This is a genomic window from Streptomyces sp. NPDC030798 (assembly GCF_055572275.1).
In genome coordinates, this window is the sequence record NZ_JBVIDR010000001.1 from 281,985 (window position 1) to 338,294 (window position 56,310).

Sequence of the window (56,310 nt, forward strand, 5' to 3'; positions counted from 1 at the left end):
CACCATTCCGCTGTCGCACACGCAGCCCGCGCTGGACCTCAACGCGCTGCTGAACGGCTTCAAACCGCTGTTCGCCGCGCTCAGCCCGCAGGACGTCAACCAGCTCGCGACCGAGATCGTCAAGACGCTGCAGGGCGAGGGCGGCACGGTCAACAGCCTTCTGCTGCACACCGCTTCGCTCACCACGACGCTGGCCGACCGCGACAAGCTGATCGGCTCGGTGATCGACAACCTGAACACCGTGCTGGCGACACTGGACAGGCGCGGCACCCGCTTCTCCGGGCTGCTCAAGCAGCTTCGGCGGGTGATCTCCGGTCTGTCCGCCGACCGCAAGCCCATCGGGGAGTCACTGGTGGGCATCGGCGACCTGACGGAGGCCACCTCGGGGCTGCTGAAGGACGCGCGGCCACCACTGAAGGACGACATCGCCGGGCTGGCCGGGCTCACCGGAACGCTCAACAACAACGACAAGACCGTGGAGGGCGTGCTGAAGCGGTTGCCCAACAAGCTGAACGCACTGACGGGGGCCGCGTCCTACGGCTCATGGTTCAACTTCTACCTCTGCGACTTCGACGGCCGGATCGTGCTCCCGAAGACGAAGCAGGTGCTGGCTCCCGACCTGCATGTGGCGAGGGCGAGGTGCGGATCGTGACCCGCAAGAACCGCCCGGAACCGCTGTTCAAGGTCCGCGTCGAGCCGCCGAAGCTGCCGAAGATACGGCTTCCGAAGGTACGCCTTCCGCAGGTACGGATGCTCCCGCGCCGGGCGCCGCGCCCGCAACCCTTGTTCAAGGTGCGCGTCGAGCCACCCAGGCTGCCGCGCATACGGCTCCGCCGCCCCCGCCCGACCCCGTTCCGCGAGCGTAAGCCCGTGGTGATCGGAGCCGTCGGCCTCACCGTCCTCGCGCTGCTCACCGTGGCCGCGTTCAACGCCGACAGCCTGCCGTTCATCGGCGGTGGCAGGACGTACAGCGCGGCCTTCTCGGAGGCGGGCGGCCTCAAGCCCGGCGACGAGGTGCGGATCGCCGGGGTGAAGGTCGGCAAGGTCGAGGACGTGGACCTGGACGGCGACCACGTCAAGGTCACCTTCAAGGTCAAGGGCGATCCACGGTTCGGCACCGGGACCGGCGCATCCATCCGGGTCAAGACGGTCCTCGGCGCGAAGTACCTCGCGCTGTACCCCAAGGGTCCGGGGCAGTTGGCGCCCGGCAGCGAGATCCCGCTGGGGCGGACGGTCGCGGCGTACGACGTCGTGCAGGCGTTCAGCGACCTGACCACCACGTCGGAGAAGGTCGACACCGCCCGGCTGGCGAAGGCCCTGGACACGATCTCCACCACTTTCCAGGACTCGCCCGCCGAAGTGCGCGCGTCCATCAAGGGCCTGTCGAGGATCTCCCGGACGGTGGCCTCGCGTGACGAGGCACTGAGCACACTCCTGCGCCACGCCAACGGCACCACGGGCGTGCTGGCCGACCGCTCCAAGGACTTCACCGCCCTGGTCAAGGACGGCGACAAGCTGTTCACGGAGATCAGCAAGCGGCGCAAGGCGATCCACAAGCTGCTGAAGACCTCCGCCCTGCTCGGCGTCGAGCTCTCCGGCCTGGTCGACGACAACAACAAGGAGATCGGGCCCGCGCTCAAAGGGCTGAAGGGTGTGGTGCAGATGCTCGAACGCAACCAGGCCGGCCTCGACCGGAGCGTCAAGCTGCTCGCGCCGTACGTGCGGGTCTTCACCAACACCCTCGGCAACGGCCGCTGGTTCGACTCCTACGTCCAGAACCTGGTCGCCGCTCCGGTGGCGCCGCGGACGGGAGGCACGCAGTGAAGAGCCTGAACAGAGGGCTGACCCTGCTCACCGCACTCGCCCTCGTCACCGCGCTCACCTACGTGCTGTGGCCCCGGCCGGAGCCGGTCCGCGTCACCGCGTACTTTCCGCGCACCGTCGGCATCTACCCCGGCTCGGACGTCCGCGTCCTCGGCGTGCGGATCGGCGAGGTGAAGGAGATCGAGCCCGAAGGGGACCGGGTGCGGGTGGAGCTGGAGTACGACCAAGGGCGGAAGGTCCCCGCCGACGCCAAAGCCGCGATCATCAACTCTTCGGTGGTCAGCGACCGTTACGTACAGCTGCTGCCGGTGTACCGGAACGGTCCCGTGCTGCGAAGCGGTGCTGTCATCCCGCAGTCGCGCACCGCCGTACCGGTCGAGCTGGACCGCATCTTCGACAGCCTGCACACCACGGCCGACGCGCTCGGCCCCCAGGGCGCCGACAAGGACGGGTCCCTGTCGCGGCTGCTCGGGGTGAGCGCGGACAACCTCGACGGACAGGGCGAGAACCTCCACCAGACGGTCCACGACCTCTCACGGGCGGTCACGACGCTGTCGGACGGCCGCACCGACCTGTTCGGCACGGTGCGCAACCTTCAGGTGTTCACGGCAGCACTCGCCGCCGACGACAAGAGCGTGCGGTCCTTCGACACCAGCCTTGCCCAGGTCGCGAAGCAGCTCGCGGGCGAGCGCAAGGACCTCGCGGACGCGCTCACGAACCTGGCAACGGCGCTCGGTGACGTGTCCGCCTTCGTGAAGAAGAACAAGAAGTCGCTGACCACGGACGTGAAGGGCCTCAGCAAGGTGACCAAGGTACTCGTCACCGAACGCGCCGCACTCGACGAGCTCTTGCGGGTCGCCCCGACGGGCCTGTCCAACCTGAACGACGCCTACAACCCCTCCGCCGGCACCCTCGACACCCGCAACAACGCCCAGCAGGCACAGGACCCGGCCTCGCTGCTGTGCTCCGTGCTGAAGACGACCGGCGACGAGGGCGGCAAGAACCCCGACTGCAAGGAGCTGAAGAAACTCTTCGACTCCCTGCCAAAGACACCGCAGGGCTCCGCGGTGACGGGCACGGTCGACCGGACGCTCGGCGGGATCCTGGGGGCGAGCGCATGAGCGTGCGACGCATGGGCGGGGCCATCGCCTCGGCGGCGGTCGGTTCGCTGCTGCTGTCCGGCTGCGAGTTCAACGGCTGGTACGACGTCCCGCTGCCCGGCGGAGCCGCCACGGACGGCCACGCGTACCACGTCACCGTCGAGTTCCGCGATGTCCTCGACCTGGTGCCGCAGTCGGCGGTGAAGGTCGACGACGTCACCGTGGGCGCGGTCGAGAAGGTACAGCTGGACGGCTGGCACGCGCGCGTACGGCTGCGGGTCGCCGACTCGGTGAAGCTGCCCGCCAACGCGGTCGCCGAGCTGCGGCAGACCAGTCTCCTCGGCGAGAAGTACGTGGCACTGGCCGCCCCCACCCGCACGGCGGCCGTGGGCCGGCTCCGCGACGGCGACCGCATCCCGCTGTCCCGCAGCGGCCGCAACCCGGAGGTCGAGGAGGTGCTGTCCGCGCTGTCCGCCCTGCTCAACGGCGGCGGGGTGGCCCAGCTCAAGACGATCACCGTGGAGCTGAACAAGGCCCTCGACGGCCGGGAGAGCCGGGTCAGGTCCCTGCTGAAGGAACTGGACACGTTCATCGGCGGCCTGGACGACCAACGGAAGGACATCGTCCGCGCGATCAAGGCCGTCGACCGGCTCGCGGGGCGGCTCGGGAAGGAGAAGAAGACCATCGCCAAGGCCGTCGACACGATGCCGCCCGCCCTGAAGATCCTCGCCCACCAGCGACGCGATCTGACGAAGATGCTCACCGCCCTGTCGAAGCTCGGCGCGACGGGCACCCAGGTGGTCACCGCCTCGCACGACGACACGGTCGCGAACCTGAAGAAGCTCCGGCCGATCCTGCAGCAGCTGAACAAGTCGGGCAATGACCTGCCCAACTCCCTCGAGCTGCTGACCACCTACCCGTTCCCCCGCAACGCCACTGCCGCCGTCAAGGGCGACTACGTCAACCTCCACATCACCGCCGACCTGGACCTGACGGACCTCTACGGGAACACGACGGGCGGCGACTCCGGCCACGGCAAGGGTGGTTCCCCGGCGCCCGGAACCTCCGAGGCACCGCACCTCCCCGACCTGCCGAGCGTCCCGGCGCCGACCCCGCTGCCGAGCACACCGAGCCTGCCGTCGTCGCCCTCGGTGCCGTCGGCTCCCTCGGGCGGCGGGAGCGGCGGGCCGTTGTGCCCACCGGTGTGCACCAGCAGCTACACCACCGGCACGAAGCCGCCCGAGGGGATCGACCCCGGGCTCGCGGAGCTGATGCTGAAGGGGGTCCAGCCGTGATCACTCGTACGGTCAAGGCGCAGCTGCTCGCGTTCGCCACGGTCACCGCCGTCGGGGTGTCGTACGTCGGCGCCGAGTACACCGGCCTGGTGGACGACGTCCTGGACCGCGGCTACACGGTGCGGGCCGACTTCGCCGACTCAGGGGGTATCTTCACCGGCGCAGAGGTCACCTACCGTGGGGTGCCCGTGGGCCGCGTCGGGGCGCTGCGGCTGACCGGCGCCGACGGCGTCTCGGTCGCCCTCGACATCGGCGACGGGGCGCCGCGCATCCCGGCGGACACCCTCGCCGTGGTGGCGGACCGTTCGGCGGTGGGCGAGCAGTACGTGGATCTGCAACCGCGCACGTCCAGAGGCCCGTATCTCGCGGACGGCAGCACCATCCCGCGCGGCAGCACCCGTGTCCCACTGCCCACGACGGACCTGGTCCTCAGCCTGGACCGGCTGGTGAACTCCGTCGACAAGGACGACCTGCGGGTCACCGTCGACGAGTTGGGCAAGGCCTTCTCCGGCACCGGACCGGACCTGAGCCGGATGGTGGACTCGGGCAACGCGCTCGTCGAGTCGGCGTCCGAGTCGCTGCCGGAGACGATCTCGCTGATCGAGGACTCACGCAAAGTCCTCAAGACGCAGGCGGACCAAGGTTCGTCCATCAAGTCGTTCGCGCACGACCTGGCGGCGCTGAGCGCACAGTTGAAGTCCAGCGACGGGGATCTGCGCAAGCTGATCGGCAACGCCACGCCGGCCGCGCAGGAGGTCGACTCGCTGCTGAAGGCGACCGGGCCACAGCTGTCGGTCCTGCTGGCCAACCTGATCAGCGGCGGCCAGGTCACGCTGGCCCACCTGCCCGGCGTGGAGCAGGCTCTCGTCACCTTTCCGGCGCTGGTCTCGGGCAGCTACACGGTCGTCCCGGGCGACGGCACCACCCACTTCGGGCTGGTGGTGAACGCCGGCGACCCGCCGCCGTGCACCCAGGGGTACGGCACGGCACGGCGGGACCCCGCCGACACGAGCACGCGCGAGGCGAACACCGACGCACGCTGCACGGCCCCACGCGGCAGCAAGACGTCGGTGCGGGGCGCACAGAACGCCCCCGGCGCGCCCGCCGCGTCCGACGGCGCGAACCAGACGGCGTACGTCACGCCGTACGACCCGGAGACCGGCACCGCGACCGGCCCGGACGGAAGGCCCGTCGAGATCGGCTCGACGGGCGGCCAGCAGACGGTGTTCGGAAAGGAGTCGTGGCAATGGCTGCTCGTCGGACCCATGGCATGAACGTGAGGGCGCTCGGCATGAACGGCAGGGCGTGGACAGTCGGCCTCGTCGTGGCGACCGTCCTCACCACCGCGGCCGCACTCTGGCTGAGTCTCCGCCTCCACCAGCAGGACGAGACGGAGCAGCGGCGCCAGCAGGTCCTGGGCGCGGCCCGCCAATCGGCGCTGAACTTCACCTCGCTCGACTACCGGCATTACGACCGGGACAGCGCGGACGTGCTGAGGAGCGCCACCGGCAGCTTCAAGAAGCAGTTCACCGCGCAGACGGCGGAGCTGACCAAGCTGGTCGCCGCGAACAAGTCGGTGTCCGAGGGCCAGGTCCTCGACGCCGGCATCGTCCGGTCCGACGCCCACTCGGCCCGCGTCCTGGTGGTCGCCGACAGCAAGGTGACCAACACCGCCGTGCCCCAGGGGCAGGCGCGCACCTATCGGCTGCAGCTCGACCTGGTGCACCAGGGCGGGCGCTGGCTGACCTCCGACGTCGAGTTCGTGGGCTGACCGACACAGCAGACAGCCACCCGTAGTGAGGAGAACGACCATGGGGAACGCGACCTCCCGAGGCCGCACCGCCGGCTCGCCCGCCCGCCGGACGATGACCGCGGCCGCCCGCGCGGCAGCCAAGCGCGCCAAGCGGACGGAGCACATGAAGCGGCACGAGGGACCCCTCTCCCCCGAGGCACCGCTCTCAGGGTCGACCGTGCTGGTCGAGCCGTCGGCGGACGGCTGGGACGACCCGCCGGAGCCGTCGCCGGAATGCCTGGAGCAGGACCCGGAGTCCCTGGTGGAGCCGGACGGCAGCGCGCCTCCGCCGCGCCCCGACCGGCGGCGGCTCACCGCGGTACTCGGTGTCCTCCTCGTGGCGGGTCTGGTCGCGGTCGCGGTGCTCGGGTGGAACTACGCGCAGGGGCGGAGGACCGAGGACGCTCGGGCGGAGGCGCTCGTGGCCGCGCGAAAGGCGGCACCGGTCGTGCTGTCGTACGACTACCGGCATCTGGACCGAGATTTCGCCCGTGCACGTGACCGTCTGACCGGGCACTTCCGTGACGAGTACCGGAAGACCACGACGCGTGTGGTCGGGCCGACGGCCAGGAAGTACCACGCGGTGGTGAAGGCGACGGTGGCCGAACCCGCGAGCGGCGGCGACCCCGCGGCCTCCGTCGTGTCGGCCTCGGCGGACAAGGCCGTGGTCCTGCTCTTCGTCAACCAGGTCACCGAGAGCACCCAGGTCTCGGGCTCCCGTCTGGATCTGAACCGGGTCCGGATGACGATGACCCACACGTCCGCAGGCTGGAAGGTGAGTGCCGTCGACGCACTGTGAGTGTGGCATCGCACCGGGCCGTCAGTCCCCTTCCCACAGGCGGGACCGTCGGCTACGCCTCACCCGCAACGCGCGCAGGGTACGCGCACGTTGCGGGCCTTGCAGGGGGCGCGCGAGTGCGTGGCGCTCAGAGTGCTGGTTGAGCGACCAGATCGCGGGACTGACCGACTCAGCCGCCGCTCTTACGCCTGAACGACCGCTGGCTCGCAGCCGGTCCGTGCGCCGCACGCACCTTCGACGCATCGGGGTTGGCGGCAACATCGGCGGCATCCGCCTGCGCACCGCGCTTGCGCGCCAGGGCTTCGCGGAACTTGCGCTTGAGGTCGTAGTTGCCGTCGCTGTCCGGCGCCAGCGGGGACGTCTCGGGGGCAGCCGGCTCCGAACCTTCCGTGGTTCCGGGCTCTGCGGTCATGGTGACCTCCTGGGTTCGGGGATGGGCAGCCACAGCTTGTCATGCCGGGCGCAGTGCGGGGCGCCGACAACTGTGCGATCTCGTGGCCAGGAGATTCTCCGCCAAGGCAACGGCTCTCAGCCGTTGCGACGCACGAGGGCGGCCTTGCGGGCCTCGGCGAGCTTGCGGGCCTCGCCGGCTTTTCGGGACTTGCCGCCGGCGCCGCGGGAGGGGTCCTTGCTGGTGCCGAGGCCGCGGAAGGGAGCGTTGGTGTTCTTGGGCCGCTGGACGGCGGGCCCGCCGTCGAGCGGGGTTCCGGAGGGAGACTTGGCGCCGGTGATCCGGCTCAGCTCCGCCTCGCCCGAGCGCACCTTCGTGACGGTTGCCTCGATGCCGGCCTCGGCCATCATGCGGCTCGTCTCGCGGCGCTGGCCCGCCAGCACGAGTGTGACCACACTGCCGGACTCACCGGCGCGGGCAGTACGGCCCGCCCGGTGCACATAGTCCTTGGGGTCGGCGGGCGGGTCGACGTTGACCACGAGGTCGAGGTGGTCGACGTGCAGGCCACGGGCCGCGACATTGGTCGCCACGAGAACGGTGATCTGGCCGTTCTTGAACTGCGCCAGGGTTCGTGTGCGCTGTGGCTGGGACTTGCCGCTGTGCAGGGCCCCGGCGTGCACCCCGCTGGCCCGCAGATGCCGGGTGAGCTGGTCGACGGCGTGCTTGGTGTCGAGGAACAGCAGTACGCGGCCGTCACGGGCGGCGATCTCCGTGGTGACGGCGTAGCGGTCGGGGCCGTGGACGACCAGAACGTGGTGTTCCATCGCCGTGACCGCACCCGCGGGCGGGTCGACCGAGTGGACGACGGGGTCGTGAAGGTAGCGGCGGACCAGCTGATCGACGTCACGATCCAGAGTGGCCGAGAACAGCATCCGCTGACCGTCGGAGTGCACCTGGTCGAGCAGGTCGACCACCTGCGGCAGGAATCCCAGGTCGCACATCTGGTCGGCCTCGTCCAGCACGGTGATCCTTACCCGTCCCAGGCGGCAGGCGTTGCGCTCGACAAGGTCGTGCAGCCGTCCGGGGGTGGCGACGACCACCTCGGCTCCCTGGCGCAGCGCGGCGACCTGCCGGCCGATCGACATGCCGCCGACGACCGCGGCCATCCGGAGCCGCAGTGCCTCGGCGTACGGCGCCAGCGCCTGTGTGACCTGTTGGGCCAGCTCCCGCGTGGGCACGAGGATCAGAGCGAGAGGCTGCTTCGGTTCGGCGCGCCGCCCGGCCGTACGTGTGAGCAGCGGTAGGCCGAAGGCGAGCGTCTTGCCCGATCCTGTGCGCCCGCGTCCCAGGACGTCACGCCCCTGAAGGGCATCGGGCAGTGCGGCGGCCTGGATGGGAAAGGGTTCGCGCACCCCGAGTCGGCTGAGTGTCCGCAGCACCTCCGCCGGCAGTTCCAGACCGGCGAAGGAGACGGCCGGGGGCAGCGCCGGGGTGGTGGCTCCAGGCCGGGCGGAACCGCCGGGAGCGCTGCCGGAGTCATCGGGGTGCTTCATGAACAGCCTTCCGCAGAGGAATGTACCGAGGAAGGCCCGGCAGGATTGAAGAGCCCACACACGAGCGGACCAACAGGCAGAATCGCCCACCGCGACGACCACGCAAACGCGTGAGACTAACACACGGCGCGTTCCTGATACCGATCGCCCCTCCCGCGTCGATGACCCGACGCAGCCCGAACGCCTTTCCGGCATACCTGGTCCGGGCCCCCGGCTCACCGAGATCCGCCGATGCGTCACCGGGGTGACCGCCCCGCACTTGCCCTCAGTAGAACCCGAGGACCCGGCCTCCGTGATCGTCGGCGCGGCACCCCCGGTCCCCCGCCGTCCCCGGGCAGGAACAGCTCACGACCAGCACCTCGACGGAGCAGACACAGACACACGCCGACGAGGTGCGACCCGGATCCGGGCGGCCCGAGGATCCGCCGTCGCCTCCCCGCCCCCGCCGGGCCGTCGAACCGGAGAACGACAGCCATGACGAAATCCGCGAACGCAAGAACAACCGGAAGGCGGTCCTGCGATCCCTGTACGGGGCCGTCGAGCACAACCGCCGCGATGTCAACGGATCGGTGCCGCGTGCCGCACTGGGCCTGCCCGAGGAGGACCCTTCCGCCGCCTGCGCCTATCCGGCCGACGAGGGCCTGATCAGCGTGGACTGGACGTCACACCGCACCCCCGCCACCGTCGCGCGGACGCACTGGGGCATGCGTCTGATGGAGGAACTGGAGGAGGAAGAGCAGGACCGGGTGAAGCCGGAGGAGGCACAGCCGGACGGCTGACCCGCCCTCTTCTCCTCGTCCGGAGGTAACCTGACCGCACCGAGAGCTTTTCGCGCAGCGCGGTCGGCGGTGCCGTTCCCGGTGAGTGACGAATCGGGCAGTCGCCCGGGCGACTCCCGGAACGGACCGCACGATGGAACCCAGCGGAACGCCCGTCGACAGCGCGTCCTCGGCCGACGCGCACACGTACCGCATGCCCATGCCTCGCCTGGCCCTCACCCCGGACGTCAGCCACGGCCCGCTGGACGGGGCGTGGTGGCCGCGCTGCGATGCGCTGGAGCTCGAACTTCCCTCGCTCGTCGACTCGTTGGAGCCGGAACCGGACACGACGGTGCGGGTCACCGTGGACCCCGCCGAATGGCCCGACACCCCGCGCACCGTCATGGCGCCCGGCCGGGTGATCGCCGTGGAGCCGGCCGGCCCCGGAGGCGAGACGCACGTCATCTCCCTGGACTGCGGCTCCGTGGGACGCTGGGTGCTCCTGGTCGTCCCGCCGGACGAGCCGGCCGGAACAGCCGCCCGGCTGCTGGCCGCCGCGGCCGACCCCGAGAACCCACTGACCGCCGCGCGCATGCTGGCCCTCGTCGAGACCGATCGCCTCGGGGGTACGACAGGGGAGCCGGAATGAGGCACGCCGGCCCTGGGGCGCCCACGGCCTCCACCACCGGTCCCGCCCCTCCTCCGCCTGTACCTGGCGCCCGGTAGCGCCCTGCCGCGCCGTATCGACGGGGCGTGGTGGCCGCGCGCCTCCCCCTCAGTGTGACCCGGAAGTCGGACGAGCACGGCGCAGATACCTGGTCCCGCCACTACAGAAATACACCCCGACACGGACGGATGATTACCGAACGCTCACGAAAACGTATGACCGTCTCCACCTGGCCTGTGTTAGCGTGATAGCAGTTGCAGTTTTGGTTGCCAGAGATTTTTTCTTTGCAGAGCTTTCCGGATTCTTCCGGAGGGGTGATCATCGCGGCGACTCGGCTCCGCAAAGTGCGGAGTCCGGCACTGCCCCCCAAGGGAGATTCAATATGGCATCTGGCACCGTGAAGTGGTTCAACGCGGAAAAGGGCTTCGGCTTCATCGAGCAGGACGGCGGCGGCGCCGACGTCTTCGCGCACTACTCGAACATCATCAGCAACGGTGGCTTCCGCGAGCTTCAGGAAGGCCAGAAGGTCAGCTTCGACGTCACGCAGGGTCAGAAGGGCCTTCAGGCCGAGAACATCGTTGCCGCCTGACGTCGGCGCGAACCGTCGCGGGCCAGTGGTTCGCGCATCATGTGGCTGGGGCCCGTGCTCTTGGGGTGCGGGCCCCAGCTCATTGCTTATCCCGTTTCCGGATTTCCGGACCGTCGGCCGTCCCCGCTCCAGCACGCACGAAGCCCGGCTCTTTTTCTTCGGCTCATTCTTGCGAATCCTCATACGGTCATCGCCGCTGGACGGAATTCCTCGATACGCCGCATCGAGGAAGGTTCTTCCATGAACCGCACCCCCCGTCACACCGGCACCGCTTCCGGAAGCCGCTGCCGTACGCAGGGGACGGGCCGCCAGGGTCCCCGTCCGGGTTCCGGGCGCAAGGCCGGTCAGGGCGCCCGCCCCGCGCCGCGCCGGCAGGAGTTCGCCCTGCCGGTCACCCTCACCGAGCCGCTGCCCGCGGCTCGGACGTTCGCCGAAATGGACATGCCGGAACGGCTGTCGGCCGCCCTCGGCGCCGAGGGCGTGACCGTGCCCTTCCCGATCCAGGCGGCCACGCTGCCGAACGCACTCGCGGGCCGCGACGTCCTGGGCCGCGGTCGTACGGGTTCGGGCAAGACCCTCGCCTTCGGCCTGCCGCTGCTGGCCCGCCTGGACGGACAGCGGGCCCAGCCCCGGCAGCCGCTCGCCCTCGTCCTCGTGCCGACCCGGGAACTGGCCCAGCAGGTCACCGACGCGCTCACCCCGTACGCCCGAGCCCTGCACCTGCGGCTGGCCACCGTGGTCGGCGGCGTGTCGATCGGCCGCCAGGCGGGTGTGCTGCGCGGCGGGGCGGAGGTCGTCGTCGCGACCCCCGGCCGCCTCAAGGACCTGCTGGAGCGAGGCGCCTGCCGGCTGGACCAGGTCGCCGTCACCGTTCTGGACGAGGCCGACCAGATGGCCGACATGGGCTTCATGCCGCAGGTGACCGCGCTGCTCGACCAAGTGCCGTCCCGAGGGCAACGGCTGCTGATGGCGGGCCGGACACGCGAACCACGTCCCGTAGGGCCAACGGTTCGGAAATGAGCCGCGAAGCCGCACGAGGCCGGTACGGCCCGTAGGCCCGGTTGTCGTCGCGGGACTGCCCGGCGACAACCGGTGCGGCCGGCCCGAGCGTTACCCGGCAGTGCCGCACTTGTGCGACCGCAACCGCGCAGGGACGCACGGCGCCGAACCGGCGACAACTCCCCGGCGGTATGCGCACGTTGAAGGCGCGCCAGGACCTCGGGTTTGACCAGCCTTCGCCCTGGCTGCCGTCCACTTCCCCTCGTACGACGAGCCAGACCCTCGTACGGCCGAACGCGTCCGTCATGGACGCCGACGCAGACCGGCGGGGCATCGGCACAGTCCGTCCAGCCCTGCAGACGTCGGATCACAGGAAGTGCCGGATCGGAGTGACGGCGGCTTCCTTGGCGCGCTGGAGTACGGCCCGTCGTCTCCATCGGCTGAGGTCGATGTCGACGCTGTGCCGCAGATCCGCGTCGTAGTCGCGGTCGAGTTCGGCGGTGAAGGTCTCGTCCAGGACGGCGAGCATGACCTCCTCGTCGTGGTCCATGGACCGGCGGTTGAAGTTGGTGGATCCGATCAGGGCAGCGACCGAGTCCACGGTGATGATCTTGGCGTGCATCATGGTCGGCTGGTACTGGCGGACGTGCACACCTGCTTCCAGCAGACGTGTGTAGTGATGCTGGCCGGCGAGCTGGCAGGCGCGCTGGTCGGTGTGCGGTCCGGGGAGCAGTATCTCCACGCGCACCCCTCGCCGGGCGGTCCGGCACAGCAGGTCGATGAAGTAGGGGTCGGGGGCGAAGTAAGCGGTGGCGAGTCGGAAGCGTTCCTCGGCGGAGGTGAGCATGACACGGATGAGCGTCTGCATGTCCTGCCAGCCGATGCTGGCCGAGCCGCGTACGACCTGGACCACCGATGAGCCGGCCTGCGGGTGCTCCATGAAGCGGTCGCGGTCGTCGTAGAGCTCGTCGTGGCACTCGGCCCAGTTCTGCGCGAACGCGGCCGCGATGCCGTCCACGGCTGGTCCGCGCACCTGGACGTGCGTGTCGCGCCACTCCCTCGGGTTACGGGCGTCGCCGCACCATTCCTCCGCGATGCCGACGCCGCCGGTGAAGGCGATGTGCTCGTCGACGATGAGGGCTTTGCGGTGGCAGCGATGGTTCTGCTTGAACGGTGACAGCCAGACGGGCTTGCGGAACCAGGCCACCTGTACGCCTGCCGTGTCCATGAGATCCAACAGTCCCTGCTCGATGTTCTTGGCGCCGAAGCCGTCCAGCAGCAACCGGACCCGCACCCCCGCCCGGGCGCGGTCGGCGAGAGCGAAGGCGAAGTCCCGGGCGATCTGACCGCGCCAGTACACGAACGTCATCATGTCGATCGTGTACCGGGCCGAGTGGATCGCCCGGAGCATCGCGGGGAAGATCGCATCGCCATTGCGCAGAGGCACAAGGTCGTTGCCTTCTGTGGCGGCCACCCCGATCAGCCGCTCCAGACGGCGGCGCAGCCGCTGCTTGCGTGCTGCCGCGTCGGACGTGGGGGCGCACGCCGGGGCTGCCGGTTCGCCGTCGAGGATCACGTCGTTTCTCCCGTTCGACCATGAGGACGGATGGTTGCGGGCTGCCGTAGGAGCCCGGGAAGCAACATGCCCGGCAGCCACTGCCCCATGTCGTCGACCACGGTCCTGTCCCGGCCGACGCCCGAGCCCTCTGCCGCAGCACCGGCTCGACGCACATCTGACGGCCACTTACCCCCCCCGCGAGCAGCCGGTTCATGGACGAGGCGGCGTGAGCCGGACGCAGGCCTGCCTGCTCCGGCGCTGAGCGGGCATACGGCGGTGAGCCGGAGGACGACCTCCGGCCGGACCTGCCGTGAGACGTTGATCAGGGGGTACGGATGCCGACCGCTGTATCGGGGAGACCTGCCGAGTTGCCCGGTGAGAGACCTGGGAACGGTGCCGGCACCAGCGGGAGCAGTCGCGCCACGGTGCCCCGTGGCATCGGCTGGTCCGCTGGGTGGATCAGCGCGCTGGCCGTCTGCCAGGCGGCGTTGATGGTGGGGATCGGCCTGCTGATCACCGGCCCCGCCCGCGGTCTGTGGCCCCTGACGGTCGAGGACAAGGTCGACGAGGGCTTGGAGCGGATGCGTACGGGCCCGCTCACCGCCCTGTCGTCGGTTGCGTCAGAGGCCGGCAACACCCCGACGGTGATCGCCGTCACCCTCTTGAGCTGTCTGGGCCTGCTCCTGATTCCCCGGCTGCCGATGTGGCGGCAGGCCGCCTTCCTCGCTCTCGCCGTGTCGTTGCAGTCGCTCGTCTTCCTGGTCATCACGGTGGCGGTCGACCGTCACCGTCCGGACGTGCACCGTCTCGACGGCTCTTTGCCCACCTCCAGCTATACCTCCGGTCACACCGGCGCAGCCACGGCCATCTACGGCGGCCTGGCGGTGCTGGCGCTCACCCGGTTGCGCGGTCCGCGGCGGTGGATCGTGACCGGTCTGCTGTTCCTCATCCCCGTCGCGGTGGGCGTCGCGCGGCTCTACCGGGGCATGCACCACCCCACCGACGTCCTGGGCGGTCTCGTGAACGGCGGCCTGTCCCTGCTGATCGTCGGGCGCGCCCTGCTCATGGACGGGTTGGTGACCGCTCCCCCCGTCCCCGAGGTCCCCGCCCCCACGCGCCCCGCCGTCGCCAACCGTTCAGAGCGGCTGCCCGGTCGCGCGGCCGTGATCTTCAATCCCACAGTCACCGGCCGGAGCGACCGCGACGCCCTGCAGCGGGTCCTGGAACGGCACGGCCATGACGCACCGATGTTCATGGAGACCGCCGCCGACGACCCGGGCAGGGGCCAGGCTGCCGACGCTGTCCGCCAGGGTGCGGGGCTCGTAGTGGTGTGCGGCGGTGACGGCACGCTCCGGGCAGCCGCCGACGCCCTGGCGGGCAGCGATGTCCCCCTCGCCCTGGTGCCCTGCGGAACCGGCAACCTCCTGGCCAGGAACCTCGGCCTGCCACTGTCCCCCGCCGACGCGCTCGACGCCGCGCTGCGCGGCACACCCCGCCGCGTCGACCTCGGCCGCATCGAGGGCGACGGCCTGACCGCCACCCACTTCGCCGCCATGTCCGGCGCCGGTCTCGACGCCGCGATGCTGGACCGTGCCAACAACAGCGGCCGGATCAAGTCCGTGCTGGGCTGGCCCGCCTATGCGGTAGCGGTCCTCCGCGTGCTCCGTACCCCTCGGATGAGTCTGAGCATGCGCCTGGACGACGCGCCGGCCCTGCGCCGTACGGCGCGCATGGTGCTCTTCGGCAACATCGGCACCGTACAGAGCGGCTTGACGTTGCTCCCGGCCGCCCGTCCCGATGACGGACAGCTGGACCTGCTGGTCCTGGACCCGCGAGGGCTCGGCGGCTGGATCCGCGCCGTACGGGCACTGTTGCGCGGCAAGGCCACGAGCTCGTCGCCGGCCGCGGCCGTCGTCGAGGAACAACACGGCCGCACGGGCGGCGGGCCCGTGGAGTTCTTCACCTTCCGGCGCGCCGAGATCACCTTCGACAGCCCCCAACTGCGCGAACTCGACGGCGACACGGTGACGCGGGGGCGCCACCTGACCGCGGAGGTCAGGCCGGGCGCTCTGACGATGCTGCTGCCGGATCGGGGGAACTGAAGTGGGTACCGCCACGAAGGTCCCCGAGACGCGGGACATGAGCGGCGAGGAACTGTCCGCCGACGAGGCCTGGGCCGCGCTGCGCCGCTACGGCGGCTGGTCGCTGCTGCGGGACGCCTTCATCCGCTTCCGCTACGCCGATGGCTTCAGCCACGCCCGTGCACTCGCCCTGCAGACGGTACTCGCGGTCATACCGATGGCCATCGCCTTCGTCGGCCTGTCCACCACCTTGCACACAGAAAACGTCGGCAGGCTCACGGAACTGACGATCCACCGGATCGTCCAGGGCCCCAGCGCGGACGTCGTCGACGACGCGCTCGATCGCAGCCGTCGCACGTCGGGTGGCGGCGCCGAGGTCGCCCTCTGGTTCGGCGCTGTCTTCTCCTTGGTCAACGTGACCACCGCGATGTGTCAGATCGAGCGCGGAGCCAACCGGATCTACGGCAACGAACGCGACCGTCCCTTCCACCACAAGTACCTGCGCGGCCTGGTGATGTCCGTCAGCGCCGGGCTCCCACTCGGCCTCGGGTTCGTCGCCATGGTCGCCGGCGCCGACATCGCATCGGCCGCGGTCACCGTCTACCACCTCAGCGGCAGCGCCCAGAAGGCCTGGTCCATCCTGCGCTGGCCGTTCGGACTGCTCCTGGCCCTCATCTCCGCGAGCGCCGTCTTCCGGCGCTCCCCGCGCCGCCGGCAGCCCGGCTACACCTGGCTGGCCTTCGGCGCGGCCGTGTACCTGGTGCTGTGGATGGCACTGACCTGGCTGCTGAGCCTCTACCTCAACGTGAGCGGCTCCTTCGACACCATCTACGGTCCGCTGAGCGCCTTCATGTCGCTGCTGCTGTGGGCCTACCTGACCTCGATCGCCCTGTTCCTCGGGCTGTCCTTCGCCGCGCAGCTGGAAGCGGCCCGCGGCCGGCGTCCCGGCCCGATCCAAGAAGATCCGGGAGTCTGAAATGAGCTTGCCCGCCGCCCTGCTGGAGCTGCGCAAACGTCGTCAGCAGGCCGACCGCAGATTCGGTGTGCGGCTGCTCGCCGCCACGGTCGTCGCCGCCGTGGCCGCGGTGCCGTTCGGGTTGGTCCTGGTGCTGGTCGAGGGACAGTGGAAGCCTTTGCGACGCCTCGACTCCGGCGCCGCACAACGGCTGCACGAAGTCGCCGTCCGCCACCCGGCCTGGACCGACGTGCTGCACTTGCTGTCCGACCGGGTCTGGGATCCCGTCACCCTCCGCGTGGCCGTCGCGGTCCTCACCGCCTGGCTGCTCTACCGCAAGGCGTGGCGCCTGGCGGCCTGGGCGGCGGTGACCGCCACAGCCGGCGGCCTGATCGGCCTGCTGGTCAAGGCGGTGGTGGCGCGTGCCCGACCAGCTCTGCAAGATCCGGTGGCCCACGCACCGGGCTACTCCTTCCCCTCCGGGCACGCGATGACGGCCACCACGTCCTTCGCCGTCTTCCTGCTGGTGCTGCTGCCCCTGGTACCGAGGGGCTGGCGGTCTGCGTGCTGGTGCGTCGCCGTGTTCAGCGTGCTCGGCGTCGGCTTCACCAGGGTCGCCCTCGGCGTGCACTGGTTCAGCGACGTTCTGGGCGGCTGGCTCCTCGGCCTGGCCGTCGTCGCCGGCACCGCTTGGGCCTTCGAGGCGTGGCGTGCCGATACCGGCCGGGCCCGCACCCCGGTGAGCGAGGGCCTGGAACCCGAACTCACCGAAGCCAGGCCCGAGCCAGGGGCATCACAGCGGTAGGGGTCGCAACGGCCTCATGACGCGTCGGTGCGAGGGAACACGTACTCGTCCAGCAGAATGCCGATGGCGACGGCTGCCGGGACGGCGACCAGAGCGCCGATGATCCCCAGCAGAGCGCCTCCGACCAGGACACCCACGACAGTGACCACAGGGTGTACGTCGACGGCGTATTTCATCGCCCGGGGCATGATCAAGTAGTCCTCCGCGAGGCGGAAGCCGACGTAGAAGCCGGCGGTTGCACCCGCGACCGGCAGAGAGACCGACAGGGCCACCAGGCTCACGGCCACCCCGGCAACCGTCGAGCCGACGACCGGGATCAGATCCATCAGCGCGACGAAGAAGCCCAGGGCGGCCGGGTACGGTACGCCGATGCCCGCGCACCATCCGAAGGTCGCCAGCCCGGCGATGCCCGACGTAGCGAGGTTTGCGAGCATGAACCGGCCCGTCCGGGTCAGGATCTCGTCCGTGACCGCCTCGACCCGCGCACGCCTGCTCGCCGCAACGAAGCGGAGTCCGAACTGCTTGATCTCGGGCAGGGCGACCATCAGGTAAATGGTCACGACCACGACGATGACCGCGGACGTGACCAGACTCAGCACCATCCTTCCCGCTCCCAGCAGGCCACCCAGGACACTCGAGCCGCCGGAGGCCAGCGCGCTGCGGACCTTGGAGACCAGGTGGTAGCGGTCTTCCAGGTGGCCGAGGAAGGTGTGCCGGTCGTGCAGCTGGGTGAGCCACTTCGGGATGGCCTTGGTCAGCGAGTCGACCTCGTCCATGACCGGCTGGACGATGAGCGCGACGAACCCTGCCAGACACAGCACGAAGGCGAGAAGCACGATCAGAACCGCCCAGCCACGGCGTACGCGGTGCCTGGTCAGGAGGGCGACCAACGGCTCCAGACCGATCGCGACGAACACGGCCGCCAAGAACAACGACAGCAGCTCTCCGATCTGCAGAACGGTGTGCACCACCAGCAGCCAGGCCAGAGTCGCACCGAGGCCCAGAGCGAAACCGGCCCGCAGCCACGACCCGCTGCGTTCGACGGACCGTGGCCGGCGGGCAGCGTACCTGCGTGCCATGAGCAGCCCTCCTCATCGCGCGTCGGACGATCGTGATCCGCCGGCGGTCCAGCCGCTGTGGTTGGTCGAGACGTCCGCCGCGTTGATCAAAAAGGCGATGAGGAACAGGGCAGCAGAAACGATGGCCGGCATGGCTTTCGGTCTCCTCCTCGGGTGACGCCTGCACTGCACTGCGAATTCCCGCCTGCCGGCAACTCACACCGGCGCCGGGACTCCGATCAGCGGGCTGGCCCTTCGAATTCTCGACATCTACGAGGCCGCGAAAGCAACAAGAGAAATGCTGGTTTTCAGACGAGTGTTGTATCACCCGGATGACCGAGCAATTCTGCATATTATTTTCGCCCCACCCCAGCTCACGGCCTTTTCGAACACAGGGGCGGGGCTGGCGGTTCGTGGGTCGGGTAAGCGCGTACTCAACGGCATCGAGGAAGGGGAAAGCCATGTCAGTGGAACCCGAACGTGCCGAAGCGAGTCCTGCTGCGCAGCACGTCGCCGAAACAATGATCGGTTTGTGGCAGCAGGCCCGTGAGGACGTCGCCCCCACGGTTTCCGAGGAACAGATGCGCGTACTGCTCGCCCTGGGGGGCGAGCCGGCTGATCCCGCCCGGATCGCCGTGGAGCTCTGTGTCGGCATCTCAGGGGCGACGCGGTTGCTCGACGGGTTGGAGCAACGCACGCTGGTGCGGCGCCTCCCCTCCGGCGCGTTCTCCCTCACGGGCGCCGGCACATGTGTGCTCGAAGCGACGCGTCAGCGCCGCCGGCAACTCCTGGAACAGACACTGATGACCGCCGCACCACCGGACCGCCCGGTACTACGGGACGCGTTCGACCAACTGTACGGAGCCGTGAGCCCCTTGGCGCGAGTGCCTCGCAGCCGCTCGCCACTCTGACCGGCCACCCTCCTCGCCGTGCCGGCATGCGTGCACATGCTCAGCCGGTGACGCGGGCAGAAGGGAACGAACGGGTGCGGGGCTGCCCACAACCGTGTCGGGGAGGGGCGTGACGTGCGTATCTGGCAGGAGAGTACCGAGGTTGGCCCGCGACCGGGTCGGATGGCGCCCTTGGGCGCGACCTTCGACGGTGCAGGGACGAACTTCGCCGTGTTCTCCGAAGTGGCGAAGCGCGTGGAGCTGTGTCTCTTCGATGAGGAAGGCGCCGAGGAGCGCGTCCCGCTGAAAGAGGTGGACGGCTTCGTCCACCACATCTACCTGCCGGACGTCGGCCCGGGCCGGCGCTACGGGTTCCGGGTGCACGGACCGTACCGGCCCGAGCGCGGTGAGCGCTGCAATCCGAGCAAACTGCTGCTCGATCCGTACGCCAAGGCGATCGAGGGCGAGGTCGAGTGGAACGAGGCCCTTTTCCCGTACCACTTCGGCCACACGGGTCGGCGCAACAACCTGGACTCCGCCCCGTACGCGCCGAGGTCGGTGGTCGTCAATCCCTACTTCGACTGGGGCAACGACCATCCTCCGCACACCCCGTATCACGAGACGGTCATCTACGAAGCCCATGTGAAGGGCATGACCAGGACGCATCCCGCGATTCCGGAGCCGATGCGCGGCACGTACGCGGCGCTGGGGCACCCGGCCATGGTCGACTACTTCGTCACGCTGGGCGTCACCGCGGTGGAGCTGATGCCGGTCCACCAGTTCGTCCACGACCACGCGTTGACGCAGAAAGGCCTGTCGAACTACTGGGGATACAACACCATCGGCTACTTCGCGCCGCACAACGCCTACTGCTCGTCCGGGCAGCGGGGCGAGCAGGTGCAGGAGTTCCGCTCGATGGTCAAGGCCCTGCACGAGGCGGGCATCGAGGTCATCCTCGACGTCGTCTACAACCACACCGCCGAGGGCAACCACCTGGGGCCGGTGCTGTCGCTGCGCGGTTTGGACAACGCGGCGTACTACCGCCTGTCCCAGGAGGATCCGCGTTTCTACTGGGACACCACCGGCACGGGCAACAGCCTGCGGATGAACCACCCGCACACCCTGCAGCTCATCATGGACTCGCTGCGGTACTGGGTCACCGAGATGCACGTCGACGGGTTCCGCTTCGACCTGGCCGCCACCCTGGCCCGCCAGTTCCACGAGGTCGACCGGCTATCGTCGTTCTTCGACCTCGTCCAGCAGGACCCGGTCATCTCCCAGGTGAAGCTCATCGCCGAGCCGTGGGACGTCGGCGACGGCGGCTACCAGGTCGGCAACTTCCCGCCGCTGTGGACCGAGTGGAACGGCAAGTACCGCGACACCGTACGGGACTTCTGGCGCGGCGAGGGCGGTACCCTGGGCGAGTTCGCCTCCCGGCTCACCGGCTCCTCCGACCTGTACCAGAGCGACGGCCGTCGGCCCTACGCATCGATCAACTTCGTCACCGCGCACGACGGTTTCACCCTGCGGGACCTCGTCTCGTACAACGACAAGCACAACGAGGCCAACGGGGAGGACAACCGCGACGGCGAGAGCCACAACCGCTCGTGGAACTGCGGCGCGGAGGGTTCCACCGACGACCGGGACGTCCTCGCCCTCCGCGCCCGTCAGCAGCGCAACCTCCTCGCCACCCTGTTGCTCTCCCAGGGCGTGCCGATGCTGCTGCACGGAGACGAACTCGGCCGTACCCAGAACGGCAACAACAACGCCTACTGCCAGGACAACGACCTGACCTGGATCGACTGGCCGAGCGTCACCAAAGGCAGCGAACTGCTCGACTTCACCCGGAAGCTGATCGCGTTGCGCCGCGCGCACCCCGTGTTCCGCCGGCGGCGGTTCTTCCGGGGACGCGCGGCGCACGCCTCCGGCATGGCGGTGAAGGACATCGCCTGGTTCACGCCCGCCGGACGCGAGATGACCGACACCGACTGGGAGACCGGCTTCGCCAGGTCCCTGATGGTCCATCTCAACGGCAAGGCCATCACGGAACCCGACCTGCGGGGCCTGCCGGTGGAGGACGATTCGTTCCTCCTGCTCTGCAACGCTCACAGCCAGGCTCTCGGCTTCACCGTTCCCGAAGACCTCGATCCGTGGTGGGCGGTGGAGGTGGACACCGCCATCCCCTACACCGAGTACCGGCCGTTGATCAAGGGCGGCAGCGAGGTGGAGGTCGAGGCCCGCTCCATGCTCGTCCTGCGCGCTCACCACGACGGCTGAACTCAGCTCAGATGGACGGAGGACGGGTTCTGCGTCACTGTCGTACGCCTGCGCCGGCCAAGTCACTCCCAGGGGTGGCGCGGTCCGCCGACTCCCACCGCGAAAGGCGTGCGAACCCGTACCGCGGGCAAGCGGATAGCCCGGGGACCGCCGGACACAACGACGGGCAACCACGAAGACGGACGGTACGAGGAGGTCGGCGATGGAGTGGTGGCACTGGGTGGTCTTCCTCATCGCGGCGGTGGGCTTGCTCACCGCGGCGACGTTGGCGGTCCAGGCCAGACGCCGTAGCGGCACGGTGATCGCGGTACGTCCGGGCCGCCGGCCCGGTCGGGAGGTCCGGCAGTGATCACATTCATGCTGGCCTCGGAACTCAGCAAGCGGGTGGTCGTGACGCTGGGCGGCGAGGCCGTCGCCCAGATCAGGGACACTGTCTTCGACGCTCGGGCGGGCCGGATCACCGGCTTCACCCTGAGCGGGCGCGGCCTGCTGGGCGGCCCCCTCAAGGAGAGCCTGCCCTTCTCCGAAGTGCACGCCATCGGGCCGTCCGCAGTGATGATTCTCAGTGAGACCGCCCTGAGGAAGCAGGACTTGGCCGTGGGAGCCGGCAAGGCCGAGCGCGGCCAGGTCATCGGCGCGCCCGTCCTCACGGACCAGGGGACGGAGATCGGCACGGTCCTGGATGTCGTGATCGAGGCCGGCAGCAGTGGACGGGTGAGCGGCTTCGAGATCGCTGCCAACGAAAGTCTGGACGCCCAGAAGCGGAGGGTGTTCATCCCGCGGGGAGAGACACTGGCCGTCTCGGGACGGGCCCTGGTGGTCCCCGCGCACGCCCGCCACTTCGCCGCCGACGACCTGCCCAGCTTCAGCGCCCAGGTAGCAGCCTTCCGGGCGCACACCGCCGAGCCGTACGCCGACACGACCGCTGCCAGGGAAGGGCGCCAGGCATGATGCTGTTCACCCAGGCCAAGGGCCTTCCCGTGATCACCGCCGAGGAGGCCGAACCGCTGGGGCGAGTGGAAGGCCTGACCATCGACGCGCACACCAGAAGCGTCGCCTGCCTGCGGCTGTCCGGAGCCCCGAAGCACGCTACGGCCATGGCTTGGAACGCGGTCGCAGGGATGGGACGGGACGCCGTCATCGTGCACTCCCGTGCCGCCACCGATCCCGGCCACCAAAGGTTCCCCACCCACCAAGAGGCCGTCGGACACCACGTCCTGACCGAACACGGCGTTGCCCACGGTACCGTCCAGGACATCGCCTTCGACGACAGGACCGGACAGCTCCTCACGCTGTACACAGCCCTCGGCGACATCTCCGGAGACCGCCTCCTCGGCCTCGGTTCCTACGCCGTGGTGGTACGCGTCGAGGCCGACTGACGACCTTCAGGCCGGTGGCCGCCGAGTGGGACGGCGGCGGCCCGTGCCTGCTCGGTGCCACCGGAGCTGCCGACGGGCGCATCGCAGGAGGCTCCGGGGCTGTCACGGCGCAGCAGCGGTTGCAGCGCGTCGGCGAGACGGTGGGTGACCGTCACCCGAACGCGGTCGGCGGCTGAGGTGCGCACCTGTAGGTCCACAGGAGTGGCCTGTCGCCGGTGGGGTGGGCGGTTCCGTGCTCATGCGGACCTCTGTCCCGGGCTGGTGCGCCTCACGGGGTGAGTGCGTCCTGGTGCCTGCCGCGCCACTCGGTGAGCAGGACGGTGGCGTCGTCGGCGAGCCGCCCGGCGTTGTGGTCCATGACAGCCGCCATGAGCCGGCGCAGGGTCTCGTGCAGGGTGTGCCGACCCGCGTGGTGACGGCGGATGAAGCCGACGAACCGGTCCCGGCCGAACTCGGTCCTCGAGGTGTCGCGGGCCTCGACGACGCCGTCGGTGTACAGCAGCAGACGGTCACCGGGTTGCAGCTGTTCGGTGCACTCGGTCACCGACAGGCCCAGATTGCTCCCCATGGGGCCGGCCGGCGGACAGGTCAGCTCGATGGTCCAGCGGTTGTCGCGGATGAGGATGGGGAGGTGATGGCCGCGGTTGATCCAGGTCAGCCGCCCGCTGATCATGTCGAGGTCGGCCAGGATGGCGGTGACGTAGCGGCTGGTGTTGAACTGCTCCAGCAGCACCCGCTCCACCTGCTCGCTGGTCTCGGTCAGCGACGCTCCCTGGCGGCGGGCGTTGCGGCAGGCGGCCACGGCGACGTTCGCGGTGATACCGGCGGTCGTGTCATGGCCCATGGCGTCGAAGACGCCCAGATGCAGCGTCGTTCCGGAAACGGCGTAGTCGAAGGCGTCACCGCCGACCTGGTACGCCGGTTCCATCACCGCCCCCACCGTGACGTCATGTCCGGCATAAGCGGGCGGCGGGGTGAGGTTCCACTGCATCTCGGCGGCGACATTCATCGCCTCGGTGCGCACCAGCAGCGCGTACGAGTCGCTGAAAGAACGCTTGCTGAGCAGCAGCAGAGCCGTCGTCGACGCCAGATCGCGCAAGACGTCACGGATCGGCTCGTCATCCGTGTCGCTGTCGGCCCGGAGCACACCCAGACGCTCCACGCCATCGGTGACGGCCACCCACCACCGCCGCCGCCCGCCCGGTGCACCGGCCGATGCGGACTCGGCGAGCACATCCACACGCTGGTACGCCTGGCCCGGCAAACTGCCCTGAACCGTGAACTCCTCGCCCCCGTCGGCGGCGTCACGCCCCTTGCCGGTCAGCAGTCGCAGTACCGTCTCACGGATGTCGACGACGTAGACGGCCACGTCGTACAGCCCGGCCTCCGCGGCGTGCTCGGCGACCAGATCCGGAAGCTGCTCCAGCGTGACGGTGTGACTGGCCTGGACCATCCGCACCAGGGCCAGAGCGGCCGCGGCCCTGTCAACCACGACGGACCCTCTTCGACCGCCGGGGTGCAGTCGAAGCGATGGCGACCTGCACCGGGCCACGGCAAGGACATCGCACGGACGACTCCTTTCCGGCCCTCGCACGAGCAGTGATCACCCACCGCAGACGGCGCCGCCCGGGCGCCGTCGGGACACGGCACCGAAGGGCCACGGCTCGAGACCTGATCTCAACATACTCGGTCGGCTCCGTCGACGCCGACAAGTCGGTCAGCAGCCCGGCTGAGGCTGCCGCGCAGCGGTGAAACGGGTTGCTGAGGGGCCGATGGTCTTGTCAGGGTCGGCGCACAACGGAGTTGGCCAGGTCGTCCAGGAGGGTGATGCGGGCGATGATGCGTTTGCCGACCGGTTCCCGGTGGGCTTCGAAACCCTGAGCGACGGCCATCACGATCTCCAGACCGTGCTGCCCCACCCGCCCGGCATCGGCGGCCCGGGCCACCGGCAGCACCGGATCGGAATCCCACACCTCGACCTCCACCACATCCCCGTCGATGCGCAGCTCCATCAGCACGGGGCCGGGCGCGTACTTGCGGGCGTTGGTGACCAGCTCGCTCACCACCAGCTGGGTCAGATCCCTCGCACGGGCGGAGACCGGCAGGCCGTGCTCGGCCTGGACGCGGTCGAGGAAGCCGGCGGCCAGGTGGCGGGCCTGGGCGATGTCGGTGCCGTCCCCGTCCAGCGCCACGGTGGTCCGCAGCGCGCACTCCTGCGGCGTGGGGCCGTCTTCCCCTGCGGGCACTGGGTTCATCACCGTCGCCTTCGCTCCCCGTTCACACCCCCGCGCGTACCCGCGCACGCACAGGTGACGCCCCTCTGCCCCGCTGGCGGCTCGCCACCGACGGCATCTGTGTCGTCACCCCCGCCGGGGAGATCGACCATCACATCGGCGACACGCTCCGCCAGGCCCTCACCACCCCCGACGGCGCCCGGCCGCGCATCGTGCTCGACATGCGGCAGGTCGCCATCATGGATTCCAGCGGCATCGACGTCCTCATCGCCGCCCACAGCGCTCTCGCCGCGGCCGGCGGCCGGCTGTGTCTGGCCGCACCCACCCGGCCCGTGCTGCGCTGCCTGCAGATCGTCGGTATGGACATGATCATGCGCTGACGCGACGTGGGCCGGGCCTGCAGCCACGCGGCCGCACTGCGGCGGGGAGGGGCGGCGATCCAGGCCGGAGCCGCGGTCGGGATCGCAGGCTGGTGGGTGGTTGCCGCACGGCGGGCCCGGCCGAGTGTGATCGTCAGCGAGTGGTGAGCATGCCTTCGCGCAGCCGGGCGAGGCAGCGCGAGAGCAGGCGGGAGACATGCATCTGGGAGACGCCCAGGCGTTCGCCGATCTGAGCCTGGGTGAGTTCCTCGACGAACCGCATGTGAATGATCTGCCGATCCCGTTCGTCGAGGGCGGCGATCATCGGGGCGAGTGTGTGGAAGTCCTCCACGAGCTCCAGGGCCCGGTCGTCAGTGCCGATGAAGTCCTGCAGGGCGCTTTCGCCGTCCTCGCTGCCGTTGATCGTGGCGTCCAGGGAGGAGGAGTTGTAGCCGTTGGAAGCCAGCCGGGCCTCGCGCACCTCGTCCTCCGGCAGGCTCATCAGCTCCGACAGTTCCTTCACCGTCGGTGTGCGCCCCAGACGGCTGCGCAGCTCTTCGGTGGCGCGGGCCAGCTGGACGCGCGCCTCCTGCAGGCGGCGTGGCACGTGGACGGCCCAGGTGGTGTCGCGGAAGAACCGCTTGATCTCGCCGACGATGTAGGGAATGGCGAAGGAGGTGAACTCCACCTCGCGGGTCAGCTCGAACCGGTCGATGGCCTTGATCAGGCCGATCATGCCGACCTGGACGATGTCCTCCATCTCCTCCGGGCCACGGCTGCGGAAGCGGCCGGCCGCGAAGCGGACCAGGGACATGTTCATCTCGATCAGCGTGTTGCGCGCGTACTGGTACTCGGGGGTGCCCTCCTCGAGGGTCGCGAGCTGGTCGAAGAACAGGCGCGTCAGCTGCCGGGCGTCCTTCGGCGCCACCTGCGAGGGATCCGCGACCTCCGGCAGACCACTCACGTTCGTGTCCGTCTTCGCCGCAGTCACTGTCGCCATGATGCTTCCCTCCCCTATCGCTGCACGCTGCCGGCCTGCCACGGGCCGACAGCCGCTCGACTACCCCGGCATCTGCAGGTCATGCACACAGCGGAAAACGGGCGCGCGTCGCCTCACCCGCAGGGTGCAGGCGAGGGGGCGGAGTGCACCGCCTCCCGTTCCCGCGTGTCAGCGGGCACGCCAACGAGCATCACCGGGCCTACCGGTTGCCGCTCCTTGTTCCGCGGGTTCGCCCCTCGTCCCCCACTCGATGCATCACGCCCGCGCGTTCTGGTTCAGGCTGATGTCTTCGGCTGAGGCTTTTCGCCCTCGGCGCGCAGTTGCTCGTTGATGCGCTGCGCCTCTTCGAGCTGGTCTTCGAGGATGACGATGCGGCAGGCGGCCTCTATGGCGGTGCCCTGGTCGACGAGTTCGCGGGCGCGGGCGGCGATGCGCAGCTGGTACCGGGAGTAGCGGCGATGGCCGCCCTCGGAGCGCAGCGGGGTGATCAGGCGGTGTTCGCCGAGGGCACGGAGGAAGGCAGGGGTGGTGCCGAGCATCTCGGCGGCCCGGCCCATGGTGTAGGCGGGGTAGTTGTCATCATCGAGAGGGTCGACGGGACGGGAACCGGCAGGCGGCATAGACCTCTTCTTTCGGGGACGCGTCGGGGGGCCCGGGTGCCAGTACCGGCACCCGGGCCCCGAGCCTTCAACACCATCTACCGGCGCAGTGCGCCGGCCTTCTTTTTCCGCAGCCGCCTACGAGGGCGGGGTTGCGGGGATCGCGAATGCGTGACCGGGGACCACCTTCCAATCCGGGGCCTTGCGGTACCCGGGCGGACTGCTTCCTCGCCCGGGCGATCCTGATGGCGTTCTGCTCCTTGCCTTTCGATTACGCGGTTACAGGTGCTGCTCACAGCCCCGTCGGGGCCGTGTCCTTCTGGTCTACCTGCACAGCAGTTCGCTTCTGCTGTGCCCACTTCGACTTCTGGGTACGGATCCACGTTAACCCGGGACGGCGGGGATGTCTACTCTCGTCAGAGCAGTTTTTCTCCATGGACCGTGCGTCTGCTTCTCCCGTAGACGTACCAGAAAGAGTGCCCACTCGAATGGCGGTCCCTGGAAGCCGCCGTGTGAACGTCACCGGCAACCGCGAGTCGACCCCCCACTCTCCGGCCACACCCGCGGCGCCCAGATCGGGCCGCGAGCCGGCATGGTGGCCGCACGCATGTGCGCGGCATCCACAGACGCAGCAGATGGTCCACGGCCGGCGCAGGGCCAGGACAGCCGTGCCCGACAGCGGCCCGTCAGGTGAGGCTCGACGGGACGATCCCGTAACGGCGCATCTTGCGGTACATGGTGGCGCGGGAGATCCCGAGGTCCTGCGCGGTGCGCTGGACGTTGGAGTTGCGGTCCATCAACCCGCGCAGAATGGCGTCGCGTTCCAGCGCCTCGATGGTGGTCAGGACCTTCTTCGACAACACCCGGCATTCCGGCGGCAGGTGCTCCACCTGGATCACCCGGCCGGAAGGGCGCCGCGCCAGGCCGCGGATCACCGACTCCAGCTGCCGAACGTTCTCCGGCCAGGGGCATCGCTGAAGCAGGGCCAGCGCATCCGGGGAGAACCTGCTCTCGTCGCTCGGCCGGTACTTGCGCAGGAACAAGCGCGCCAGGTGCTCGACGTCCCCATAGCGATGACGCAGGGGCGGCACCTCCACCGTGGCATCGCAGAACCGGTCCAGCTGGTCGTCGGTGCCGACCATCGAAGGCTGACTGGTCATCACAAGTTGTCCGGTGGCGGAGCGGTCCAGCTGCGTCAACAGTCTCCTCAGCCGCTGCCGCAGCTGGCCGCCCAGCGTGTGGACGTCACGCAGGACCAGCACGTTGGACGGTACGGCAAGCAGCTCGCCGATGTCGTGCAGCCAGCGCTCGGTGACAGCTGGTGCATCCGACAGCGGCGCTTCCGCCATTTCCAGCCGGCGTCCGGCGCCATGGGCCCGGTACAGCGCCTCGACCAGCGTTCTCTTGCCAACGCCGGCCTCACCCAGGAGATGAAGCCGTGTTCCGGCGACGAACGCCGCTTCGCCGTCGGCGACCGCCCGCAACCACTGCGGGGAAGAGCCCACCAGGCCCAGGACCGGCCGGGCGGATGTGGTCGAAACCGCGGGGCCCGGCTGGGAGCGCCCGATCAGCCGGACGCGCAGGACGGCGCCCGCGTCGCTGTCCTCGCGCCGACAGCGACTGACCCTGAGTTCGGCGACCCGCCCGGAGGGCAGGGCGATGCTGGGCGTTCCCTCCATCCGGCGGTCGTCGGCGATCTCACGTGCGTGGTCGAGCAGCGCATAGTGGTCAGGCCCCGTCACCGCCGCCCTGAACTGCTCGTTCATCATGACGACATCCCGGTTGAGGGCCAACACGGGTCCCGGGCGCGCCGAGGAGCACGCCGCCATGTAGTCCTGGAAAAGAGCCCGCTCACGCCGCGAGGTGATCGCCGCGATCTCGGCCTCGATCTGGGCCGCGACCGAGCGGGCGAAGGCCATCAGCATGCCGTCGGAGCCCTGACGGATGGTGGTGAGGTTGAAGGCTCCCAGCAGGGTGCGCCGGGTGGGATGCAGGATCGGTACGGCCGCGCAGTGGAAGTCCCGCAGCTCTTCGACGTAGTGCTGCCTTCCGGCGATCATGACCGGCCGGCCGCTGGCCAGCGCGGTCCCGATGCCGTTGGTGCCCACGTAGCGCTCGGCGAACACATGGCCCGGGGCCAGACGCACGCGGTTGAGGTGTGTCGTCAGACCCTCGTGGGACACCTTCCGGGACAGCACCACACCGTTCCGGTCTGTGATCATCGTGGACACCGGGTCGTCGGCGAGCTGCTCGTGCAGCCTGTCCAGGATCGGCAGCGCCGCCCTGGCCAGGGGGCTGTCCAGATTGGGGTTGTCCAGGTAGGGCGCGTCAAGGCTGCCCGACTTCACGTTGTACGCGAGCGAGCGTTGCCAGGAGGCGACCACGAGCGGCCGGGCGCTCGGGTCCTTGGTGACTTCCAGATAGAGCTCTCTGGCTGCTCTCAGTGAGCTCCCGGGTTGGTGTCGGGGCATTTAACACTCCCGTGCGGCGCGCGTCACGTTCCTCGGTGCAGTGATTGGACCAGCTGGGCCGCGCCGGCGCCTACGACGTGTATCACATTGAGACATCTGCGGACGGATTCTGAGACATCCACCTGCGAACGGCGGCCTGTGTAATCGGCGCACCAGTCACCCGCCGACTCGCAGGGAGCCGCCATGAAAGCCGTGCAGGTCATCGAGTACGACGAGCCGCCCGTGCTCGTGGACGTGCCGGAGCCGCAGATCACCGGTCCGCTGGATGTGATCGTGAAGATCGGGGGCGCCGGGGTCTGCCGGACCGATCTGCACATCCTCGAAGGACAGTGGAAGGAGAAGAGCGGGGTCCCCCTTCCGTACACGATCGGGCACGAGAACGCCGGCTGGGTCGCGGAGGTCGGGCAGGCCGTCACCCACGTCAAGGTCGGTGATCCGGTCATCCTGCACCCGCTGGTGACCTGCGGTCTGTGCCGCGCCTGCCGGGCCGGCGACGACGTGCACTGCACGAACTCGGCCTTCCCCGGGATCGACACCGACGGGGGCTACGCCGAGTACCTGAAGACCACCGCCCGCTCGGTGGTGCCCCTCGCCCCCTCCCTGGAGCCTGCCTCGGTGGCGGCCCTGGCCGACGCCGGGCTCACGGCGTACCACGCAGTCGCCAAGGCGACCCGGGTGCTGCGGCCCGGTGACAGGGCCGTGGTCATCGGCGCCGGCGGACTCGGACACATCGGCATTCAGGTGCTGCGGGCCCTGTCGCCGGTCGAGATGATCGTCATCGACCGCAGCCCCGAGGCCCTCGCGCTGGCCGAGGAACTCGGCGCCGACCACACGCTCGTCGCGGACGGCAGCGAGGCCGACCGCGTGCGGGACCTCACCGCGGGGCACGGCGCGGAGGCCGTCCTCGACTTCGTCGGGGAGGGCGGTGCGGTCGAGACGGGCGTGGCCTGCCTGCGCCGCAACGGCAACTACTACGTCATCGGCTACGGCGGCCACCTCCACGTGCCCACGATCGACGTCATCTCCACGGAGATCAACTTCATCGGCAACCTCGTGGGGTCCTACAACGACCTCTCCGAGCTGATGGTCCTGGCGGCACGCGGCAAGGTCGCCCTGCACACCCAGCGGTACCCCCTCGCCCGCTTCCAGCAGGCCCTCGACGACCTGGACGCCGGCGCCGTGCGCGGCCGAGCGATTCTCGTTCCCTGACACCGCAGGAGAAGCCCCATGCGCAGCAGACCGTTCACGGGCCTGGTCGCCGTCGCGGCCGTCGCGGCCCTGACCGCCACCGCATGCACCGCCCAGAGCCAGGCACAGGAAAAGCCCAAGGAAAAGGCCGCGCTCTTCAAGCCCGGCTCGGAGATCAGCTACCGGAAGTACGGCAAGGACTACCCGGCGACGAAGGTCAAGGACGTCCCCGGGCCCTGCAGCTATGAATCGATCAGCCGCAAGGACTACTCCGGACAGACACTGAAGATCATCAGCCACGCCGTTCCCGTCATCGGCGAGCCGACCCAGCTGCACGCCAAGCAGTTCGAGGACATCACCGGCGGGAAGGTCGAGGTGGTCAACGTCCCCTTCGGCGAACTGCACCAGAAGATCCTCACGCCCCTGCAGGCGGGCCAGCCGGCGTACGACGTCATGTTCTACCCGTCCCTGTGGATCGGCGACATGGCCCCGTACCTGGCCCCGGTGCCGAAGACGTACCTGGACACCCCCGGCATGAAGGACGTCACCAAGGCCTACATGGACGTGGCGACCTGGAACGGGAAGGTCGTGCAGTACCCGGTGGACGGTGACCGGCACTACCTCAAGGTCCGCACCGATGTGCTGAAGGACCCCGAGTGGCAGGCGGAGTACAAGAAGGCCACGGGCAAGGACCTGGAAATCCCCAGGACGTGGGCCGAGTACCAGCAGATAGCCACGTTCTTCAGTGGCAAGGACGTGGACGGTGACGGCAAGCCCAACTACGGCAGTGCCGAGGTGACCAAGCGCGACGACCTGACCTTCTCCGCGTTCATCAGCCGTGCGGCGCCGTACGTGAAGAACCCGGACGTCAAGGGCGGAGTGTTCTTCGACGTCAAGACCATGAAGCCGCTGATCAACACGCCGGGCTTCGTCCGCGCCCTCGACGACATGGTGAAGGCCAAGTCGACCTGGGCACCCGGCGGTGCCAACTTCGGCCTGGGGGACGAGATCTTCTCCTTCGGAGGCGGCCAGACGCTGATGTCCTACTCGTGGGACGACGCCTTCATCCAGGCCCAGCAGCCGGACAGCAGGATCCGCAACAAGGTTCAGGCCGCACCGCTGCCGGGCTCCACGGAGGTCTACAACCGGACCACGAAGTCGTGGGAGAAGAAGGCGAATCAGGCGCCCTACTTCACGTGGGGATGGACCTCGGCGGTGGCCAAGGCCTCGCGCCACCAGCAGATGGCCTTCGACTACCTGTGCTTCTTCAGCAACGAGGCCAACGCTGCACTCGACCTGACCATCGGCCGATTCGGCGTCAACCCCTACCGCTACGCCCACTTCGACCCCGCGTTCTGGGAGGAGCAGGGTTGGGACAAGAAGGTCGCCGAGTCGTACGTGCGCACGCTCTCCGGTATGGAGAAGAGCCCCAACCGCGTCTTCGACCTGCGCGTTCCCGGTGTCAACCAGTACATGTCCGCGCTGGCGAACGGTATCGCCGCGGCTCTGGCGGGACAGAGCTCCCCGCAGCAGGCACTGGACGACGTGGCAAAGGAATGGTCCAAGATCACGGACCAGATCGGCAAGGACAAGGTCCAGAGCGCCTATCGCAACGTGGTCGCGCTTGAGGACAACTCCTGATCCGACGCGAGGACGCCCCGGGTGGCCGGACCGGACCGGCCGGCCACCCAGCGGCGCCCGCCCTCTTCCGCAAGGAGAACCATGGACGGCCTGCGCCGGCACAAGAGCATGTTTCTGCTGCCGGGACTGCTCACGCTCTTTCTGATCATCATCTTCCCGCTGCTGTTCACCATCCGCGTCAGCTTCTCCGGCTGGAACGTCAGCAACCCTCGGATGGACTTCATCGGAGGGGCCAACTACACCGCGATGCTGCACGACAGCCGGTTCTGGGCCTCCATCACCCGGCTGCTCCTGCTGGCGGGCGGCACGGTCCTGATCCAGTACGTCATCGGGTTCGGTATGGCCCTGCTGGTCTGGCGCAACGTACGCGGCCGCAGATTCTGGCGGGTGCTCTTCCTCGTCCCCATGATGACCACGCCCGTGGTCATGGCCGCCATCTGGCAGACGATCTTCCATGAGTCGCTGGGGCCGGTGAACGATCTGCTGGGGATGCTGGGCCTGACGAAGATTCCCTGGCTCACCGAGTCCGGTCCGGCGCTGGTCGCGCTGATGACCGTCGAGGTCTGGCAGTGGACCCCCTTCATGTTCCTGCTGCTGCTGGCAGGCCTGCTCAGCCTTCCCAAGGAACCGTTCATGGCCGCCGCGATCGACGGCGCCGGCACCTGGCGCACCTTCTGGAAGGTGACCTTTCCGCTGATGGCACCGGTCTCGGTCGCGGCGATCATCATCCGGCTGATCGAGGCGTCGAAGCTCTCCGACAGCGTCTACGTACTGACGTCCGGCGGGCCGGGGTCCTCCACGGAGACGCCGGGTTACTACCTGTACATCCAGGGGCTCCGCGATCAGCAGACCGGGTACAGCGGGGCGATGTCCCTGACCTACCTGGTCCTGATGATCGTCAGCCTCACAGCCGTCGCCGCCCTGCTCACCAGGGCCTTCAAGCTGAAGGGGGACTCATGAGGTCGCGCCTTTACCCCGTATTCAAGTACACCGTGATCGCCCTGTGGGCCTGCTTCGTCGCGGGACCGTTCCTCTGGGCGATGACGACCAGTTTCAAGGACGCCAACGCCGTCCAGGGCGGTCCCACGTATGTCCCCTGGGTGCAGTACAAGCCCACCCTCACCGGCTGGCGCAACATCTTCGGCGGAGCCGGCGGCATCGATGTGGTCGATCCCTTCGTCAACAGCGCGATCATCACCCTCGCCGCGTCCGCCATCAGCCTGGCCCTGGGGTCCCTGGCCGCCTACGCGCTGTCCCGGTACCGGTTCAGGCTGGGCTTCATCAAGAACAGCGACATCGTCTTCTTCTTCGTCTCCCAACGGATCATGCCGCCCGTCGTCCTGGTGATCCCCTTCTTCTCCCTCCTGCAGTGGGGCGGCCTCCTGGACAGCATCGCGGGCCTCGTCATCGTGACGGTCGCGCTGCTGCTGCCGATCGCGGTCTGGGTGATGGTGGACTTCTTCAACGGCATCCCCCGGGAGATCGACGAGATGGCGATGCTGGACGGCTGCCCCCCGTTCCAGACCTTCGTCCGGGCGATCCTGCCGAACTCCCTGCCCGGGCTGACCGTGGCGGCGATGTTCTGCGCCGTGTTCGGCTGGAACGACTTCTTCTTCGCCTTCCGGCTGACCTTCACCGAGGTCCAGACACTGCCCCAGGCGGTCGTCGCCCTCAACTCCTCGATACCACCGTGGTGGACGCTGTCCGCCGCCGCGCTCTTCGGCGTGGCACCGCTGATCCTGCTCGCCCTCTGGGTGGAGCGCTATCTGTCCAAGGGGAACCTGTCGGGAGCCGTCCGATGAACCTCAGCGCCACTGATCTGTGCCTCACCGTCGACGGCGTCGACCACCTCAGGAACGTGACCGCCACCTTCCAGCCGGGACGGCTCCACACCGTCATCGGCCGGACGATGGCCGGGAAGACGACGCTGCTGCGGGCCCTGGCCGGCCTGCAGAAAGTGGACTCCGGCTCGCTGACCCGGGCGGGAGACGACTTCCTGAAGACGCCGGTGTGGCGGCGCGACACCGCCATGGTCTACCAGCAGTTCATCAACTACCCGCATCTCAACGTGTTCCACAACGTGGCCTTTCCGCTGAAGCGGGCCGGGCTGTCACGGGAGGAGATCCAGCGACGGGTCCGGCAGAGCCTGGCGAGCGTGGGGCTCGCGGACTTCGAGAGGCGCAAGCCCTCCCAGCTCTCCGGCGGCCAGCAGCAGCGCGTCGCGATGGCCCGCGCCCTGGCCCGCGGTACCGGCATCCTCCTGCTCGACGAGCCACTGGCGAACCTGGACTACAAGTTGCGCGAACAACTGCGCGACGAGTTCAAGGCCCTCTTCTCGGACCGGGGCGACACGATCGTCATCTACACGACCACCGAACCCGCCGAGGCGATGATGCTCGGGGACGTGGTCCTGGTCATGCACGAGGGGCGGATCCTGCAGACCGGCACCCCGCAGGAGGTCTTCGAACGCCCGGCGACCACCACGGTGGCGTCCATCATCAACGACCCGCCCATGAACATCTTCCCGGGCCGGCTCGAGGGCGGCCAGGTCACGGTGGCCGGCTTCCAGGCCACGCACGTCTCCGCGCACCTGGCCGACCTGCCCGACGGTTCCTACCGGTTCGGCCTGCGCGCCACCGATGTCAGCCTGGCCTCCAGCGGGGTCGAGGGCGAGGTCACCTTCGTGGAGATCTCCGGCTCCGAGACCTTCGTGCACGTGGCCGTCGGCGAGACCCCCTTCGTCGTACAGATCGAGGGCATCCACGACGTCGCCCTCGGCGACCTGGTCACGCTCCGGCTCCGTCCCGACCGGCTGTTCGCCTTCGACGAGCAGGGGACGCTTCGGCGGACACCTTCGGACGATCTCGCTTCAGTGGTTTCAGGGGAAGGGCGTTGACATGGCACAGTTGGACATCGTCGACGTCGGACACGCGTACGCGCCGGGCGTCGAGGAGGAACGGTGGGCTCTCAAACCGCTGAACCTCACCTTCGAGTCCGGCAGGACCTATGCGCTGGTCGGGCCCTCGGGCTGCGGCAAGACGACGCTGCTGAACATCCTGTCCGGCCTGATCAGACCCTCTCGGGGACAGGTGCTGTTCGACGGCGTCGACGTCACCGCCCTGCCCACGAAGGCCCGCAACATCGCCCAGGTCTTCCAGTTCCCCGTCATCTACAAGTCGATGACGGTCTACGACAACCTCGCCTTCCCGCTGCAGTGCCGGCGCTGGGACAAGGCGCGGATCGACGCCAAGGTCCGGCAGGTCGCCGAGGCCCTGGACCTGCACGACCGGCTCAGGCAGCCCGCTCGCGGGCTCACCGCCGACGACAAGCAGCTGATCTCCCTCGGCCGCGGCCTGGTCCGGGACGACGTGGCGGCCGTACTGATGGACGAGCCGCTCACTGTCATCGACCCGCAGCTGAAGTTCTCGCTGCGGCGCAGGATCCGTGAGATCACCGAGCAGTTCCGGCCCACGGTGATCTACGTGACCCACGACCAGTACGAGGCGATGAGCTTCGCGCAGGAAGTGCTGGTCATGAAGGACGGCCGCGCCGTGCAGCAGGGCACCCCCGAGCAGTTGTTCGAGGCGCCCTCCTCCACCTACGTCGGCTACTTCATCGGCTCACCGCCGATGAACTTCCTGACCGTGGACAGCAGCGACGGACGCTTCGCGCTGGGCGGCCGCACGCTGTCCGTTGCCTGGGACATCGCCCGGAGCACGACCGGGATCCAGGTCGGCGTCCGGCCCGAATACGTCAAGGTCGTCCCGGAGCCCGGCCCCAACACCTTCCCCGGCCGGCTGCGGGGCGTCAGCGACCACGGCGCGCAGCGTGTGCTCGAGGTCGAGGTCGCCGGGCAGCTCGTCAGGACCAAGACGCCACGCGAGGAAGGAGTTCCGGTCGGCGAGGAGGTGCTCGTGCACCTGCCGCGCACCAAGGTCCTGCCGTACGCGGACGGCCAGTTGGTACTCCGTCCGTAACGGCCGTCGCACACCCCCGCCCCCGGCCCGCCCCACCGCGGCGGGCCACCCACCAGGCGGCACGCCGCGGCTCCCGGGGGCGCCGCGGCCGTACGGCGGCCCGTCGAGATCGTACGATCCGCCGTACGCAACGCCTGTTTGATGCAGGACGCACAGACATCAGCGAAGGAATCCCATGATCTTCATCACCGCCAAGTTCCGCGTCCGTCCCGAGCACGCCGACCGCTGGCCCGAGATCGCCGCCGACTTCACCCGGGCCACGCGCGCCGAGCCCGGCTGCCTGTGGTTCGACTGGTCGCGCAGCGTGGCGGAGCCGACGGAGTACGTCCTGGTCGAGGCCTTCCGTGACGAGGAGGCCGGGGCCGCGCATGTGCAGTCCGCGCACTTCAAGGCTGCGCAGCAGACGCTGCCGCCCCATCTGGTCGAGACGCCGCGCATCGTCAACGCGACCGTTCCGCAGGACGACTGGTCGCTCCTTGGGGAGATGGCGGTCCCGGGACAGGAGTAGCGCCCTGTCCCGACGCGTCCTCACCGGGCGTCGGCGAGCAGTGCGCTCGGTACGACCGCTGCGGTTCCCCGCTCCGTCCGCTGCGGGTGCGGGGGAACGGCAGGGCGAGTGCGGTCATTCCCAGCGCAAGGCCGAGCAGATTGCCGGCGATGTCCTGGGCGTCGGCTGCGCGCAGCAGCCACGGCACGCCGTACTGCACGGCCTCGAGAGCGAACGGCAGCGCGGCGGCGGCGACAGCCGTCAGCACGGCACGTGTCCTCGGTCGGATCTGGGCGATGGCCACCCCCAGCGGGACGAACAGCGCGACGTTCAGGCTCTGCTGGTTGACCGTGGCCAGTTCGGCAGGTCGGGGAACGTGCCAGCTGGTCTGCCAGACCGGATCGGCGTAGCGAAGGTCGTCCATGTAATGGGCGTCGAGGTTCGGCAACAGGGTGAGCGTGAGGATGCCGCCGAGGGAGAGCACCAGGAGAAAGGCCGTGAACGGGACAATGCCGAGCCATCGGCCGAGCCGGTGACGGCACAGCAGTGCGGCCAGGACGGAGAGCAGCGTCCCGGGCCAGAACAGCGGGGTGGCATGCAGAACTGCTTCGATCACGGAGGGTCCTTCAGGGTCGGCAGCGGTGGAGCCGGTGCGGGTCGGCATCACGGCTCAGGGGGCGGCGGGGCCTTCTACGGGACGGCCTGCACGGTCGAACGGCCAGGCGTTGGGCGTGCAGCCGTGCAGTCCCTTGATCTGCTGCATCATCACGGGAGCCGGGTGACCCGGGCCGGGACAGCGCTGGTGGCCGCGGCCGAGGCGATGGCCGACCTCGTGGTTGACGATCAGCGCGTGATAGGTGGCCGGCCGGCCCCGGTAGAAGGGGCTCAGCAGCAGCCATCGCTTGAGGTTGACCACGACATCGGTACCGCCCTGGCAGTTGACCTCGCCGCCGGTGTCCAGGCCGAAGCGGGCGCAGAGCCGGTCCGTCGTGGCGGGAGAGGCCAGGTGCACCGCGAAGTCGTACGGCGGCCGGTCGACGCGTTGGAAGGCGGTGCCGCTCACGGTCCAGCCACGGGGGTCCGCCAGGATGCGGTCGACCTCCCTGGCGAACGCCTGCGGATCCTGGCCGGTGCCGTCCTCGACGTCCACGGTGTAGCGCAGCGGCTTGCCGTCGCCGGACACGGCCGAGCCGCCGGTGGCCCGGGTGAACGTACCCCTGCCGTCTCGCGGGACCTCCCCGGTCGGGGCGACGGTGCTGCCGGGCGACGCAGCTGCCTGCCCTCGGCCGTCGTCATTCCCGGCCACGACGTACAGGCAGGCGAGGAGTGCTCCCAGCACGCCGACGGGCAGAACGGCGGTACGCCACGGATGTTCCTTGGTTGCACGGTGGTGCGTCATACGGCCATTGCACCGACCCTGGTGTGAACCGGGCGTGAGCGTCGGCGCTCACGGCCGCCTCGTCCCGGCGCTGCCTGCTCGGGCCGGCAGCGTCACGCACACGGTCAGCCCTCCCCCGCGGCGCGGCGCGGCGGCCGCATCGCCGCCGTGGGCCTGGGCCACGGCCCGGACGATGGACAGGCCAAGGCCGCTGCCGCGCGCCGATCCGATCCGGTCGGTGAGGCGGCGGAAGGGCTCGAAGAGCACGGGGATCTCATGCGCGGAGATCACCGCCCCGGTGTTGGTCACCTCGACCTGCGATCCCCGCGCGCCGTGCCGCGTGGTGACCTCCAGGTGGCCGCCGCGCCGGTTGTGGCGCACCGCGTTCTCCACCAGGTTGCGGATGAGTTGCTCCATCAGGATCGGGTCGCCGACGGTGGGCGCGGGAGCGAGCCGCTGCGCCATGCGCACCTCCCCCTGTGCCGCCTCCGGTCCGGCCGCCTCGACGACGGCCGCGCAGATGTCCGCCAGGTCCAGCGGAACGCGGTCGGTCAGCGCATCCTCGGCGCGGGCGAGAGTGAGGAGGGCATCGATGAGGCGCTCGTGGCGGGCGTTGACGGCGAGGAGATGCGCACCCAGCTGCCGGGTCTCGGGCGGCACGTCGCGCTGGTTCATCGCGACCTCGACCAAGGTCCGGTTGATGACCAGCGGAGTCTTCAGCTCGTGAGCCGCGTTGGCGATGAAGCGTTCCTGGCCCGCGAAGGCACTGTCGAGCCGGTCCAGCATCTGGTCGAAGGCGTCGGCCAGCCGCTTCACCTCGCCCGCAGGAAGGTCGAGGGCGATGCGCCGGTGGAGGGTTCGCCCGGCGATGCGCTCGGCGGTGGACGTGATCTGGTGCAGGGGGCGCAGCAGCCGTCCGGACACGAGCCAGCCGGCCGTCGTGGCGAGCACACCCACCACCAGGACGGTCAGACCGCCCTTGGTCAGCAGGTTCCTGCGCATCGAATCCATGATGATGCTCTTGGTGCCTGCGTCACTGTCGGATGCGTGGTCGGGCGAGAAGACGATGTCCAGGCTGTACTGCATGCTGTTGCGCACCAGAATCACGGCCCCCGCGAGAACGGCCGCTGCGGCCACGAAGAACAGCAGGCCGAACACCGCGGTCAGCCGCAGTCGCAGACTCCCGCGCCAAGGGAGCCCGGGTCGTGCGGCGGGATCCCTCCGCGAACCGTGTGGGCTCACCGGACGCGGTATCCCACACCGGTGACGGTCTCCACGACCTGCGGTTCGCCCAGTTTGCGGCGCAGCCCTCTTACGGTGACTCGGACGATCGTGGTGAACGGGTCGATGTTCTCGTCCCAGACGCGTTCCAGCAGCGTCTCCGCCGAGACCGGAGCGCCGGCCGCGCGGAGCAGCTCCTCCATTACCGCGAACTCCTTCCGGGACAGGGCGACGTGGCGGCCGTCCCGGTACGTCTCACGCAGATGGGGATCGAGCCGGATGCCCGAGCGCTCCAGTACCGGCGGATGCGGGGGCCGCGCGCGGCGGCCCAGTGCACGGATGCGAGCGACCAGTTCCGCGAAGGCGAAGGGCTTGGCGAGGTAGTCGTCGGCACCGATGCTGAGCCCGGCGACCTTCTCGGCGACGGTCGTCGACACGGTCAGCATCAGGATCCGCACGTCGGTGCCGGAGGCGGCGGTGCGCCGGCACACCTCGTCGCCGTGCAGCCTGGGCAGGTCACGGTCGAGCACCAGCACGTCGTACGCGTTGACGGCCAGGCGTTCCAGGGCCGCCTCTCCGTCGTGTACGACGTCCACTGCGAACGTCTCCTGCCGCAGTCCCCGGGCGATGGCGTCGGCAAGCATCTCCTCGTCCTCCACGACCAGAACCCGCATGCCGCCCTCACCCCTCGTTCCCCAACGCCGTGCTCCGGATGCCCGCGGTGGGCGAGCACCCGTACCCGTACAGAGGAGACGGCGTGGAGGGAACGCGCGTTCACTCGCACGCTTGACCCGAAATGATTAGCCGAGACGATGCTGTGTCAGGTGGGTCGGTCCGCCGAGGAGGAACGGCCGTTGCGCGCGATGTGCGAACGGATCCGCCGCACGCTCACCGACGACACGCCTGCCGCCGTCCCGGAAACGCCGATCAGGCCCCGCCGTACGACTCGAGGGTAGGCAGCATGTCGGGGTGGACAGGATGCTCCCGCAGCCCGACGGCGGCGGCTGCTCCGGCGTGGCGGCGAAGAGCTCAGCCCAGCAGCTCGGCGCTGCCGACCGGTTCGCGCCGTTCTTGTCCGTTGATGCGGTGCCGTTCGATGGACGAGCGCCGGTACACCTCCTGCCGCACCCGCTGGATCTCGCCGATGGGCCGGTGTTCCTCGCGTGATCGCCACGGGGTGATCGACGTGGCGTCGGCGGCCGCCAGGTTGTCGTTCCCCCCGATGTCCTGGCGCGGGAGATCCACCCGGGCGACCGTCACCCAGGGGGAAAGGTCCTCGGGCCACTTGACGGACGTGTTGTCCACCGGCATCCGGGCCAGATCGGTGTTGAGCTGGACCTGGAGCTCGAAGGAGTGGTCTCGCTCCGCGGCCTCGGCCACCAGGGTGCGGCGGAACGCCTCGTTGTCCGCGCGCACGTCCACGATCGGGTGCGTGAGGGAGGCCAGGGACGCGGCCGTCGGCACGGTACGGATTTTGGCGATGTGGTCGCCGTACCGGAAGGCGCCCATGCTGTTGTAGGTGTACGACAGCAGGTTCCTGCGCGGAACGGCAGTGAACGACAGCATGGCGAACAGTTCGTCCCACAGCCAGCTGTCGGGATCGGTGAGCGTCTGTCGGCGGGTCAGGAACTCCGCCATCCAGGTCTTGCGGCGGGCCGGGTCCACCAGAGCCTCGGGCAGTTCGGCGAACAGATCCTCGATCACCATGTAGTCGTAGGCGGTGTTCGCGAAGAAGACCTCGTTGTTGATCAGGTTGAGGTCGAAGGTTCCGCTGTCTCGTTCGTCGTCCAGCAGTGAGGGACCGGCAACCCCGAACAGCTTGATGCCCATTCCGCACGCCGCGCCCAGCTGGTGGTCGGGGCGGTGGTGGCCCAAGCCGTTCGAGTAGCGGACGAGGGCGTCGTACGCGGTCGGCCGGGCGAAGATTCCCTGCCCGTAGAAGCCAGGGTTGTCACCGACCGTGACCGTGGCCTTGAGGAGGCCGTAGGTCTTTGCGTGAGCAGCGCGAACAGCTCGGCCGACGGTTTCGCGCTCGACCGAGGCGCGAGTACGACGTGCCACCTGAGCGACAACTGCCTCCATCTCCTCCTGGTAGGACGGGCGTTCGATGGGACGGTATTCCTCGTAGCGAACGGGTTTCATGATGCCGCCTCCCTGTCATGGTGCAGTGTCCACAGACGCTAGTGTGCAATTTGATTGTGCACAACATAACTGTGGGCCATCACACGTCTCGCGGCAGCCGACCCGCTCCGTGACGACGGTTTGTCTGAGGCGTGGATTACATACCGGCGCCAGATGAAGACAGAGCCGCGCGGCCCACGTATTGCCCTGGCGGAGAGAAGAGAGGAGGCCGCGGTGCGCAGCGACGACGCCAACCCTGAGCGGAGTGCCGCCTCAGACCCTGACATCGCGCAAGAGATCAGGGACTCCTTCCAAGCCGTGCTGGAGGCTTTGGATGCGGCACGCGCCGACCTCCTGCGCGACGAGCAGCTGAAACGCGTCGAGAGCGCGCCTCAGCCCGAGAGTCGGCACGGTCACCCGGCCGAGGATGCCCGCTTTCCCCAGCCGCCCCCGTCCCCGCCCCCGCCCCCGCCCTCGGCTCCGGCTTCTTCCACGTCCGGCCGGGCGCTTCCGGTCGGACGCGTGTCGTCGGCCACGCGACCAGAGCGTCCCGAGCCCCACCGGTCGCCCGCCGCCGCATCGCTGCGGACAGGCGGGCTGCACCGGGTCGACACGCCGCATGCTGCCGTGCCGGAGCCACCGGCGTTGCCCCTCGGGCTGCAGGCCGTCCCGCTCCCGTCGCCGGGAAGGCCGCCGTCGACCGACGGACCGGGCCCGGAGGCTTTCGCACCAACCATGGATTTCGCCACTCCGGCTCCTTGGCCGGAAAGCGGACGGAGCAGGAGTCCCCGGCCGGGCAGGACCCGTGGCAGACAGCGGCGATTCACGAACCGCAGGGACCTGCGAGTCTCCGGAGTCGTGGGGCTGGGCGCGGCGAGCGGACTGATCCTCGCCGCTTGGCTGCTGACCGACCGCAACGCCGAGCCTGCGACCTCCTCTTCGCTCCCCGGACGCATGGGAGCCCCCCTGAGTCCCGCGCCGAAGGACCCCCCTCCCGAGGCTCCAGGGCAGACCGACCGCCCGCAACCCAGCACACCGGACCCGCCGCTCCCGGAAATACCGGGCACTGGCGTCCTGCGCCAAGGCGACAGCGGCCATGGGGTCTACGAGTTGCAGGTACGTCTCCAGCAGATACCGGACATCTACGACGGCGGCGCGATCGACGGCCGTTACGACGCGGAGGTCGCAGCGGCCGTGGCTCTCTTTCAGAAGCGGTACGGGGTCCGCGGCGACGAGAGCGGGGTCTACGGCGACAACACACGCTTGGCCCTCATGCTGCGGACCAAGTGACCAGGGACGGAAGGCCGGGGGCGAGGGACCAACGGCGTCGCCGATCGCGGCAGGACGGCGGACACGGCCTCCGCTCGCGTTCTTTCTGGTCGACCCTTCGGAAAGGATCGTCTAGCAGCATCTGATCGTGACCGGTTCGGTGCGGCCGAGAGCGCGCAGGTGCCGGACGGCGACTGTGCCGGCAAGTGACTCGCCGACGACCGGCATCGAGCGGGGTGCGGTCACGACACGGCTCGAAGGGCGCCGACCGGGCAGGCGTTGACGGCCGCACGCGAGGCGGTCCGATGCTCCTCGGGTATCTCTGCGCCCTCGAAGTGCTGGGTGAGTTCGGCGTCGTCGTCCAGGCTGAAGACGGCGGGGGCCTGCTCGGCGCAGAGGCCGTGGCCTTCGCAGCGCGCGTGGTCGACGGAGACCTTCATGGTGCTGTCCTCACAACGGTCATGCGTGGGGCTCACGCGGGGATGAGTTCGAGAGGCAGGCTCTCGAGGCGGTGGATGACGTTGTTCAGGGCCCACTCGGGTGTGCCGGCCACCTTGATGCGGTCGACGCGGTCGACCAGGGCGCGGAGCATGGCTGAGGTCTCCATACGGGCCAGGCCCTGGCCGGCGCAGCCGTGGGTGCCGTGCCCGAAGCCGAGTTGGCGGGCGGCGTTGCGGCGGATGTCGAAGGTGTCCGGGTCGTCCCACTCCAGCGGGTCGCGGTCGGCGGACCCGTAGAGGACCAGCACCCGGGAGCCCTTGGGGAGGGATATTCCCGCGAGTTCCGTGTCGTGGGCTGCGGTCCGGGAGAAGGCGCGGATCGGGGATGCGTAGCGGACGACCTCGTTGACCGCTTTCGGCACGAGGTCCGGGTCCGCCTTCAGCAGGCGCCACTGTTCGGGGTGAGTGGCGAACAGGTGCAGGGCACTGGAGATGGCGCTGATCGTGGTGTCCAGGGATGGCGCCAAATAGTCGATCATCATCGTGGCGCACTCGTCCGGCATGATGCGGCCTTCGTCGGCGGCACGCAGCAGGTCGTGCCCCATGCTGCCGTCCAGCACGGACCGGTCGCGCACGACACCGCGCGCGTAGCGCAGCATGCCGAGGGACGCAGGGAGGGTGCGCACCGCCTGGCGATTGAACGGACCCAGGGCGTCGAAGGTGGCGCCGGCCCATCGCAGCAGGTGCTCGCGGCCCTGCCGGGGCCAGCCGACCAAATCGGGGACGACGGCCATCGGCAGAGCCGTGGCGACCTCGACGGCATCGACCGTCCGGCGGGCGACGGCGGCCGCGACCACGGTGGCGGCCTGCTTCTCGACCGTGTCCTGCATCGTGCGCAGCGCCCTGGGGGTGAGGCGGTGCGCGAGGAGGGAGCGGCGGCGGATGTGCTCATCGCCGTCACTGAACAGCGTGGTGCCCTGGCCCACACAGTTGGCTACGGGGTTCAGGGCGACACCGCCCGAGGAGACGAAGGTGTCGTCGTCCAGCAGTACCTGCTTGCACTCGGCATAGCGCGGCAGGGCGTAGACCTTGTGCTTGCTCAGCCGGACCACGGGGCCGAGTGCCCGCAGCGCGGCGTAGTGCGGGTACGGGTCGCGGATGGCCGAGGCCGAGTACAGATCGGGGTGGTAGACGGGAATCTCCGTATGCATGGGCATGAAGTGGCCTCCTGAAGGAGCCGTGAGAGTGCGTGGTGCAGTGGAGCGCAGCCTCGGTGAATTCCGCTCCCCTCCCCCGTTGCGCAAGCGCTGCCGTCAGCGCAACCCCTCCGTGCTGACGAAATACTCAAGCTTGATGGAATACACCGTCAAGGGTTGTGGCAGAGAAAAATGATGAACTCATCAGGACTGCGGGTGCTCTTCGTGCATGTGCCGCGCCGGCGAGCTGGGCGACAAGGAGCAGGACGCGAACGCCCACCTCGGTTCGGGAACCTCACGCCGCAGGCACCGCACTGTCGACAGGGCGCCGAACACCGGGCATCGACAGCCTCCCGCTTGAGGCGGCGCACACCCGAGCCCTCGGCCCGCCGCGATCGCCACCCCGGCTGCCTTGGCGCAGGTGCACCATCACGGCAGGCACCATGAGCAAAGCCGGCCCAGCAGCGGCGGCCACGCCGAGCGGGGCCGAAGCCGGACCGAGCAGCAGCCCGGCGGCTCCGGCGAGTTCCGCCGTGCCGATGACTCGGTAGAGGCCCGTGGACATACCGAGGCGCGCAGCTGCCTGACGCATGAACGGCACGGCGGCGATCTTCGCCGGCTCTGTGGGAGGAGGACGAGGGACAGGGCGACGGCGAGGGTGGTCTGAGCGGTAGTCATGCCGATCGGTCCCGGCGTTCGGCGCCCAGGTGAACGTAATAGTCGATGAGGTCGGGGGCATCCACGGCTGCGGGGCTGACGACCCCCTCGACCGGGGCGCCCTGGAGGAGGCGTTTGACGGGGACTTCGAGTTTCTTGCCGGTGCGGGTGTGCGGGATGCCGGGGACCTCGAGGATGTCGTCGGGGACGTGGCGGGGTGAGGCGCCGGTCCGGATCGCTTCCCTGATCCTTTCGCGGAGGGCGTCGTCCAGGGTGGCCCCGGCGGCGAGCACCACGAACAGCGGCATCCAGTATCCGCCACCCGGCTCCTCCACGCCGATGACCAGCGCCTCCGCGATCTCCGGGAGGCGTTCGACGACGTCGTGGATGTCGGCGCTGCCCAGGCGGACGCCGTTGCGGTTGAGCGTGCTGTCGGAGCGGCCGTGGACGATCACCGTGCCGTGGGAGGTGAGGGTGATCCAGTCGCCGTGGCGCCACACACCGGGATAGGAGGAGAAGTAGGCGTCGCGGTAGCGGGTGCCGTCGGGGTCGTTCCAGAAGGACAGCGGCATGGACGGCATCGGGCGGGTGACGACGAGCTCGCCGACCTGGTCCACGACTGGGAAGCCCTCGGCGTCATAGGCGGCCAGCGCCACGCCCAGGTGGGGCGCGGACAACTGCCCCGCCCAGACGGGTGTGTTGGGCGCGCCGCCCGCGAAGCCGGAGACGACGTCGGTGCCGCCGCTGATGGAGGCCAACAGCACGCGGTCGCCGACGTGGTCGCGGACCCAGGGGTAGGCGGAGGCAGGCAGGGCGGAGCCGGTGCAGCCGACCACGCGGATCGACGACAGGTCGTGGACGGACGGGTCGATGCCGAACTTCTCCATGCCGAGCAGGTACTGGGGGCTGGTGCCGAAGACGGTGACCCGGTGACGCGCGGCCAGCTCCCACAGGACGTCGGGCTTCGCGAGGGGCGCCGGGCTGCCGTCGTACGTGCAGGGCGTGGCGCCGGTCAGCAGCGTCGAGGCGACGAGATTCCACATCATCCAGTGCGTGGTGGTGTACCAGAGCAGGCGGTCGCCGGAGCCCAGGTCGGAGTGCAGGCCCAGGGTCTTGAGATGCTCCAGCAGGACACCGCCGTGACCGTGGACGATGCCCTTGGGGAGGCCGGTGGTGCCGGAGGTGAACAGGACCCACAGGGGGTGGTCGAACGGCACCGGGACGCAGGTGAGTTCCTCGGTGCGGGTGGAGGCGTCCTCCCACGAGACGACCAGCGACGGATACGCCCGCGACGACCACGGCAGGCCCACGTGGTCCACCAGCACGGTGGCCTTCAACGTCGGCAGCGCGGCCGCGAGTTCGAGGGCGGCGTCCCGGCGGTCGTAGGTGGTGCTGTTGAAGAGGTAGCCGTTGGCGGCGACCAGGACGGTCGGTTCGAGCTGGGCGAACCGGTCGGCTGCCGCCTTGGGGGCGTAGTCCTGCCCGCAGACCGACCACACCGCGCCCAGGCTCGCGGCGGCCAGGAACGCGACGACTGCGTGCGGGGTGTTGGGCAGATAGCCCACCACCCGGTCGCCCGGCCCCACGCCGAGCTCGCGCAGGGTGGCCGCGATCGAGGCGACCTGGGCGCGCAGTTGGCCGGCGGTCACCTCGTAGCAGGAGCCGGTCTCGTCGAGGGCGATGACCGCCACGGCGTCGTCGGCGTGGTTGCGCAGGGCGTGGTGCGCGTAGTTGAGGGTGGCGCCCGGGAACCAGCGGGCGCCGGGCATCCGCTCCTCCGCCAGCGCCCGCTCGTACGGGGTGTCCGCGTCGATGTCGAAGTACTCCCACACCGCACCCCAGAAGCCCTCCAGATCGGTGACCGACCAGCGGTGCAAGGCGGCGTAGTCGGAGCCGGGCATCCCGACGTGGCGGGCGAAGTCCATGATGCAGCTGTCCGCGACGGCCTGCGGATCAGGCGTCAGGAAAGGGTCGGGCACGCTCATCGTGTGATGCTCCTCAGCAGGCTGTTGTCGACGGTCCGGGAGAAGGGTGGGGGCCGCGCGTGGTGTGCAGGAGGGACGCCCAGGCGGAGGTGTCCGTGAAGTCGAGGCCGCCGGCCGGGACGGTGTCCATGACGATGCGGTCGGGACGCAGCAGTACGGCGTCCGCCCGGCCCGCGCGCAGCCAGGCGGCGAGGGTGCCGTCGTCACAGAAGTCCGTGACGGGGATCGCACGGATGCCGAGTCCGTGGGCAAGGGCGTTCAGCGAGGGCCCGGGCTCGGCGGCGGTCAGGAGGGCGAAGGAGTCGCCGAGCAACTCATCGAGGCGGGTACGCCGCCCGTCGGCCGTGATCCACGGTTGCGGGCAGTAGGTGCCCACCAGGCCCCTGCGACTACGTCGCCGGACGAGGGGTCCGGTGGTCAGGGGCGGGCTGAGGTCGTGGCCGACCGCCGTGGTGAGTCCGGGTATGCGGCAGGCTACGGCCAGCAGCCTCCGGCGCACCGCGGCGGCGCCGTCCTGACCGCCGGTCATGGCCCAGCCCATGGCGACCGCGAGCCGGATGACATGGCGGGCATGCGGTTTGCGCTCGCTCTCGTACGTGCCCAACAGCCTTTCCTCGCCGCCCTGTTGGAGAACACGGGCGAGTTTCCAGGTGAGGTTGTGGGCGTCCCGCAAGCCCGCGCAAAGGCCCTGCCCGATGAAGGGCGGAGTGAGGTGGGCGGCGTCACCGAGGAGGAAGACCCGTCCGCTGCGCCAGCGGTCGGCGACACGCGCCCGGAAGGTGTACTGCGTCTCACGGACGACCTCGAAGTCCCCGTCGTACGACTGCGGCAACCACGGGGCGATCAGCTCGCGGACCGGCTCCTGGCCGTCCCGCAGCCGGAACTCCCATCGGTAGCGGTCCTCACCGACGCGCATGAAGGTGGCCGGCCGGTCCGGGTCGCAGACCTGGTCGACGCCCTCCCAGCAGCGGACGGCGGCCGTCGTGCGGACGTCGACGACGGTCCACTGCTCCTCGAAGCGCAGGTCCTCCCATACGGCGCCGATGGCCTCGCGGGTGAGGCTGCCCGCGCCGTCGCAGCCGAGGACCGCCTCGGCCCACAGCTGGTGCTCGCCGTCGTCGTCGCGGTAGGTCACGCGCACGGGGCCGGCCGTGTCCGGTCCGACGGCGGTGACCTCCACGCCGTCCCGCAGTTCGCACTCCGGGTGCCGGACCAGGGCAGCGCGCAACAGGTGTTCCAGCTCGGGCTGGTCGAACATGCTGGTCTGCGGATAGCCGTGCAGGCCGTGCTCGGTGCGGCGGAACTCGGCCATCACCCGGTGCCGGGCGTCGAGCAGCCGCAGCCCGTTGGCCGGTCGGGCGATTGCGGCGAACTCCTCTCCCACACCCGCGGCCTGGAGGATCCTGCGTACCTCGTCGTCGGTGGCGACGGCACGTGGAAGCGGGTAGACGTCCTGGTGGCGTTCGAGGACGACGCTGCGGATTCCGCGCCGGGCGAGGAGGAGGGCGGCGGTCACGCCCACGGGTCCGGCCCCGATGATCACCACGGGTACGGCTGCCGGGTTGTACTCGACGGTCATGTGCGGCTCACCTCTGCCCTACTGCGCGTCCGTGACGGGCGTACGCTGCTCGCCGAGGTCGATGCGGCCGTCCGGGGTCGCGATCGTCGCCGTGATCACGTCGCCCGCGTGCAGGTAGTGCGGGTTCTTGGCCTGGCTCTTGAAGAACGCCTTCCACTTCACGGCGGACGGCAGCAGCGCGCCGATCTTCTCGACCGGCTTCGGCGGCGCCTTCAGCGCCGTACCGCCTGGGGTGCCGGTGAGCAGCAGGTCACCGGCGTCGAGGGTCTGGAAGCGGGCCAGCAGGGTGAGAGCCTGCGCGGGGCGGACGATCATGTCGGCGAGGGTGCGGTCCTGGCGCAGTTCGCCGTTGACGGACAGCTTCAGCCGCAGGTCGAGGAGGTGGGCGAAGTCCTCCGGCTCCAGCAGGGTGAGGTACGGCCCGGTCGGGGTGAAGGTCGGGTACGACTTGCTCTCGTAGAACTGCGTCTTGGTCAGCTGGACGTCCCGCGCGCTGACGTCGTTGGTGATCACCAGCCCGGCGACGTACGACGGCAGGTCCGGCTCGTCGACTCGGGTGCCGATGGGCAGTGGCGCCCCCATGACGAGACCGAGTTCGATCTCGTAGTCGAGGAACTTGACATGCGGGGGCCGGACGACGGCGTCGCCGGGGCCGCTGACCGAGCCGGACGCCTTGCGGAAGAAGGCGGGCGGGATGTCGCCGGTGAAGCCCGAATCACGGGCGTGACTGCGGTAGTTGACCATCTGCGCGACCACCCGGCAGGGGGTGGTGAGCGGCGAGAGGGCGGCCAGCTCGGCGACGGGCGTGCCGGGCTCGGCGAAGAGCGCGGCCTCTCGCACGGCGGCCCGGTCGGCGATCAGTTCGGCGGTGGTGACGGCCTTGGTGTCGACCGGGACGGCCCGGTCACCACGAACCGCCCACCACCCGTCGGAGGTGCGCAGGACGTTGGTGCTCATGTCAGTACTTTCGTGAGGGGGTTGCGGATTCAGGACTTGGCGGCCTTGAGCAGACCCAGCAGACGCGCCATGTCCATCTCGTTGTCACCGCGCAGGGCCTCGATGACGTGGCGGACCCGCTCCGGGGTGGGGCTCGCACCGAGGAAGTCACGCGTGGCCGGCGGGCCCCACTGGGCCAGCCCGGTGGTCGAGAAGGCGGCCCAGCCGGGCTCGGTGTCGCAGGAGAACAGGTCGCCGTCGGCGAAGTGCTCCAGCATGAAGTGGTCGGGATCGCGCCAGTAGTCGAAGATCTGGCTGCCCTGGATGTGCCGTCCGATGCCCCAACTGCGCCGGTAGCCGCGCTCCTTGAGGTATTCACCGCCGGCCGCGATCGAGTCCAGGTCGGTGACCTGGTAGGCGGAGTGGACATAGCCGGTGCCCGGCCCCAGGTGCATGGCCAGCGTGTGGTGGTCGGCCGGCACGCTGCCGAGGTCGCAGCGGATGAACGCCATGACCGGGCCGCGCTCGCGCTGCCCGTCCAGGAACAGGAAGTCGGACACGATCATGCCGAGGGTGTCCAGGTACCAGTCCAGCGCCCGCGCGAACACCCGCGTCTCCAGCACCAGATGCCCCAGCCGCTGGATCCGGGACGGCTCGCGCGGCGGGCGCTGCGAGGTGTTCGTACGACGGCGAGCGGTGCCGAAGTTGAGCAGCAGCGGCTGCTGCTCGGGCAGCGCAGAAAGCTGCTCGCCGCAGTGCACCACCCGTACCGGGAAGCCGGACGGGTCGAGCAGGCCGACCACCTTGCCGCCACCCGGCACGTCCGCGTCCCGCACCTCGGAGCCGGTGGTCCGCGCCAGCCGGTCCAGGTCGGCCCGCTCCGCCGCCCGGAACGCCGGGCCGATGAAGCGCGAGCTCCGCCCGCGCCGGATCACCATGCAGGGCGAGCCCGGGAAGGTGCCGCGCAGCCACAGCTCCCGCTCCGTGCGGGCGGCGATGCCGAACCCGAAGTCCCGGGCGAAGACCTCCGCCCGGTCCAGGTCGGGCTTCTCGAACTCCAGCCAGGCCAGGTCCGCCACCTTGATGACGGGATTGCGGGAGCGGCCGGGGTGCTCGCCGCGCAGGGCGCCCTGGTCGCTGTGCAGGTCCTGGTGGGCCGTCTTGACGTCGGTCCCGAGGAGGCGGTGTTCAGACATGGTGCCCTCCGAGCAGCATTGCCGTAATGACGAAATCATCAACTTTGACAGTCTCGTCGTCAAGACCTTCCCGAGGGTAAATGATGATTTCATCAGAGCTGCTGTCGTCATCGCCCTGCGGCTAGACTTTGCGCATGCCTACGTCAGCCCCGCCCAGCAACCGCTTCGAGCGGCGCCGCGCCGAGACCCGTCGCGCACTCATCGGCGCCGCCCGGCAGATCCTCGCCGAGACCGGCGACACCAGCGCCAGCATCCAGGCGATCGCCGAGCGCGCCGACGTCGGCTTCGGCTCCTTCTACAACCACTTCGAATCCAAGACGGAGCTGTTCGAGGCAGCCGTGGTGGACGCACTGGAGGAGTTCGGCCAGAACTTCGACGAGCGCCTCGCGGGGATCGACGACCCCGCAGAACTCGTCGCGGCCGGCTTCCGGCTCAGCGCCCGCATGGCCGACTCCCACCCCGAGCTGATGCAGGTCCTCCGCCGCCGCGGCATGGGCCACATCCACTCGGACAACGGCCTGACCCGGCGGGCACTGCGCGACCTCGAGGCCGGCCTCGCCTCTGCACGCTTCGCCCCTGTCGACCCGGTCGTCGCCCTGACCGCCCTGGGCGGAACCCTGCTGTCCCTGGTGGAGCTGAGATTCGCCCGCCCCGACCTGGACGGCGACGAGGCCGCGGTGAACCTCGCCGAGATGGTCCTGCGGATGCTGGGCGTGCCACAGGACGACGCCCACAGGGTCGCCCGGCGCCCCCTGCCCGACCCCACATCACCGGCCCCTCCCGCGCGGTGAGCGACGAGCTCGGCCGGAAGGTGGCCGAGCGGCCGACGAAGTCGGCGCCGATCGCGTCCCGCCGTGGGAGGACGGCACGGCACGCATGTCGGCGGCACGCGCGCCACGTGGTGGGGCGCACCCCACCGGCCCCGGGTACAGCAACCGCACCGGGTGTGGGCTGCCCCAGCCGTCTGCGTGGTGATCATCTGAGGTGCGCCGCTCGCCGAGGTCTGCAAGGTGCCGGAGTCGACGGACTCTGACCTACGCCGCGATCGGCCTGATCGTCGTGGCCGAACTCGGCGGACTGACCGTCGGGTCCCGTAGCTGGGGGCCCGCTCTTACAGGGAGGCGGGCCGCCAGGTCACCTGACCCGGCCCGCACCGGAGTGTCCCGCTGTGTCACCGTCGGCCCGGATCGCACCTCGGGCGCGGCTGCCCTCAGAGGTGCGCGGCGAAGTACCGGGCGATGCCCGCGATCCCCTCACTCACGGCTCGTTCGACGATGGGCGCCAGGACCTCGGCAAGGATCTCCTGGCTGTAGACCACGCGTGAGCCGTCCGCGTCAGTTGCTCGAATGACGCGGGCTGCTCCCCCACGGCTTTGCCGGATTGGGTGAACGACGACTTGTTCGTGCCCGACTGGTCCATCTCGTCAAGGGCCCGGTCCAGTTTCTCTGCGCCATCGCCGTGGGAACGCGGCATGTTCACCCGCCGCCGGCAGACGCCGCGACTTGGCGTTGGTTCGCACCGTGCCCGCCACCCGCCTCAGGCCGCGAGACCGTGACTTCGGGGCTTGCACTTGACACGCCCATCTTATCGGCAACAGTGTAACCATTATGAACACCTGGTCTGAGCCGCAGCCCGATTCCCGGTTCGTCGCGGTGGGTGGATTGCGGATCCACTACAAACGCGCCGGGCACGGACCGGCACTCGTTCTGCTGCACGGCAGCGCTTCGTCGCTTCAGCACTTCGACCGTGCGGCGGCGCTGCTGTCGGAGTCGTTCGACGTCATCCGCCCCGACCTGCCGGGGTTCGGCCTGACCGGCCCCCGCAAGGACCGCGACTACCGCATCCCGACCTACACGGCGGTGGTGGCGGCCTTCCTGGAGGCGCTGGAGGTGCCTCGCTACGCGGTGGCCGGCAACTCACTGGGCGGCAACATCGCCTGGAACCTCGCCCTGGACCATCCGGAGCGGCTGACCGGCCTGGTGCTGGTCAACGCCACGGGGTACCCGGAGAAGGAGATCCCGGCGGGCATGCGCCTGACCCGCAACCCGCTGCTACGGCCTGTGTTGCGGCGCGTGATGCCGCGCCGCGCCCTCGAGCGCAACCTGCGTTCGAGCGTCGGCCCGCACTCGACGATCGTGGACGATGCCATGGTCGACCGTGCCCACCAGCTCATGAACCGGCCCGGGAACCGCTCGGCCTTTGTCGACTTCTGCAACACCGACCAGCCCGACCGCAGCGCGCAGATCCCCGGCATCACGGCGCCCACGCTCGTCCTGCGCAGCGCGAGCATCGACGGCCAGCACTTCGGCCGCGACATCCCCGGCGCCGTGGAGATGGTGCACCCCCATGACGGTCACCTGCTGCCCGAAGAGGAACCGCAGTGGGTCGCGGACGCGATCGTGATGTTCCTCCGCTCCTCCACCGACACCCCCACGCACTGAGGTCAAGGAGACCCGATTCATGAAGTACTTCGTCGCCTCCGGCGAGGACCGACGGCTCACCACCGAATCGCGGAAAGCCCTGCGCGGCAGTTTCATCGAACTCTCCGACGGCCTCACGCACTACGAACTGACGGGCCCCGAGGACGGGGAGCTGGTCGTGATGGCGGGCGGCCTGACCATCCCGCTCTTCTACTGGGACGGCCTGGTCACCGAGCTGCACACCCGCGGGCTGCGCACTCTGACCTGCAGCGCGTACGGCCGCGGCTACTCGGACCGGGTGTGGGCGCGATACGACGAGGCCCTCTTCGCACGGCAGCTGGCCGAACTGACCGAACGCCTGGGTCTGACGACGAAGCCACTGCACATCGTCGGCACCTCCATGGGAGCCCTCGTCGCCATGACCTGCGTCGCCCAGTACCCATCATTGGTGTCCACCCTCACGATCGTCGGGCCCGCCGGCCTCGCGAAACCGCGACCGACTGCCCCTCACCGGCTACTGCGCAACGATCTGTTGGCCGGTGTCGTCGCCCGGATGAGCGGCCGCCGGATACTCCAGGGGCACCTCGGGCACAACGTCCGCGACCCCGAACTCGGCGCGAAACTGACCGACATGGTCCTCGAGGCCTTCCGCTTCGAGGGGTCACTGCATGCGGTCTTCGACACACTGCAGCACCTGCCGCTCTCCGGCCGTGACGACCTCTTCCGGCAGACGGGCGCACTGGGCATTCCCACACTGCTCCTGTGGGGCGACGAGGACAACGTCACGCCCCTGACCCACCTCACCGCAGCTCGTGCCCTCCTGAAGCCCCAGGAGCATCACGTGATTCCGGAATGCGGTCACATGGCCCCGTTCGAACGTCCGCGCCACGTCGCCGACCGGATCGTCCCGTTCGTGGCCGCACGCGCCGAAAGGCTCGACTCATGAACGTCCCGCAGGTCATCGACGTACTGGTCATCGGTGCGGGGCCTTCGGGATCTGCCCTGGCGATCGACCTCGTACGCCGGGGACTGGACGTACGGATCGTCGACAGGGCTCCCCATGCCTTCGACGGCTCCCGCGCCAAGGGCGTCCAGCCCCGCAGCCTCGAAGTCCTCGACGACCTCGGTGCCCTGCCCGACGTGCTGGCCGGCGGCAGCACGTACCCCAAGCTCGGGATCCATGCCGGCCCCCTGACCGTGCCGTGGAAGATGTTCACCCACAGGGAGGCGACTGCGAACGTCCCGTACCCGAACACCTGGTTGATCCCTCAGTTCCGCACGGACCGCGCACTGCACGCCCGGCTCAGCGAGCTCGGCCATGAGATCGAGTTCGGCAGGGAACTGACCCAACTGACGCAGGACGAGGACGCGGTGGTCGCAAAGGTGGCGGGCGCGGACGGCACGGAGGAGATCGTCGCCCGGTACGTCGTGGGCGCCGACGGTGGTTCCAGCGCGGTGCGCAAGCAGCTCGGCATCGGTTTCGTCGGTACCACGGACGAGAGCGACCGGATGCTCATCGTTGACGCCTCGGTGACCGGTCTGGCCCGCAACCGGTGGCACATGTGGCCCGGCCGGGGCGGCACGTTCATCGGCGCCTGCCCGCTCCCGCACAGCGACATGTTCCAGTGGATGATCCGTCTCACTCCGGACGAGGAACCGCCTGCTGAGAAGGACGACATCGTCCGGCGGATCCACCAGCACACCCGCAACCGGGGCATCCAGATGCACGACATCCACTGGACGTCGGTGTTCCGGCCCAACATCCGCCTGGCGGAGAGTTACGGCCGAGGGCGGGTCTTCCTCGCCGGTGACGCCGCGCACGTCCACACCCCTGCCGGCGCCCAGGGCCTGAACACCGGCCTGCAGGACGGCTACAACCTCGGCTGGAAGCTCGGCCAGGTCCTCGCCGGGGCGGACGCCACGCTGCTCGACACCTACGAGGCCGAGCGGCGGCCGATCGCCGCCGGGGTCCTGGGCCTGTCCACGGACAAGTGGGGTGGCATCGCCAAGCTCGACCCGTCGAGCATGAAGCGAGGCAAGGACGAGCAGCAGCTCGCCCTGACGTACTACGGCGGCCCGCTCGCCCCCGCCGACGGGATGCGCACCGGGACACTGCGTGCGGGCGACCGCGCGCCGGACGCCGAACTGCTCGGCGCCGACGGAACCGGGACCCGGCTGTTCGACGTCTTCCGCGGGCCGTACTTCACCGCCATCGCCTACGGACCGGGTGCCGCCCGGGACCTGGAAGTGCTCGCCTGGCCGACGGCCGGCGCTCAGCTGAAGCGGCTGACGGTCGGGACGACCGCCGCCGACGGTCTCGGCTTTCTCGACCCGATGAACACCCTGAAGCGCGCTTACGGCCTGACCGGCGACACCCTGCTGCTGATCCGTCCCGACGGCTATGTCGGGCACATCGCCACTCGGGACTTCCTCACCACCACACAATCCGCCGCGCGGGCAATGACGCCCTGAGCAGCAAGGAGCCGCACCATGTCCCATCAGCGCCACACCTGTTCCCGTGCGGGGGCCACCCCATGAGCCGCGTACTGCTGCGCGGGGCGCAGGTCGTCACGATGGCGCCGGGCCGTCCCGACGCCGAGCATGCCGACATCCTCGTCGACGGCGACCGTATCGCCGCCGTCGGCGAGAACATCGAGGCATCCGACGCCGAAGTCGTCGACTTCTCCGGCCGCATCGTCATCCCCGGCCTCGTCAACGCCCACTTGCACACCTGGCAGACTGCGTTGCGCTCCGTGGGTGCCGACTGGACTCTGATGGAGTACCTCACCCACCTCCACGGCGCGTGCGCCGGCCACTACACCCCGGCCGACATGCACATCAGCAATCTGGTCGGCGCACTGAACCAGCTCAACTGCGGTACGACCACCCTCGGCGACTGGTGTCACAACGCCCTCTCGCCCGAACACGCCGACGCCGCCGTCGAGGGCTTGGCCCACGCCGGGATCCGCGCCGTCTTCCTGCACGGCACGGCCTACCGGTCGCCGGACACCCCCCACCCCGTCACCGAGATCGACCGGTTGCTCGACGGCCCCGTCCGCGACAGCGCCCTCCTCTCCCTGGGCATGGCACTGCAGGGGCCGCAGTACTCCTCGCCCGACACCGCGTTGGCCGATTTCCGAGCCGGCGCGGAACGCGGCCTCGTCGTCTCGATGCACCAAAGCGGCG

Annotated in this window: 53 protein-coding genes and 2 pseudogenes (2 of these 55 running past the window's edge); 34 read left to right on the forward strand and 21 right to left on the reverse strand. The window is 69.6% G+C overall.

Annotation, left to right across the window (positions count from 1 at the left end):
• The 7 genes in view from ACZ404_RS01270 to ACZ404_RS01300 are tightly spaced (at most 40 nt apart) and all read left to right on the forward strand, a layout consistent with a single transcriptional unit that may run on beyond the window.
• Window positions 1-652, forward strand: partial view of an MCE family protein gene (locus tag ACZ404_RS01270; protein ID WP_468435194.1) — the 3' portion only. 386 nt of this gene lie to the left of the window's left edge; only the last 652 of its 1,038 coding nucleotides appear in the window; the start codon falls outside the window, past its left edge; its stop codon occupies window positions 650-652.
• The gene (locus ACZ404_RS01275; RefSeq protein ID WP_468435195.1) at window positions 649-1,824 is read left to right on the forward strand and encodes an MCE family protein; all 1,176 of its coding nucleotides are present in this window, start codon (window positions 649-651) and stop codon (window positions 1,822-1,824) included. Before ACZ404_RS01270 ends, ACZ404_RS01275 begins: the two co-directional genes overlap by 4 nt.
• A gap of 17 nt (window positions 1,825-1,841) precedes the next feature.
• Entirely contained in the window at window positions 1,842-2,945 is a 1,104-nt protein-coding gene (locus ACZ404_RS01280; RefSeq protein ID WP_468435818.1) for an MCE family protein, read from the forward strand.
• Entirely contained in the window at window positions 2,942-4,219 is a 1,278-nt protein-coding gene (locus ACZ404_RS01285) for an MCE family protein (protein WP_468435196.1), read from the forward strand. Before ACZ404_RS01280 ends, ACZ404_RS01285 begins: the two co-directional genes overlap by 4 nt.
• Window positions 4,216-5,493, forward strand: a complete 1,278-nt coding sequence (locus ACZ404_RS01290; protein ID WP_468435197.1) for an MCE family protein — start codon at window positions 4,216-4,218, stop codon at window positions 5,491-5,493. Before ACZ404_RS01285 ends, ACZ404_RS01290 begins: the two co-directional genes overlap by 4 nt.
• A complete protein-coding gene (locus ACZ404_RS01295; protein ID WP_468435198.1) occupies window positions 5,460-5,990 on the forward strand; it encodes a hypothetical protein in 531 nt (176 codons plus the stop codon). Before ACZ404_RS01290 ends, ACZ404_RS01295 begins: the two co-directional genes overlap by 34 nt.
• Before the next feature lie 40 nt (window positions 5,991-6,030).
• Window positions 6,031-6,810 (forward strand): hypothetical protein, encoded by a 780-nt coding sequence (locus tag ACZ404_RS01300; RefSeq protein ID WP_468435199.1) that lies wholly within the window; start codon window positions 6,031-6,033, stop codon window positions 6,808-6,810.
• Window positions 6,811-6,979: 169 nt separating this feature from the next.
• On the opposite strand, the gene ACZ404_RS01305 is transcribed toward ACZ404_RS01300, so the two are convergent.
• Entirely contained in the window at window positions 6,980-7,222 is a 243-nt protein-coding gene (locus ACZ404_RS01305; RefSeq protein WP_468435200.1) for a DUF5302 domain-containing protein, read from the reverse strand.
• 116 nt (window positions 7,223-7,338) lie between these two features.
• Window positions 7,339-8,754, reverse strand: coding sequence for a DEAD/DEAH box helicase (locus ACZ404_RS01310; RefSeq protein ID WP_468435201.1), 1,416 nt, complete (start codon window positions 8,752-8,754; stop codon window positions 7,339-7,341).
• Window positions 8,755-9,146: 392 nt separating this feature from the next.
• Between ACZ404_RS01310 and ACZ404_RS01315 the strand changes: the two genes are divergently transcribed.
• The 4 genes and pseudogenes from ACZ404_RS01315 to ACZ404_RS01330 form a co-directional block, all read left to right on the forward strand.
• Window positions 9,147-9,533 (forward strand): hypothetical protein, encoded by a 387-nt coding sequence (locus ACZ404_RS01315; RefSeq protein WP_468435202.1) that lies wholly within the window; start codon window positions 9,147-9,149, stop codon window positions 9,531-9,533.
• Window positions 9,534-9,666: 133 nt separating this feature from the next.
• Window positions 9,667-10,161, forward strand: coding sequence for a DUF5994 family protein (locus ACZ404_RS01320; RefSeq protein WP_468435203.1), 495 nt, complete (start codon window positions 9,667-9,669; stop codon window positions 10,159-10,161).
• Window positions 10,162-10,561: 400 nt separating this feature from the next.
• Entirely contained in the window at window positions 10,562-10,768 is a 207-nt protein-coding gene (locus ACZ404_RS01325; RefSeq protein WP_468435204.1) for a cold-shock protein, read from the forward strand.
• 240 nt (window positions 10,769-11,008) lie between these two features.
• Window positions 11,009-11,740 (forward strand): annotated as a pseudogene (locus tag ACZ404_RS01330) (DEAD/DEAH box helicase); the annotation flags it as partial.
• A 394-nt stretch (window positions 11,741-12,134) separates the two neighbouring features.
• On the opposite strand, the gene ACZ404_RS01335 reads toward ACZ404_RS01330, so the two are convergent.
• Window positions 12,135-13,343: a phospholipase D-like domain-containing protein gene (locus ACZ404_RS01335; RefSeq protein WP_468435205.1), complete on the reverse strand. Its 1,209-nt coding sequence runs from the start codon at window positions 13,341-13,343 to the stop codon at window positions 12,135-12,137.
• Window positions 13,344-13,660: 317 nt separating this feature from the next.
• On the opposite strand from ACZ404_RS01335, the gene ACZ404_RS01340 reads away from it, so the two are divergent.
• The 3 genes from ACZ404_RS01340 to ACZ404_RS01350 are packed head-to-tail and all read left to right on the forward strand — an operon-like array spanning window position 13,661 to window position 17,166.
• On the forward strand, window positions 13,661-15,427 hold the full coding sequence (locus tag ACZ404_RS01340; protein WP_468435206.1) for a bifunctional phosphatase PAP2/diacylglycerol kinase family protein: 1,767 nt from the start codon (window positions 13,661-13,663) through the stop codon (window positions 15,425-15,427).
• A 1-nt stretch (window position 15,428) separates the two neighbouring features.
• Entirely contained in the window at window positions 15,429-16,382 is a 954-nt protein-coding gene (locus ACZ404_RS01345; RefSeq protein ID WP_468435207.1) for a YihY/virulence factor BrkB family protein, read from the forward strand.
• Between the two features lies 1 nt (window position 16,383).
• Window positions 16,384-17,166, forward strand: coding sequence for a phosphatase PAP2 family protein (locus ACZ404_RS01350; protein ID WP_468435208.1), 783 nt, complete (start codon window positions 16,384-16,386; stop codon window positions 17,164-17,166).
• 14 nt (window positions 17,167-17,180) lie between these two features.
• Here the strand turns inward: ACZ404_RS01350 and ACZ404_RS01355 are convergent, their stop codons facing one another.
• Window positions 17,181-18,245 (reverse strand): AI-2E family transporter, encoded by a 1,065-nt coding sequence (locus ACZ404_RS01355; protein ID WP_468435209.1) that lies wholly within the window; start codon window positions 18,243-18,245, stop codon window positions 17,181-17,183.
• 440 nt (window positions 18,246-18,685) lie between these two features.
• Here ACZ404_RS01355 and ACZ404_RS01360 point away from each other — a divergent pair, with 440 nt between their 5' ends.
• The 6 genes from ACZ404_RS01360 (at window position 18,686) to ACZ404_RS01385 (ending at window position 22,946) form a co-directional block, all read left to right on the forward strand.
• Window positions 18,686-19,135 carry a hypothetical protein gene (locus ACZ404_RS01360; protein WP_468435210.1) on the forward strand — a complete coding sequence of 150 codons (450 nt, stop codon included), beginning with the start codon at window positions 18,686-18,688 and terminating at the stop codon, window positions 19,133-19,135.
• A 162-nt stretch (window positions 19,136-19,297) separates the two neighbouring features.
• Window positions 19,298-21,391 (forward strand): glycogen debranching protein GlgX, encoded by a 2,094-nt coding sequence (gene glgX, locus ACZ404_RS01365; protein ID WP_468435211.1) that lies wholly within the window; start codon window positions 19,298-19,300, stop codon window positions 21,389-21,391.
• A 202-nt stretch (window positions 21,392-21,593) separates the two neighbouring features.
• A complete protein-coding gene (locus ACZ404_RS01370; RefSeq protein ID WP_468435212.1) occupies window positions 21,594-21,740 on the forward strand; it encodes a hypothetical protein in 147 nt (48 codons plus the stop codon).
• On the forward strand, window positions 21,737-22,342 hold the full coding sequence (locus tag ACZ404_RS01375) for a PRC-barrel domain-containing protein (RefSeq protein ID WP_468435213.1): 606 nt from the start codon (window positions 21,737-21,739) through the stop codon (window positions 22,340-22,342). The genes ACZ404_RS01370 and ACZ404_RS01375 overlap by 4 nt, the downstream gene beginning before the upstream one ends.
• Entirely contained in the window at window positions 22,339-22,770 is a 432-nt protein-coding gene (locus ACZ404_RS01380) for a PRC-barrel domain-containing protein (RefSeq protein ID WP_468435214.1), read from the forward strand. The genes ACZ404_RS01375 and ACZ404_RS01380 overlap by 4 nt, the downstream gene beginning before the upstream one ends.
• Window positions 22,771-22,784: 14 nt before the next feature.
• Window positions 22,785-22,946, forward strand: a complete 162-nt coding sequence (locus tag ACZ404_RS01385) for a hypothetical protein (protein ID WP_468435215.1) — start codon at window positions 22,785-22,787, stop codon at window positions 22,944-22,946.
• A 92-nt stretch (window positions 22,947-23,038) separates the two neighbouring features.
• On the opposite strand, the gene ACZ404_RS01390 is transcribed toward ACZ404_RS01385, so the two are convergent.
• Complete coding sequence (locus ACZ404_RS01390) at window positions 23,039-24,223, reverse strand: PP2C family protein-serine/threonine phosphatase (RefSeq protein ID WP_468435819.1); 1,185 nt, start codon at window positions 24,221-24,223, stop codon at window positions 23,039-23,041.
• Window positions 24,224-24,551: 328 nt separating this feature from the next.
• Window positions 24,552-25,025 carry an ATP-binding protein gene (locus tag ACZ404_RS01395; RefSeq protein ID WP_468435216.1) on the reverse strand — a complete coding sequence of 158 codons (474 nt, stop codon included), beginning with the start codon at window positions 25,023-25,025 and terminating at the stop codon, window positions 24,552-24,554.
• A gap of 95 nt (window positions 25,026-25,120) precedes the next feature.
• Between ACZ404_RS01395 and ACZ404_RS01400 the strand changes: the two genes are divergently transcribed.
• Entirely contained in the window at window positions 25,121-25,384 is a 264-nt protein-coding gene (locus ACZ404_RS01400) for an STAS domain-containing protein (protein ID WP_468435820.1), read from the forward strand.
• Window positions 25,385-25,517: 133 nt separating this feature from the next.
• Here the strand turns inward: ACZ404_RS01400 and ACZ404_RS01405 are convergent, their stop codons facing one another.
• The 3 genes from ACZ404_RS01405 to ACZ404_RS01415 all read right to left on the reverse strand — a co-directional run bounded on the left by ACZ404_RS01405 (window position 25,518) and on the right by ACZ404_RS01415 (window position 29,346).
• Complete coding sequence (locus ACZ404_RS01405) at window positions 25,518-26,363, reverse strand: RNA polymerase sigma factor SigF (RefSeq protein WP_468435217.1); 846 nt, start codon at window positions 26,361-26,363, stop codon at window positions 25,518-25,520.
• A gap of 275 nt (window positions 26,364-26,638) precedes the next feature.
• Window positions 26,639-26,983, reverse strand: coding sequence for a MerR family transcriptional regulator (locus tag ACZ404_RS01410; RefSeq protein WP_468435218.1), 345 nt, complete (start codon window positions 26,981-26,983; stop codon window positions 26,639-26,641).
• Between the two features lie 665 nt (window positions 26,984-27,648).
• A complete protein-coding gene (locus ACZ404_RS01415; RefSeq protein WP_468435219.1) occupies window positions 27,649-29,346 on the reverse strand; it encodes a sigma-54-dependent Fis family transcriptional regulator in 1,698 nt (565 codons plus the stop codon).
• Between the two features lie 270 nt (window positions 29,347-29,616).
• Between ACZ404_RS01415 and ACZ404_RS01420 the strand changes: the two genes are divergently transcribed.
• From ACZ404_RS01420 to ACZ404_RS01450, 7 genes are all read left to right on the forward strand, one after another.
• Window positions 29,617-30,642 (forward strand): NAD(P)-dependent alcohol dehydrogenase, encoded by a 1,026-nt coding sequence (locus tag ACZ404_RS01420; protein ID WP_468435220.1) that lies wholly within the window; start codon window positions 29,617-29,619, stop codon window positions 30,640-30,642.
• Between the two features lie 18 nt (window positions 30,643-30,660).
• The gene (locus ACZ404_RS01425; protein WP_468435221.1) at window positions 30,661-32,262 is read left to right on the forward strand and encodes an extracellular solute-binding protein; all 1,602 of its coding nucleotides are present in this window, start codon (window positions 30,661-30,663) and stop codon (window positions 32,260-32,262) included.
• A gap of 81 nt (window positions 32,263-32,343) precedes the next feature.
• The gene (locus ACZ404_RS01430; RefSeq protein ID WP_468435222.1) at window positions 32,344-33,222 is read left to right on the forward strand and encodes a carbohydrate ABC transporter permease; all 879 of its coding nucleotides are present in this window, start codon (window positions 32,344-32,346) and stop codon (window positions 33,220-33,222) included.
• Complete coding sequence (locus tag ACZ404_RS01435) at window positions 33,219-34,064, forward strand: carbohydrate ABC transporter permease (RefSeq protein WP_468435223.1); 846 nt, start codon at window positions 33,219-33,221, stop codon at window positions 34,062-34,064. The genes ACZ404_RS01430 and ACZ404_RS01435 overlap by 4 nt, the downstream gene beginning before the upstream one ends.
• Window positions 34,061-35,158 carry an ABC transporter ATP-binding protein gene (locus tag ACZ404_RS01440; protein ID WP_468435224.1) on the forward strand — a complete coding sequence of 366 codons (1,098 nt, stop codon included), beginning with the start codon at window positions 34,061-34,063 and terminating at the stop codon, window positions 35,156-35,158. The genes ACZ404_RS01435 and ACZ404_RS01440 overlap by 4 nt, the downstream gene beginning before the upstream one ends.
• Window position 35,159: 1 nt before the next feature.
• Entirely contained in the window at window positions 35,160-36,239 is a 1,080-nt protein-coding gene (locus ACZ404_RS01445) for an ABC transporter ATP-binding protein (RefSeq protein ID WP_468435225.1), read from the forward strand.
• 175 nt (window positions 36,240-36,414) lie between these two features.
• Window positions 36,415-36,747 (forward strand): putative quinol monooxygenase, encoded by a 333-nt coding sequence (locus ACZ404_RS01450; RefSeq protein WP_468435226.1) that lies wholly within the window; start codon window positions 36,415-36,417, stop codon window positions 36,745-36,747.
• Here the strand turns inward: ACZ404_RS01450 and ACZ404_RS01455 are convergent.
• From ACZ404_RS01455 to ACZ404_RS01475, 5 genes are all read right to left on the reverse strand, one after another.
• Window positions 36,680-37,342, reverse strand: a complete 663-nt coding sequence (locus ACZ404_RS01455; protein ID WP_468435227.1) for a VanZ family protein — start codon at window positions 37,340-37,342, stop codon at window positions 36,680-36,682. The two genes, ACZ404_RS01450 and ACZ404_RS01455, sit on opposite strands and share 68 nt — an antisense overlap.
• A 54-nt stretch (window positions 37,343-37,396) precedes the next feature.
• Window positions 37,397-38,125 (reverse strand): DUF3152 domain-containing protein, encoded by a 729-nt coding sequence (locus ACZ404_RS01460; RefSeq protein WP_468435228.1) that lies wholly within the window; start codon window positions 38,123-38,125, stop codon window positions 37,397-37,399.
• A gap of 48 nt (window positions 38,126-38,173) precedes the next feature.
• Window positions 38,174-39,271, reverse strand: a complete 1,098-nt coding sequence (locus ACZ404_RS01465; protein WP_468435821.1) for a sensor histidine kinase — start codon at window positions 39,269-39,271, stop codon at window positions 38,174-38,176.
• A gap of 71 nt (window positions 39,272-39,342) precedes the next feature.
• Window positions 39,343-39,999 (reverse strand): response regulator transcription factor, encoded by a 657-nt coding sequence (locus tag ACZ404_RS01470; RefSeq protein WP_468435229.1) that lies wholly within the window; start codon window positions 39,997-39,999, stop codon window positions 39,343-39,345.
• A 355-nt stretch (window positions 40,000-40,354) separates the two neighbouring features.
• The gene (locus ACZ404_RS01475) at window positions 40,355-41,467 is read right to left on the reverse strand and encodes a catalase family protein (protein WP_468435230.1); all 1,113 of its coding nucleotides are present in this window, start codon (window positions 41,465-41,467) and stop codon (window positions 40,355-40,357) included.
• 933 nt (window positions 41,468-42,400) lie between these two features.
• Between ACZ404_RS01475 and ACZ404_RS01480 the strand changes: the two genes are divergently transcribed.
• Window positions 42,401-42,736, forward strand: coding sequence for a peptidoglycan-binding domain-containing protein (locus ACZ404_RS01480; RefSeq protein ID WP_468435823.1), 336 nt, complete (start codon window positions 42,401-42,403; stop codon window positions 42,734-42,736).
• Window positions 42,737-42,957: 221 nt separating this feature from the next.
• Here the strand turns inward: ACZ404_RS01480 and ACZ404_RS01485 are convergent, their stop codons facing one another.
• From ACZ404_RS01485 to ACZ404_RS01515, 7 genes and pseudogenes are all read right to left on the reverse strand, one after another.
• Window positions 42,958-43,155 carry a ferredoxin gene (locus tag ACZ404_RS01485; protein ID WP_468435231.1) on the reverse strand — a complete coding sequence of 66 codons (198 nt, stop codon included), beginning with the start codon at window positions 43,153-43,155 and terminating at the stop codon, window positions 42,958-42,960.
• Window positions 43,156-43,187: 32 nt separating this feature from the next.
• Window positions 43,188-44,372: a cytochrome P450 gene (locus ACZ404_RS01490; RefSeq protein ID WP_468435232.1), complete on the reverse strand. Its 1,185-nt coding sequence runs from the start codon at window positions 44,370-44,372 to the stop codon at window positions 43,188-43,190.
• A 274-nt stretch (window positions 44,373-44,646) separates the two neighbouring features.
• On the reverse strand, window positions 44,647-45,090 hold the full coding sequence (locus ACZ404_RS01495) for a DoxX family protein (protein ID WP_468435233.1): 444 nt from the start codon (window positions 45,088-45,090) through the stop codon (window positions 44,647-44,649).
• On the reverse strand, window positions 45,026-46,993 hold the full coding sequence (locus ACZ404_RS01500) for an acetoacetate--CoA ligase (protein ID WP_468435234.1): 1,968 nt from the start codon (window positions 46,991-46,993) through the stop codon (window positions 45,026-45,028). The genes ACZ404_RS01495 and ACZ404_RS01500 overlap by 65 nt, the downstream gene beginning before the upstream one ends.
• Window positions 46,990-48,572 (reverse strand): annotated as a pseudogene (mhpA, locus tag ACZ404_RS01505) (bifunctional 3-(3-hydroxy-phenyl)propionate/3-hydroxycinnamic acid hydroxylase MhpA). Before mhpA ends, ACZ404_RS01500 begins: the two are co-directional and overlap by 4 nt.
• Window positions 48,573-48,590: 18 nt before the next feature.
• The gene (locus ACZ404_RS01510) at window positions 48,591-49,529 is read right to left on the reverse strand and encodes a fumarylacetoacetate hydrolase family protein (protein WP_468435235.1); all 939 of its coding nucleotides are present in this window, start codon (window positions 49,527-49,529) and stop codon (window positions 48,591-48,593) included.
• A gap of 29 nt (window positions 49,530-49,558) precedes the next feature.
• Window positions 49,559-50,704, reverse strand: a complete 1,146-nt coding sequence (locus ACZ404_RS01515) for a VOC family protein (RefSeq protein WP_468435236.1) — start codon at window positions 50,702-50,704, stop codon at window positions 49,559-49,561.
• Window positions 50,705-50,838: 134 nt separating this feature from the next.
• On the opposite strand from ACZ404_RS01515, the gene ACZ404_RS01520 reads away from it, so the two are divergent.
• From ACZ404_RS01520 to ACZ404_RS01540, 5 genes are all read left to right on the forward strand, one after another.
• Window positions 50,839-51,495: a TetR/AcrR family transcriptional regulator gene (locus ACZ404_RS01520; protein WP_468435237.1), complete on the forward strand. Its 657-nt coding sequence runs from the start codon at window positions 50,839-50,841 to the stop codon at window positions 51,493-51,495.
• A gap of 816 nt (window positions 51,496-52,311) precedes the next feature.
• Window positions 52,312-53,145 (forward strand): alpha/beta fold hydrolase, encoded by an 834-nt coding sequence (locus tag ACZ404_RS01525; protein ID WP_468435238.1) that lies wholly within the window; start codon window positions 52,312-52,314, stop codon window positions 53,143-53,145.
• Between the two features lie 19 nt (window positions 53,146-53,164).
• Window positions 53,165-54,070, forward strand: a complete 906-nt coding sequence (locus ACZ404_RS01530; protein ID WP_468435239.1) for an alpha/beta fold hydrolase — start codon at window positions 53,165-53,167, stop codon at window positions 54,068-54,070.
• Complete coding sequence (locus ACZ404_RS01535; protein ID WP_468435240.1) at window positions 54,067-55,596, forward strand: FAD-dependent oxidoreductase; 1,530 nt, start codon at window positions 54,067-54,069, stop codon at window positions 55,594-55,596. The genes ACZ404_RS01530 and ACZ404_RS01535 overlap by 4 nt, the downstream gene beginning before the upstream one ends.
• A gap of 62 nt (window positions 55,597-55,658) precedes the next feature.
• Window positions 55,659-56,310, forward strand: the start of a protein-coding gene (locus ACZ404_RS01540) for an amidohydrolase family protein (RefSeq protein WP_468435241.1). It continues 674 nt past the right edge of the window; 652 of the gene's 1,326 nt are visible here — the first part of the coding sequence; its start codon is at window positions 55,659-55,661; its stop codon lies beyond the right edge, outside the window.

Excerpts from the sequence above, each read along its gene's own strand:
- ACZ404_RS01285 (WP_468435196.1), top strand. The coding sequence starts at position 2,942 with ATGAGCGTGCGACGCATGGGCGGGGCCATCGCCTCGGCGGCGGTCGGT.
- ACZ404_RS01300 (WP_468435199.1), top strand. The coding sequence starts at position 6,031 with ATGGGGAACGCGACCTCCCGAGGCCGCACCGCCGGCTCGCCCGCCCGC.
- ACZ404_RS01305 (WP_468435200.1), bottom strand. The coding sequence starts at position 7,222 with ATGACCGCAGAGCCCGGAACCACGGAAGGTTCGGAGCCGGCTGCCCCC.
- ACZ404_RS01310 (WP_468435201.1), bottom strand. The coding sequence starts at position 8,754 with ATGAAGCACCCCGATGACTCCGGCAGCGCTCCCGGCGGTTCCGCCCGG.
- ACZ404_RS01320 (WP_468435203.1), top strand. The coding sequence starts at position 9,667 with ATGGAACCCAGCGGAACGCCCGTCGACAGCGCGTCCTCGGCCGACGCG.
- ACZ404_RS01325 (WP_468435204.1), top strand. The coding sequence starts at position 10,562 with ATGGCATCTGGCACCGTGAAGTGGTTCAACGCGGAAAAGGGCTTCGGC.
- ACZ404_RS01340 (WP_468435206.1), top strand. The coding sequence starts at position 13,661 with ATGCCGACCGCTGTATCGGGGAGACCTGCCGAGTTGCCCGGTGAGAGA.
- ACZ404_RS01350 (WP_468435208.1), top strand. The coding sequence starts at position 16,384 with ATGAGCTTGCCCGCCGCCCTGCTGGAGCTGCGCAAACGTCGTCAGCAG.
- ACZ404_RS01355 (WP_468435209.1), bottom strand. The coding sequence starts at position 18,245 with ATGGCACGCAGGTACGCTGCCCGCCGGCCACGGTCCGTCGAACGCAGC.
- ACZ404_RS01360 (WP_468435210.1), top strand. The coding sequence starts at position 18,686 with ATGTCAGTGGAACCCGAACGTGCCGAAGCGAGTCCTGCTGCGCAGCAC.
- glgX (WP_468435211.1), top strand. The coding sequence starts at position 19,298 with ATGGCGCCCTTGGGCGCGACCTTCGACGGTGCAGGGACGAACTTCGCC.
- ACZ404_RS01370 (WP_468435212.1), top strand. The coding sequence starts at position 21,594 with ATGGAGTGGTGGCACTGGGTGGTCTTCCTCATCGCGGCGGTGGGCTTG.
- ACZ404_RS01380 (WP_468435214.1), top strand. The coding sequence starts at position 22,339 with ATGATGCTGTTCACCCAGGCCAAGGGCCTTCCCGTGATCACCGCCGAG.
- ACZ404_RS01390 (WP_468435819.1), bottom strand. The coding sequence starts at position 24,223 with ATGGTCCAGGCCAGTCACACCGTCACGCTGGAGCAGCTTCCGGATCTG.
- ACZ404_RS01395 (WP_468435216.1), bottom strand. The coding sequence starts at position 25,025 with ATGAACCCAGTGCCCGCAGGGGAAGACGGCCCCACGCCGCAGGAGTGC.
- ACZ404_RS01405 (WP_468435217.1), bottom strand. The coding sequence starts at position 26,363 with ATGGCGACAGTGACTGCGGCGAAGACGGACACGAACGTGAGTGGTCTG.
- ACZ404_RS01410 (WP_468435218.1), bottom strand. The coding sequence starts at position 26,983 with ATGCCGCCTGCCGGTTCCCGTCCCGTCGACCCTCTCGATGATGACAAC.
- ACZ404_RS01420 (WP_468435220.1), top strand. The coding sequence starts at position 29,617 with ATGAAAGCCGTGCAGGTCATCGAGTACGACGAGCCGCCCGTGCTCGTG.
- ACZ404_RS01425 (WP_468435221.1), top strand. The coding sequence starts at position 30,661 with ATGCGCAGCAGACCGTTCACGGGCCTGGTCGCCGTCGCGGCCGTCGCG.
- ACZ404_RS01430 (WP_468435222.1), top strand. The coding sequence starts at position 32,344 with ATGGACGGCCTGCGCCGGCACAAGAGCATGTTTCTGCTGCCGGGACTG.
- ACZ404_RS01435 (WP_468435223.1), top strand. The coding sequence starts at position 33,219 with ATGAGGTCGCGCCTTTACCCCGTATTCAAGTACACCGTGATCGCCCTG.
- ACZ404_RS01440 (WP_468435224.1), top strand. The coding sequence starts at position 34,061 with ATGAACCTCAGCGCCACTGATCTGTGCCTCACCGTCGACGGCGTCGAC.
- ACZ404_RS01445 (WP_468435225.1), top strand. The coding sequence starts at position 35,160 with ATGGCACAGTTGGACATCGTCGACGTCGGACACGCGTACGCGCCGGGC.
- ACZ404_RS01450 (WP_468435226.1), top strand. The coding sequence starts at position 36,415 with ATGATCTTCATCACCGCCAAGTTCCGCGTCCGTCCCGAGCACGCCGAC.
- ACZ404_RS01460 (WP_468435228.1), bottom strand. The coding sequence starts at position 38,125 with ATGACGCACCACCGTGCAACCAAGGAACATCCGTGGCGTACCGCCGTT.
- ACZ404_RS01470 (WP_468435229.1), bottom strand. The coding sequence starts at position 39,999 with ATGCGGGTTCTGGTCGTGGAGGACGAGGAGATGCTTGCCGACGCCATC.
- ACZ404_RS01475 (WP_468435230.1), bottom strand. The coding sequence starts at position 41,467 with ATGAAACCCGTTCGCTACGAGGAATACCGTCCCATCGAACGCCCGTCC.
- ACZ404_RS01480 (WP_468435823.1), top strand. The coding sequence starts at position 42,401 with ATGGGAGCCCCCCTGAGTCCCGCGCCGAAGGACCCCCCTCCCGAGGCT.
- ACZ404_RS01485 (WP_468435231.1), bottom strand. The coding sequence starts at position 43,155 with ATGAAGGTCTCCGTCGACCACGCGCGCTGCGAAGGCCACGGCCTCTGC.
- ACZ404_RS01490 (WP_468435232.1), bottom strand. The coding sequence starts at position 44,372 with ATGCCCATGCATACGGAGATTCCCGTCTACCACCCCGATCTGTACTCG.
- ACZ404_RS01495 (WP_468435233.1), bottom strand. The coding sequence starts at position 45,090 with ATGCCCCCGACCTCATCGACTATTACGTTCACCTGGGCGCCGAACGCC.
- ACZ404_RS01500 (WP_468435234.1), bottom strand. The coding sequence starts at position 46,993 with ATGAGCGTGCCCGACCCTTTCCTGACGCCTGATCCGCAGGCCGTCGCG.
- ACZ404_RS01510 (WP_468435235.1), bottom strand. The coding sequence starts at position 49,529 with ATGAGCACCAACGTCCTGCGCACCTCCGACGGGTGGTGGGCGGTTCGT.
- ACZ404_RS01515 (WP_468435236.1), bottom strand. The coding sequence starts at position 50,704 with ATGTCTGAACACCGCCTCCTCGGGACCGACGTCAAGACGGCCCACCAG.
- ACZ404_RS01520 (WP_468435237.1), top strand. The coding sequence starts at position 50,839 with ATGCCTACGTCAGCCCCGCCCAGCAACCGCTTCGAGCGGCGCCGCGCC.
- ACZ404_RS01525 (WP_468435238.1), top strand. The coding sequence starts at position 52,312 with ATGAACACCTGGTCTGAGCCGCAGCCCGATTCCCGGTTCGTCGCGGTG.
- ACZ404_RS01530 (WP_468435239.1), top strand. The coding sequence starts at position 53,165 with ATGAAGTACTTCGTCGCCTCCGGCGAGGACCGACGGCTCACCACCGAA.
- ACZ404_RS01535 (WP_468435240.1), top strand. The coding sequence starts at position 54,067 with ATGAACGTCCCGCAGGTCATCGACGTACTGGTCATCGGTGCGGGGCCT.